General features: G+C 59.6%; 60 protein-coding genes and 1 tRNA gene (2 of these 61 cut by a window edge). 45 read left to right on the forward strand and 16 right to left on the reverse strand.

Annotated elements, in window-relative coordinates; genetic code table 11:
- The 10 genes from HU742_RS07275 to araH all read left to right on the forward strand — a co-directional run.
- Window positions 1-344, forward strand: partial view of a TetR/AcrR family transcriptional regulator gene (locus HU742_RS07275; protein ID WP_186611511.1) — the 3' portion only. Its footprint begins 295 nt before the window's first position; only the last 344 of its 639 coding nucleotides appear in the window; its start codon lies off the left edge, out of view; it ends in the stop codon at window positions 342-344.
- Between the two features lie 138 nt (window positions 345-482).
- Window positions 483-1451 (forward strand): GTP 3',8-cyclase MoaA, encoded by a 969-nt coding sequence (locus HU742_RS07280; RefSeq protein ID WP_186640793.1) that lies wholly within the window; start codon window positions 483-485, stop codon window positions 1449-1451.
- 105 nt (window positions 1452-1556) lie between these two features.
- Complete coding sequence (locus HU742_RS07285) at window positions 1557-2162, forward strand: DUF4823 domain-containing protein (protein WP_186611509.1); 606 nt, start codon at window positions 1557-1559, stop codon at window positions 2160-2162.
- A 15-nt stretch (window positions 2163-2177) separates the two neighbouring features.
- A complete protein-coding gene (locus tag HU742_RS07290; RefSeq protein WP_186645070.1) occupies window positions 2178-2738 on the forward strand; it encodes a DUF1285 domain-containing protein in 561 nt (186 codons plus the stop codon).
- Window positions 2739-2830: 92 nt separating this feature from the next.
- A complete protein-coding gene (locus HU742_RS07295; RefSeq protein WP_186611507.1) occupies window positions 2831-3577 on the forward strand; it encodes a FadR/GntR family transcriptional regulator in 747 nt (248 codons plus the stop codon).
- Window positions 3574-4449: an SMP-30/gluconolactonase/LRE family protein gene (locus tag HU742_RS07300; protein ID WP_186640788.1), complete on the forward strand. Its 876-nt coding sequence runs from the start codon at window positions 3574-3576 to the stop codon at window positions 4447-4449. Before HU742_RS07295 ends, HU742_RS07300 begins: the two co-directional genes overlap by 4 nt.
- Before the next feature lie 237 nt (window positions 4450-4686).
- Window positions 4687-5505: an SDR family oxidoreductase gene (locus HU742_RS07305; RefSeq protein WP_186645067.1), complete on the forward strand. Its 819-nt coding sequence runs from the start codon at window positions 4687-4689 to the stop codon at window positions 5503-5505.
- Between the two features lie 174 nt (window positions 5506-5679).
- Window positions 5680-6684: a substrate-binding domain-containing protein gene (locus HU742_RS07310; RefSeq protein ID WP_186645066.1), complete on the forward strand. Its 1005-nt coding sequence runs from the start codon at window positions 5680-5682 to the stop codon at window positions 6682-6684.
- Window positions 6685-6759: 75 nt separating this feature from the next.
- Entirely contained in the window at window positions 6760-8304 is a 1545-nt protein-coding gene (araG, locus tag HU742_RS07315; RefSeq protein ID WP_186645065.1) for an L-arabinose ABC transporter ATP-binding protein AraG, read from the forward strand.
- Window positions 8305-8313: 9 nt separating this feature from the next.
- On the forward strand, window positions 8314-9282 hold the full coding sequence (gene araH, locus HU742_RS07320) for an L-arabinose ABC transporter permease AraH (RefSeq protein WP_025214842.1): 969 nt from the start codon (window positions 8314-8316) through the stop codon (window positions 9280-9282).
- 50 nt (window positions 9283-9332) lie between these two features.
- Here araH and HU742_RS07325 read toward each other — a convergent pair whose 3' ends face one another.
- Window positions 9333-9713 (reverse strand): Rho termination factor N-terminal domain-containing protein, encoded by a 381-nt coding sequence (locus HU742_RS07325; RefSeq protein WP_186645064.1) that lies wholly within the window; start codon window positions 9711-9713, stop codon window positions 9333-9335.
- Window positions 9714-9755: 42 nt separating this feature from the next.
- On the reverse strand, window positions 9756-10094 hold the full coding sequence (locus HU742_RS07330; RefSeq protein ID WP_186640778.1) for a hypothetical protein: 339 nt from the start codon (window positions 10092-10094) through the stop codon (window positions 9756-9758).
- Between the two features lie 166 nt (window positions 10095-10260).
- Here HU742_RS07330 and HU742_RS07335 point away from each other — a divergent pair, with 166 nt between their 5' ends.
- A complete protein-coding gene (locus HU742_RS07335) occupies window positions 10261-10743 on the forward strand; it encodes a GNAT family N-acetyltransferase (protein ID WP_014339485.1) in 483 nt (160 codons plus the stop codon).
- Window position 10744: 1 nt separating this feature from the next.
- Here HU742_RS07335 and HU742_RS07340 read toward each other — a convergent pair whose 3' ends face one another.
- Window positions 10745-11377: a glutathione S-transferase family protein gene (locus HU742_RS07340; RefSeq protein WP_186640776.1), complete on the reverse strand. Its 633-nt coding sequence runs from the start codon at window positions 11375-11377 to the stop codon at window positions 10745-10747.
- Between the two features lie 175 nt (window positions 11378-11552).
- On the opposite strand from HU742_RS07340, the gene HU742_RS07345 reads away from it, so the two are divergent.
- From HU742_RS07345 to HU742_RS07365, 5 genes are all read left to right on the forward strand, one after another.
- Window positions 11553-12536, forward strand: coding sequence for a 2-dehydro-3-deoxygalactonokinase (locus HU742_RS07345; protein ID WP_186645063.1), 984 nt, complete (start codon window positions 11553-11555; stop codon window positions 12534-12536).
- Window positions 12537-12555: 19 nt separating this feature from the next.
- Window positions 12556-13176: a 2-dehydro-3-deoxy-6-phosphogalactonate aldolase gene (locus HU742_RS07350; protein WP_186645062.1), complete on the forward strand. Its 621-nt coding sequence runs from the start codon at window positions 12556-12558 to the stop codon at window positions 13174-13176.
- Between the two features lie 49 nt (window positions 13177-13225).
- Window positions 13226-14374, forward strand: a complete 1149-nt coding sequence (gene dgoD, locus HU742_RS07355; RefSeq protein WP_003179439.1) for a galactonate dehydratase — start codon at window positions 13226-13228, stop codon at window positions 14372-14374.
- Between the two features lie 177 nt (window positions 14375-14551).
- Window positions 14552-15862, forward strand: coding sequence for an MFS transporter (locus HU742_RS07360; protein ID WP_186645061.1), 1311 nt, complete (start codon window positions 14552-14554; stop codon window positions 15860-15862).
- Between the two features lie 60 nt (window positions 15863-15922).
- The gene (locus HU742_RS07365; protein ID WP_186640769.1) at window positions 15923-16726 is read left to right on the forward strand and encodes an IclR family transcriptional regulator; all 804 of its coding nucleotides are present in this window, start codon (window positions 15923-15925) and stop codon (window positions 16724-16726) included.
- A 6-nt stretch (window positions 16727-16732) separates the two neighbouring features.
- Here HU742_RS07365 and HU742_RS07370 read toward each other — a convergent pair whose 3' ends face one another.
- Window positions 16733-17785, reverse strand: a complete 1053-nt coding sequence (locus HU742_RS07370) for an NAD(P)-dependent alcohol dehydrogenase (RefSeq protein ID WP_186645059.1) — start codon at window positions 17783-17785, stop codon at window positions 16733-16735.
- A 180-nt stretch (window positions 17786-17965) separates the two neighbouring features.
- Between HU742_RS07370 and HU742_RS07375 the strand changes: the two genes are divergently transcribed.
- Window positions 17966-18856, forward strand: coding sequence for an AraC family transcriptional regulator (locus tag HU742_RS07375; protein ID WP_186640852.1), 891 nt, complete (start codon window positions 17966-17968; stop codon window positions 18854-18856).
- A gap of 89 nt (window positions 18857-18945) precedes the next feature.
- Here HU742_RS07375 and HU742_RS07380 read toward each other — a convergent pair whose 3' ends face one another.
- Window positions 18946-20610, reverse strand: a complete 1665-nt coding sequence (locus HU742_RS07380) for an electron transfer flavoprotein-ubiquinone oxidoreductase (RefSeq protein ID WP_186645057.1) — start codon at window positions 20608-20610, stop codon at window positions 18946-18948.
- 546 nt (window positions 20611-21156) lie between these two features.
- Here HU742_RS07380 and HU742_RS07385 point away from each other — a divergent pair.
- The 11 genes from HU742_RS07385 to HU742_RS07435 all read left to right on the forward strand — a co-directional run bounded on the left by HU742_RS07385 (window position 21157) and on the right by HU742_RS07435 (window position 29105).
- Entirely contained in the window at window positions 21157-21906 is a 750-nt protein-coding gene (locus HU742_RS07385; protein WP_186645055.1) for an electron transfer flavoprotein subunit beta/FixA family protein, read from the forward strand.
- Window positions 21907-21908: 2 nt separating this feature from the next.
- Complete coding sequence (locus tag HU742_RS07390) at window positions 21909-22838, forward strand: electron transfer flavoprotein subunit alpha/FixB family protein (protein WP_186645053.1); 930 nt, start codon at window positions 21909-21911, stop codon at window positions 22836-22838.
- Window positions 22839-22929: 91 nt separating this feature from the next.
- The gene (locus HU742_RS07395) at window positions 22930-23754 is read left to right on the forward strand and encodes a substrate-binding periplasmic protein (protein ID WP_186640761.1); all 825 of its coding nucleotides are present in this window, start codon (window positions 22930-22932) and stop codon (window positions 23752-23754) included.
- A gap of 9 nt (window positions 23755-23763) precedes the next feature.
- Window positions 23764-24123: a DUF4398 domain-containing protein gene (locus HU742_RS07400; RefSeq protein ID WP_186611488.1), complete on the forward strand. Its 360-nt coding sequence runs from the start codon at window positions 23764-23766 to the stop codon at window positions 24121-24123.
- Window positions 24120-24929 (forward strand): OmpA family protein, encoded by an 810-nt coding sequence (locus HU742_RS07405; protein WP_186645051.1) that lies wholly within the window; start codon window positions 24120-24122, stop codon window positions 24927-24929. Before HU742_RS07400 ends, HU742_RS07405 begins: the two co-directional genes overlap by 4 nt.
- 200 nt (window positions 24930-25129) lie before the next feature.
- Window positions 25130-26572 carry an aminotransferase-like domain-containing protein gene (locus tag HU742_RS07410; protein ID WP_025214826.1) on the forward strand — a complete coding sequence of 481 codons (1443 nt, stop codon included), beginning with the start codon at window positions 25130-25132 and terminating at the stop codon, window positions 26570-26572.
- 84 nt (window positions 26573-26656) lie between these two features.
- Window positions 26657-27136, forward strand: a complete 480-nt coding sequence (locus HU742_RS07415; RefSeq protein WP_186640851.1) for a translation initiation factor 2 — start codon at window positions 26657-26659, stop codon at window positions 27134-27136.
- A gap of 147 nt (window positions 27137-27283) precedes the next feature.
- Window positions 27284-27538, forward strand: coding sequence for a YkgJ family cysteine cluster protein (locus tag HU742_RS07420; RefSeq protein WP_186611485.1), 255 nt, complete (start codon window positions 27284-27286; stop codon window positions 27536-27538).
- 39 nt (window positions 27539-27577) lie between these two features.
- Window positions 27578-28186 carry an START domain-containing protein gene (locus HU742_RS07425; RefSeq protein WP_186645049.1) on the forward strand — a complete coding sequence of 203 codons (609 nt, stop codon included), beginning with the start codon at window positions 27578-27580 and terminating at the stop codon, window positions 28184-28186.
- A gap of 138 nt (window positions 28187-28324) precedes the next feature.
- Complete coding sequence (locus tag HU742_RS07430; protein WP_186640753.1) at window positions 28325-28561, forward strand: hypothetical protein; 237 nt, start codon at window positions 28325-28327, stop codon at window positions 28559-28561.
- A 202-nt stretch (window positions 28562-28763) separates the two neighbouring features.
- Complete coding sequence (locus HU742_RS07435; protein ID WP_186611482.1) at window positions 28764-29105, forward strand: ribonuclease E inhibitor RraB; 342 nt, start codon at window positions 28764-28766, stop codon at window positions 29103-29105.
- A 164-nt stretch (window positions 29106-29269) separates the two neighbouring features.
- Here the strand turns inward: HU742_RS07435 and HU742_RS07440 are convergent, their stop codons facing one another.
- Window positions 29270-30097, reverse strand: a complete 828-nt coding sequence (locus tag HU742_RS07440) for a c-type cytochrome (RefSeq protein ID WP_186645089.1) — start codon at window positions 30095-30097, stop codon at window positions 29270-29272.
- Between the two features lie 599 nt (window positions 30098-30696).
- Here HU742_RS07440 and HU742_RS07445 point away from each other — a divergent pair.
- From HU742_RS07445 to HU742_RS07455, 3 genes are all read left to right on the forward strand, one after another.
- A complete protein-coding gene (locus HU742_RS07445) occupies window positions 30697-31902 on the forward strand; it encodes an acetyl-CoA C-acetyltransferase (RefSeq protein ID WP_186645047.1) in 1206 nt (401 codons plus the stop codon).
- 25 nt (window positions 31903-31927) lie between these two features.
- A complete protein-coding gene (locus tag HU742_RS07450) occupies window positions 31928-34072 on the forward strand; it encodes a 3-hydroxyacyl-CoA dehydrogenase NAD-binding domain-containing protein (protein ID WP_186645045.1) in 2145 nt (714 codons plus the stop codon).
- A gap of 83 nt (window positions 34073-34155) precedes the next feature.
- Window positions 34156-34872, forward strand: a complete 717-nt coding sequence (locus HU742_RS07455; RefSeq protein ID WP_186645043.1) for an amidotransferase — start codon at window positions 34156-34158, stop codon at window positions 34870-34872.
- Window positions 34873-34884: 12 nt separating this feature from the next.
- Here HU742_RS07455 and HU742_RS07460 read toward each other — a convergent pair whose 3' ends face one another.
- The 4 genes from HU742_RS07460 to HU742_RS07475 form a co-directional block, all read right to left on the reverse strand.
- On the reverse strand, window positions 34885-35856 hold the full coding sequence (locus HU742_RS07460) for a magnesium and cobalt transport protein CorA (protein WP_186640748.1): 972 nt from the start codon (window positions 35854-35856) through the stop codon (window positions 34885-34887).
- Window positions 35857-35991: 135 nt separating this feature from the next.
- Complete coding sequence (locus HU742_RS07465; RefSeq protein WP_186645041.1) at window positions 35992-36714, reverse strand: lysophospholipid acyltransferase family protein; 723 nt, start codon at window positions 36712-36714, stop codon at window positions 35992-35994.
- A gap of 226 nt (window positions 36715-36940) precedes the next feature.
- The gene (locus HU742_RS07470) at window positions 36941-37630 is read right to left on the reverse strand and encodes a crotonase/enoyl-CoA hydratase family protein (protein WP_186640746.1); all 690 of its coding nucleotides are present in this window, start codon (window positions 37628-37630) and stop codon (window positions 36941-36943) included.
- 34 nt (window positions 37631-37664) lie between these two features.
- Window positions 37665-37811 (reverse strand): hypothetical protein, encoded by a 147-nt coding sequence (locus tag HU742_RS07475; protein WP_186640745.1) that lies wholly within the window; start codon window positions 37809-37811, stop codon window positions 37665-37667.
- A 126-nt stretch (window positions 37812-37937) separates the two neighbouring features.
- Between HU742_RS07475 and HU742_RS07480 the strand changes: the two genes are divergently transcribed.
- A tRNA-Ser gene (locus HU742_RS07480) sits at window positions 37938-38027 on the forward strand.
- Window positions 38028-38056: 29 nt separating this feature from the next.
- Here the strand turns inward: HU742_RS07480 and HU742_RS07485 are convergent.
- Complete coding sequence (locus tag HU742_RS07485) at window positions 38057-38728, reverse strand: Abi family protein (protein WP_225923550.1); 672 nt, start codon at window positions 38726-38728, stop codon at window positions 38057-38059.
- Window positions 38729-39171: 443 nt separating this feature from the next.
- Between HU742_RS07485 and HU742_RS07490 the strand changes: the two genes are divergently transcribed.
- From HU742_RS07490 to HU742_RS07505, 4 genes are all read left to right on the forward strand, one after another.
- On the forward strand, window positions 39172-40215 hold the full coding sequence (locus HU742_RS07490; RefSeq protein ID WP_186645039.1) for an apurinic/apyrimidinic endonuclease family protein: 1044 nt from the start codon (window positions 39172-39174) through the stop codon (window positions 40213-40215).
- Between the two features lie 137 nt (window positions 40216-40352).
- Entirely contained in the window at window positions 40353-40835 is a 483-nt protein-coding gene (locus tag HU742_RS07495) for a nuclear transport factor 2 family protein (protein WP_186640846.1), read from the forward strand.
- Window positions 40836-41049: 214 nt separating this feature from the next.
- A complete protein-coding gene (locus tag HU742_RS07500) occupies window positions 41050-41382 on the forward strand; it encodes a type II toxin-antitoxin system HigB family toxin (protein WP_186640674.1) in 333 nt (110 codons plus the stop codon).
- Window positions 41379-42017 carry a helix-turn-helix domain-containing protein gene (locus tag HU742_RS07505; RefSeq protein WP_186640673.1) on the forward strand — a complete coding sequence of 213 codons (639 nt, stop codon included), beginning with the start codon at window positions 41379-41381 and terminating at the stop codon, window positions 42015-42017. The genes HU742_RS07500 and HU742_RS07505 overlap by 4 nt, the downstream gene beginning before the upstream one ends.
- Window positions 42018-42033: 16 nt before the next feature.
- Here the strand turns inward: HU742_RS07505 and HU742_RS07510 are convergent, their stop codons facing one another.
- Complete coding sequence (locus tag HU742_RS07510; RefSeq protein ID WP_186640672.1) at window positions 42034-42999, reverse strand: DMT family transporter; 966 nt, start codon at window positions 42997-42999, stop codon at window positions 42034-42036.
- Between the two features lie 136 nt (window positions 43000-43135).
- Between HU742_RS07510 and HU742_RS07515 the strand changes: the two genes are divergently transcribed.
- From HU742_RS07515 to HU742_RS07525, 3 genes are all read left to right on the forward strand, one after another.
- The gene (locus HU742_RS07515; protein WP_225923608.1) at window positions 43136-43708 is read left to right on the forward strand and encodes a hypothetical protein; all 573 of its coding nucleotides are present in this window, start codon (window positions 43136-43138) and stop codon (window positions 43706-43708) included.
- 61 nt (window positions 43709-43769) lie between these two features.
- Window positions 43770-44573, forward strand: coding sequence for a diaminopimelate epimerase (gene dapF, locus HU742_RS07520; RefSeq protein ID WP_186645037.1), 804 nt, complete (start codon window positions 43770-43772; stop codon window positions 44571-44573).
- Between the two features lie 583 nt (window positions 44574-45156).
- The gene (locus HU742_RS07525; protein ID WP_186645035.1) at window positions 45157-47346 is read left to right on the forward strand and encodes a response regulator; all 2190 of its coding nucleotides are present in this window, start codon (window positions 45157-45159) and stop codon (window positions 47344-47346) included.
- Window positions 47347-47723: 377 nt separating this feature from the next.
- Here HU742_RS07525 and HU742_RS07530 read toward each other — a convergent pair whose 3' ends face one another.
- On the reverse strand, window positions 47724-49055 hold the full coding sequence (locus HU742_RS07530; protein ID WP_189664530.1) for an IS4 family transposase: 1332 nt from the start codon (window positions 49053-49055) through the stop codon (window positions 47724-47726).
- A 381-nt stretch (window positions 49056-49436) separates the two neighbouring features.
- Between HU742_RS07530 and HU742_RS07535 the strand changes: the two genes are divergently transcribed.
- The 5 genes from HU742_RS07535 (at window position 49437) to HU742_RS07555 (ending at window position 51813) form a co-directional block, all read left to right on the forward strand.
- A complete protein-coding gene (locus tag HU742_RS07535; protein ID WP_186611469.1) occupies window positions 49437-49850 on the forward strand; it encodes a glycine zipper domain-containing protein in 414 nt (137 codons plus the stop codon).
- A gap of 120 nt (window positions 49851-49970) precedes the next feature.
- Entirely contained in the window at window positions 49971-50144 is a 174-nt protein-coding gene (locus tag HU742_RS07540) for a hypothetical protein (RefSeq protein ID WP_186645295.1), read from the forward strand.
- Between the two features lie 57 nt (window positions 50145-50201).
- The gene (locus HU742_RS07545) at window positions 50202-50408 is read left to right on the forward strand and encodes a hypothetical protein (RefSeq protein ID WP_186611467.1); all 207 of its coding nucleotides are present in this window, start codon (window positions 50202-50204) and stop codon (window positions 50406-50408) included.
- 86 nt (window positions 50409-50494) lie between these two features.
- Window positions 50495-50863 carry a hypothetical protein gene (locus HU742_RS07550; RefSeq protein ID WP_186645293.1) on the forward strand — a complete coding sequence of 123 codons (369 nt, stop codon included), beginning with the start codon at window positions 50495-50497 and terminating at the stop codon, window positions 50861-50863.
- A gap of 254 nt (window positions 50864-51117) precedes the next feature.
- Window positions 51118-51813, forward strand: coding sequence for an HAD-IA family hydrolase (locus HU742_RS07555; RefSeq protein WP_186645291.1), 696 nt, complete (start codon window positions 51118-51120; stop codon window positions 51811-51813).
- Window positions 51814-51886: 73 nt separating this feature from the next.
- On the opposite strand, the gene HU742_RS07560 is transcribed toward HU742_RS07555, so the two are convergent.
- Complete coding sequence (locus HU742_RS07560) at window positions 51887-52633, reverse strand: 3-oxoacyl-ACP reductase family protein (RefSeq protein ID WP_186641633.1); 747 nt, start codon at window positions 52631-52633, stop codon at window positions 51887-51889.
- Between the two features lie 125 nt (window positions 52634-52758).
- On the opposite strand from HU742_RS07560, the gene HU742_RS07565 reads away from it, so the two are divergent.
- Complete coding sequence (locus tag HU742_RS07565; protein WP_186641635.1) at window positions 52759-53682, forward strand: LysR family transcriptional regulator; 924 nt, start codon at window positions 52759-52761, stop codon at window positions 53680-53682.
- 9 nt (window positions 53683-53691) lie between these two features.
- Here HU742_RS07565 and HU742_RS07570 read toward each other — a convergent pair whose 3' ends face one another.
- Entirely contained in the window at window positions 53692-54420 is a 729-nt protein-coding gene (locus HU742_RS07570) for an aspartate/glutamate racemase family protein (RefSeq protein WP_186641637.1), read from the reverse strand.
- Window positions 54421-54481: 61 nt separating this feature from the next.
- A protein-coding gene (locus HU742_RS07575) for an NCS1 family nucleobase:cation symporter-1 (RefSeq protein WP_186641638.1) crosses the window boundary here: on the reverse strand, window positions 54482-55141 show its 3' end. The gene runs 870 nt beyond the window's last position; only the last 660 of its 1530 coding nucleotides appear in the window; its start codon lies beyond the right edge, outside the window; its stop codon occupies window positions 54482-54484.

Raw genomic sequence — 55141 nt, forward strand, 5'->3', positions numbered from 1 at the left:
ACCCCCAACGTTACCGCTTGTTCGACCGTCTCGAAGAGAAAGTGGTCAAGGGCAACCAGGTGCCGGAAATGGTCGAGGAACTGCACAAGATCCGTGCCTCGAATTTCGAACGCCTGACCCTGCTGATCAAAGGCCGGATCAGCGAAGGCAAGCTCGAAGACGTGCCGCCTTATTTCCACTACTGCGCTGCTTGGGCATTGGTGCACGGCGCGGTGGCGCTGTATCACTCGCCGTTCTGGAGCAATGTGTTGGAAGATCAGGAAGGTTTCTTCCAGTTCCTGATGGATATCGGCGTGCGCATGGGCAACAAGCGCAAGCGCGATACGGATACACCGAGCAGTTGAGGCATTCAGCTGTTTAATTGCGCCATGTCCGCTTACATGGCGTGGCGCCCCAGGAATATACTCGGGCTGGGGTCTTGCGGAAATTTGATTTCTAAGTCAAGTTTTGCGGACCCGATTTTTCTTTCGCCGGAGTGATCCATGATCGTTGATCGTCAAGGCAGGCGTTTTCGCAATTTGCGGATCAGCCTGACTTCAGCCTGCAATTACGCCTGTACCTACTGCGTGCCTGATGGCAAGCGGCTGGTGGCTGCGCAGGATGAGCTGTCGGCCGAGGCGATGGCGCGGGGCGTGGCATACCTGATCGAAGCTGCCGGCATCGAGCGGTTGCGCATCACCGGAGGCGAGCCGCTGGTCAGTCCCAAGCTTGAGCGCTTCATGACGGCGGTTGGGCAGATGGGGCTGGACGACATCAGCCTGACCACCAACGGTCAATTGCTGGCAAAAAAGCTGCCTTTGCTGGTGAGTGCCGGCATCCGCCGAATCAACGTTTCCCTCGACACCCTCGATGCTGGCGCGTTTCGCAGCATCGCCCGGGGTGGCGACCTGGCGGCCGTGCTGGACGGCATGGAGCAAGCCCGGGCGGCGGGGATGAAAATCAAGGTCAACATGGTGCCGTTGCGCGGGCAGAACCTCGATCAGGTGATGCCGTTGCTGGAGTACTGCCTCGAGCGTGGCTATGAGTTGCGTTTCATCGAGTTGATGCGCATGGGTCACTTGGCCAAGGACTCGAATGCGTTCCTCCAGCAGTTCGTCAGCCTCCAGCAACTGCTGAGCCTGATTGGCGACCAATACGAATACCTGCAGGCCGATGCGCCGGTGGATGCCACCGCAGTGCGTTATGAGATTCCGGGGCTGGGGCACTTTGGCGTGATCGCCAACGAAAGCGTGCCGTTCTGCCGTACCTGTTCGCGGCTGCGGCTGTCTTCGACGGGGTGGTTGCACGGCTGCCTGTCGTCGAGCAATCGTCATTTTGTCGGCGATCTGCTGGACAAACCCCGCCATCAGGCGCTGCCAGCGCTTCAGCGCTTGCTGGTCAAGGCGCTGGGAGATAAGCAGGAAGTGGCATTCTCCGGCGGTGCAACCATCATGAAAATCATCGGCGGCTGATCGGGTATTCCGAGGCAATAAAATCCCACCATTCTGCGAGCTGGCGCAAAAGCTGCATCCCGTGGCCATTCGCCGGTTTTCCGTCACCGGTCTTTGGAGGGTAGGATGCGTAGCCTGTTTTCGCTGCTGGCCGTTTTGGCGCTGGGTGGCTGCATGAATGTCAGCGACATGGGGGAGGGCGTTCGTTATCACATGAGCGATGCCGGCCTGTTGGACCATAGCGACAGTCGTCGCGTGAACAACCTGCGCATCCAGCCGGATTCCTTTATCTATATCGCCCAGGGGGCGTTCGCTCCGCCAGGCAGCGCCTATCCGCGTCCCAACGTCGTGGCTGAAGAAGCCTTCAACGGTTTCGTTGAATATTTCCCCATGGTTCGTCGCGCCCGGGTCCCCGAAGGGCTTGACCAGGCTATGGGCGAAGCGCGTGCCGCCGGCGCCCATTATTTGCTGTATACCCGATTCGCCAAGGCGGACAACCGCATCGGCACTACCGACGAATGGCTGGATGAAGAGGCCGTGGATCGCCTCGGCGTCGATACCGGCGTGATTCAGATCATGTTGATCGAGACCAGCACCCAGTATTTGATTGATACTGCACGTATCAAGAGCCGTGGCGGTTTGCTGACGTTGCACGACAAGCAGCCACAAGACCTCATCGCCGCGCCGCTGCGTGAGTATGCCCGCAGCCTGCTGGGGATGAGCGACGAATAAACAGAAGGAGTCACCATGAGCGGACCGCAAAAAGCCAATGACCTGTTGGGACAGATCCCCAAGACCAAAGGCCTGCCGCCGGTCCACTTGTGGAACCCCGCCTTCTGCGGCGACATCGACATGCGCATCGCCCGTGACGGCACTTGGTATTACCTGGGGACGCCCATCGGACGCAAGCCGATGGTCAAGCTGTTCTCCACTATCATTCGCCGCGACGGCGATGATTACTTCCTGATCACTCCTGTGGAAAAAGTCGGCATCAAGGTGGACGACGCCCCGTTCGTGGCGGTGACCCTGGAAGTCGAGGGACAGGGAGAAGGGCAGTTGTTGCGCTTTACGACTAATGTCGATGAAGCCATCGAAGCTGGACCCGAACATCCGATGCGAGTGGTGATCGATCCCCAGACCCAGGAGCCCGCTCCGTATATCCACGTGCGCAGCAACCTCGAAGCGCTGATTCACCGCAACGTCTTCTATCAGCTGGTCGAACTGGCGGTCAGCCGCGAGATCGACGGCCAGCGGTGGTTGGGTGTCTGGAGCGGCGGCGTGTTCTTTCCCATAGGCCTCGAACCCTGACCCTCAACCTTGAGGGGGCAAAAATTCAAATTGACACTCAATCATATGATGATTAGCGTGGGCGCCTGATAAGAAAAGCCCACGGGGTGTTCATGTCCAGCAGTTTTCATGCGTCGACCGTCGATTGGCTGGGTGGCTGGATTGCCGCTGGCCAGGTCAAGCCTGGGCAAACCATCAAGGTCGAGGCCGACTTGGGCGAGCAGTTGGGCGTGAGTCGCACGGTCATTCGTGAGGCCATCAAGACCTTGGTCGCCAAGGGCATGCTGGAAGTGGGGCCGAAAGTCGGCACGCGGGTATTGCCGGTGCGCCGTTGGAATCTGTTCGATCCCCAAGTAGTTGGCTGGCTGTCGCGCAGTGGCCTGCCGGAAAATTTCGTCGACGACCTGTTGGACCTGCGCCGGACCATCGAACCGATGGCGGTGCGCTGGGCCTGCGAACGGGCGACGGCTGACCAGGTGCAGGCGATCCGCCTGGCCTATCATGCGCTGGAACGGGCGGTGGACAGTGGCGCTGATTACAACCGCGCCGATCAGTTCTTTCATGAGTGCATTCTCGCCGCCAGCCACAATCAATTCATCGAACAAATGGTCCCGGCCCTTGGCGCGCTGCTGGCGGTTTCGTTCGAGGTGTCGGCCGCCGATCCGGACGAACTGCGCCGCACCTTGCCGATTCACAAGGAGATCGCCGACGCCATCGCCGCCCGTGACGCGGCGCGAGGCGTTTGGGCCTGCATGACCTTGATCGATAATGCAGACTTGGCCATCAAGCGGTTTTACCCTGATGTCATGGCCGGTCGGACAGACAACGCCGGGAAAGCCGGGGACAGGAGGTTTCAATGAAGTGGACGGCGCTCACGGAGCATCGGGCAAAGTTGGGCGAGGGGCCGTTCTGGGATGAGCCGACCCAGGCGCTTTATTGGGTCGATATCGCCGGCAAGCAGGCGCTGCGGCTGATCGGCGAGAACGTCCAGATCTGGCAGATGCCTGAGCATGTCTCGGCTTTTATCCCGACGCAGAGCGGCGATGCGTTGGTGACGCTGAGCAGCGGTGTCTATCGACTGGATCTGGATTCGCCAGGGCTGGAACCACGCCTGAAGCTGTTGTGCATGGCCGATCCCCAGCCGGGCAACCGCGCCAACGAAGCCCGTTGTGACCCGCTGGGCCAGCTCTGGCTAGGCACCATGCAGAACAACATTGGTGAAAATGGCGAAGACCTGCCCATCGAACGACGGTCCGGCGGCCTGTTCCGTGTCGGGGCAGAGGGCCGGGTTATGCCGCTGCTGCGCGGGCTGGGCATTCCCAATACGTTGTTGTGGAGTCCCGATGGCACGACGGTGTATTTCGGCGAGAGCCTGGATGGGACGCTGTACCGGCACTTCATCTATCCCGATGGACAGTTGGCGCCCGCCGAAGTCTGGTTCGGGCCCCATTCGCGTGGTGGGCCGGACGGTTCGGCGATGGATGCGCGAGGCTACATCTGGAACGCGCGCTGGGACGGCAATTGCCTGTTGCGGCTGCATCCGGACGGCCATGTCGATCGGGTGATCGAACTGCCGGTCAGTCGCCCCACCAGCTGCGTATTTGGTGGTAAAGACCTCAAGACGTTGTACATCACCAGTGCAGAGAGCCCTCTAGGCCATCCCCTTGACGGTGCGGTGCTGTCGATGCGGGTCGATGTGCCAGGTGTGGCTTGCACACGGTTTGCTGGTTGAATCCCAAAATATGGGATGTAAATATATATATTGAGATTATTTGGCGGTCGGGTTTATAGTCGGCTCCATCAGCAATACGCACTCACACTTAAAAAAACAAAACAGGTGAAGTGATGCATCGATCTTTCCCCGAACGCCCCGGCGGCGTTCGCGAGTTACTGTCAATTTCGCAGCCTCTTGGCCGGTCATCCGTGGGTGTCCGGTTTTTGTCGTGCCTTCGCACTGGAGCCCAGGCCCATGGCTGAAGCGCTTAGCTTGCCGCCAGTGCCGGAGCCTGTGAAAGGCGAACGGCTGAAAGACAAGGTCGTGCTGCTGACCGGCGCAGCCCAAGGCATTGGCGAGGCGATCGTTGCCGCATTTGCTTGCCAGCAGGCGCGGCTGGTGATCAGTGACATCCAGACGGAAAAAGTCGAGGCCGTCGCGGCCCATTGGCGTGGCCAGGGCGCGGACGTGCAGGCGCTCAGAGTCGACGTTTCGAACCAGCAGGATCTGCAGGCCATGGCCCGTCGCGCCGTTGAACTGCATGGTCGCATCGACGTGCTGGTGAATTGCGCCGGGGTCAATGTGTTTCGCGACCCCCTGGAAATGACCGAGGAAGACTGGCGCCGCTGCTTCGCCATCGACCTGGATGGCGCCTGGTACGGTTGCAAGGCGGTGCTGCCACAAATGATCGAGCAAGGCGTGGGCAGTATTATCAACATCGCGTCGACCCATTCGTCGCACATCATTCCCGGTTGTTTTCCGTACCCGGTGGCCAAGCACGGCTTGCTCGGTCTTACCCGCGCCCTGGGCATCGAGTACGCGGCCAAGGGTGTGCGCGTGAATGCCATTGCGCCTGGCTACATCGAGACTCAATTGAATGTCGATTACTGGAACGGTTTCGCCGATCCCCATGCCGAACGCCAGCGTGCGCTGGATCTGCACCCGCCTCGACGCATCGGCCAGCCGCTCGAAGTGGCCATGACGGCGGTGTTCCTGGCCAGTGACGAAGCCCCTTTTATCAATGCTTCATGCATCACCATCGATGGTGGACGTTCGGTCATGTACCACGACTGAATATTCTTGGGTTACGGTGGGAAACTTCGCCTGTAATCCAATCATCATACGATATGACTATTTAGACCTATGCTGTGCAGTAACACGATTTGACCGGCCAGCCTGCGCGGTTCCACCAAGGTGGAGCAGATCCCTGGACGTTTGGCTTTCAATAAAAAAAACAAGGAGTCAGCTATGAAACATCGTCGTGGGATCCGTTCCCTGTGTCGCGCCGCCCTGGCGGTTACCGCGTTCAGTCTCAGCAGCCACTTGCTGGCGGCCGATGCGGTAAAAATTGGTTTCCTGGTCAAGCAGGCCGAGGAACCGTGGTTCCAGACCGAGTGGGCATTCGCCGAGAAGGCGGCCAAGGACAAAGGCTTCCAGTTGATCAAGATCGCCGTGCCCGATGGCGAGAAAACCCTCTCGGCCATCGACAGCCTCGCGGCCAACGGCGCCAAGGGCTTCGTGATCTGCCCGCCAGACGTGTCCCTCGGCCCGGCCATCATGGCCAAGGCCAAACTCAACGATCTAAAGGTGATTGCCGTCGATGACCGTTTCGTCGACGCCAACGGCAAATTCATGGAAGACGTGCCGTACCTGGGCATGGCCGCCTTCGAGGTGGGCCAGAAGCAGGGCGCCGCGATGGCTGCCGAAGCGAAAAAACGCAACTGGGATTGGAAAGACACCTACGCGGTGATCAACACCTTCAACGAGCTGGACACCGGCAAGAAACGCACCGACGGTTCGGTTGATGCCCTGAAGAAAGCCGGGATGCCGGAAGACCATATCCTGTATTCGGCGCTGAAGACCCTCGACGTTCCCGGCAGCATGGACTCCACCAACTCGGCGCTGGTGAAGCTGCCAAGCGCCGCGAAGAACTTGATCATCGGCGGCATGAACGACAACACCGTGCTGGGCGGCGTGCGCGCGACCGAAGCGGCCGGGTTCAAGGCAGCCAACGTGATCGGTATCGGCATCAACGGCACCGACGCCATCGGTGAGCTGAAGAAACCCAATAGTGGCTTCTTCGGTTCGATGCTGCCAAGCCCGCACATCGAAGGCTACAAGACTGCCGAGATGATGTACGAGTGGATCACCACCGGCAAGGAGCCGCCGAAGTACACCGCCATGGACGAGGTGACGCTGATCACCCGGGAGAACTTCAAGCAGGAGCTGGAAAAGATCGGCCTGTGGAACTGACGGTCGGTTGATTCAAAAGCGGCCCTGGTCACAGGCGTGACCGGGCTGCTTGATCTCTGTAAGTTCGAGGTGGTTATGCAAGCGCAAACAGCGACACGGCAACACAACATCGGCGGCAGCTTGCGATTCAACGGGATCGGCAAGTCCTTTCCCGGCGTGCAGGCGCTGGCCAATATCAGTTTCGTCGCCCATCCGGGGCAGGTTCATGCCTTGATGGGCGAAAATGGCGCGGGCAAATCCACGCTGCTTAAGATCCTCGGTGGCGCCTACATTCCGAGCAGCGGCGACTTGCAGATCGGCGAACAGACGATGGCCTTCAAAGGCACCGCCGACAGCATCGCCAGCGGTGTCGCGGTGATTCACCAGGAATTGCACCTGGTGCCGGAAATGACTGTCGCCGAAAACCTGTTCCTTGGTCACTTGCCGGCGCGTTTCGGCCTGGTCAATCGCGGTGTGCTGCGCCAGCAGGCGCTGACGTTGCTCAAGGGCCTGGCCAATGAAATCGACCCCCAGGAAAAGGTCGGGCGCCTGTCTCTCGGCCAACGGCAGTTGGTGGAAATCGCCAAGGCCTTGTCCCGTGGCGCCCACGTCATTGCTTTCGACGAACCGACCAGCAGCCTGTCGGCTCGGGAAATCGACCGTTTGATGGCGATCATCGCCCGCCTGCGGGACGAGGGCAAAGTGGTGCTGTACGTCAGCCACCGCATGGAAGAAGTGTTCCGCATCTGCGATGCGGTGACGGTATTCAAGGACGGTCGTTATGTCCGGACCTTCGAGAACATGAGCGAGCTGACCCACGATCAACTTGTCACGTGCATGGTCGGTCGCGATATCCAGGACATCTATGACTACCGTCCTCGGGAGCGCGGCGATGTCGCGCTGCAAGTGAAAGGCCTGTTGGGGCCGGGCTTGCGCGAACCGGTGAGTTTCGAGGTGCACAAGGGTGAAATCCTCGGCTTGTTCGGGCTGGTCGGCGCCGGTCGTACCGAGCTGTTTCGCTTGCTCAGTGGCCTGGAGCGCCAGAGCGAGGGAAGTCTCGTGCTGCACGGCAAGGAACTGAAGCTGCGTTCGCCACGGGATGCCATCGCCGCTGGCGTACTGCTCTGTCCGGAGGACCGCAAGAAGGAAGGCATCATTCCGTTGGGCAGTGTCGGCGAAAACATCAACATCAGCGCGCGCCCGTCCCACTCAACGCTCGGTTGCCTGTTGCGTGGCGATTGGGAGCGGGGCAACGCCGACAAGCAGATCAAGGCGCTGAAGGTGAAGACACCGTCGGCGGGCCAGAAAATCATGTACTTGTCCGGCGGCAATCAGCAGAAGGCGATCCTCGGACGCTGGCTGTCGATGCCGATGAAAGTCTTGCTGCTGGACGAGCCGACACGCGGCATCGACATCGGCGCCAAGGCTGAGATCTACCAGATCATCCACAACCTGGCGGCCGATGGCATCGCCGTGATTGTGGTGTCCAGCGACCTGATGGAAGTGATGGGCATTTCCGACCGGATCCTGGTGCTGTGCGAAGGGGCCATGCGCGGCGAGTTGCCACGTGACCAGGCCAACGAATCCAACCTGCTGCAACTGGCGCTGCCGCGCCAACGCGTTGCCGACGCGGCGAACTGAGAGGTAATCATGACCATTCAAAACAATGCACTGCCAACGGCACGCAAACCCCTGGACCTGCGCCGCTTCCTCGACGACTGGGTCATGCTGTTGGCGGCCATCGGCATCTTCGTGCTCTGCACCCTGATGATCGACAACTTCCTGTCACCGCTGAACATGCGTGGCCTGGGCCTGGCGATTTCCACCACCGGCATCGCCGCGTGCACCATGCTTTATTGCCTGGCCTCCGGGCACTTCGACTTATCGGTCGGTTCGGTGATTGCCTGTGCCGGGGTGGTCGCGGCGGTGGTGATGCGCGACACCAACAGTGTGTTCCTGGGCGTGAGCGCGGCGCTGGCGATGGGGCTGATCGTCGGCCTGATCAACGGCATCGTGATTGCCAAGCTGCGGGTCAATGCCTTGATCACGACGCTGGCGACCATGCAGATCGTTCGCGGCCTGGCCTACATCTTCGCCAACGGCAAAGCGGTGGGCGTGTCCCAGGAATCGTTCTTCGTCTTCGGCAACGGCCAGTTGTTCGGCGTGCCGGTGCCGATCCTGATCACCATCGTCTGCTTCCTGTTTTTCGGCTGGCTGCTGAACTACACCACCTACGGGCGCAACACCATGGCCATCGGTGGCAACCAGGAAGCGGCGTTGTTGGCGGGGGTGAACGTTGACCGCACCAAGATCATCATCTTCGCCGTGCATGGCTTGATCGGCGCTCTGGCCGGGGTAATCCTGGCGTCGCGCATGACCTCGGGCCAACCGATGATCGGCCAGGGCTTCGAACTGACGGTGATCTCGGCTTGCGTGCTGGGTGGGGTTTCATTGAGTGGTGGCATCGGCATGATTCGCCACGTCATCGCGGGTGTGCTGATCCTGGCGATCATCGAAAACGCGATGAACCTGAAGAACATCGATACCTTCTACCAATACGTCATCCGCGGCTCGATCTTGCTGCTGGCGGTGGTGATCGACCGGTTGAAGCAACGCTGAGAACCCTGCGCGACAGGCCTGCTCGATGGCGTCGTCCTTGACGCCATCGTTCATCCCGCCTTGCGCAACGCTTCGACCAACTCTTGCTTGCGCATCTTCGAACGCCCGGGAATGTTTTTTGCCCGGGCTTCTTTCATCAGGTTATCCACGGTCTGGGCCTCATAGGAGGCTTTGCTGGTACGCGGATGTCCCTCGCGGGTCTTGGCGGCACGCCGGGCCGACTCCTTGCGGTCGGATTGCTTCTCTTCGGTGGGCTTTTTCTTTGCGCTTCCACCGGAGCGCTCGCCACCGCCCGATTGTTTGTTGACCGTGGCCCAAGCCCGAGCCTCGGCCTCATTCTCAGACACACCTTTTTGCTCGTAGCTTTTTTCGATGTGCTCGGCCTTGCGCTTTTGCTCGTCGGTGTACTTCTCTTTGCTTCCACGAGGCATGAAATGTTCCTCCTCAATGTGTGAGCAGAGCGGCGGGCCGTACTACTGGCTCGCGCCACCTTCCGAGCCGGATCCGCCGGTGGTGGTTTTCGAACCCACGCCGGTATCGGCATTGTCAGGGGCGGTGGAGTCCGGGGTGTTCATGCCGCCCTGGCGACCGGTGTCGTTCCCTTGGACCCGTGGGTCCGTTCCAGTGGCGGGCGGCTGGCCGTTGTTCAAGCCACCGGTACCGTCGGTGTTCAGCTTGGGCAAGCCTTGCGTCGCGGGCGAGTTCGGAGCTTGCACCGGGTCGGTCGGCCCGGTGCCAGAGGTCGATGCCGCCAAAGCCGCCGAAGACAGCAGTGCAGCGAATGTGAACGCAGTCAGCCTTGAATAAATCATGGTGTCGCCTCCATTTTTGGAATGCTTGCCTGATTTTGGGCCGCGCTGGAGCGAGGTTGGTGCCTCGGCGGCGACGAATGGCATACCGAAAGCCCCGTCCAGAAGATGTGACGAGCGCTGCGTAGCGGCTTAGTATGGTGCTTTCAATTGGCTACAAGGCCCGTTCATGTCGATCGAGATCCGTCCCGCGCAACCTAGCGATGCGCCTCAAATCCTTGCCTTCATCACTGAGCTCGCCGATTACGAGAAAGCCCGCCACGAAGTCATCGCCAGTGTGGCCGATATCGAGCGCAGCCTGTTTAGCGAAGGCGCAACCGCCCACGGCTTGATCTGCCTGCGTGATGGCGTGCCCATCGGTTTTGCAGTGTTCTTCTTTAGTTATTCGACGTGGCTGGGCAGCAACTGCCTGTACCTCGAAGACCTGTACATCACTCCCGAACAGCGCGGTGGCGGGGCGGGCAAGACGTTGCTGCGGCACTTGGCGAAGATCGCCTGTGACAATGATTGCGGTCGCTTCGAATGGAGCGTGCTGGACTGGAACACGCCGGCCATCGAGTTCTACAAGTCCCTCGGCGCGCAACCGCAGGAGGAGTGGGTGCGCTATCGAATGGACGGTAAAGTGCTCCGGGATTTTGCCAACGGCAACTGATTTACGCGTATGCGCTGGAGGCGTACTCGGCAAATCCGTGGCGTTGCTCGAGCCGCTTGCAGTAGGCGGTCACCGCCGGATAGTCCGGACGCTCCATGGGCGTCTGGCGCCAGCGATGCGCGGACAGGCCGATAAGCACGTCGGCGAGGGAGAAGTCCGCACCGGCCACGTAGGCGCCGGTGCGACTCAGCTGACCCTCCAGCAAGCCCATCGTCTTGTTCCAGCGTTTAACCCCAGCGGCGATGAGCTGTGGATCCTGGAAGTCCGGGTGTTTGCGCACCAGTCCGTAAAACGCATCACCCCATGACGGGTTGAGCTCCGTGGCTTGCCAGTCCATCCACTGTTCTACACGCGCCCGTGCGGCAGGCTCGATGGGAAGCAGATCGCTGCGCCCATGTTTGCCGACCAGGTAGCGGCAAATGGTATTCGACTCCCAGAGCACGCCGTTCTCGTCAATGATCACCGGCACCTGGGCGTTGGGGTTGAGCGCCAGGAAGGCCGGGTCATGGGTCGAGGCAAAGCCGATGCCCCAATCTTCGCGTTCGTAGGAAAGGTCCAGTTCCTGACAGGTCCACAGTACTTTTCTGACGTTGATCGAGGAGGTGCGGCCGAGGATCTTCAGTCGATGTTCCATGTTCTTTCCTGAGTTTTTGGCGTCCGATCAAAAACGTAGCAGGGTCTGGGACGGATGGCGACTATCAATGTTATATCCCAATATATGGGAGCGATATTTATATATTGAGATTTGTCCGTGCCCGGGTTTATAGTCCGTCTCACTCACTGCCAAATAAACAGAACAGGTGAAGCGGATGCAGGCGCAATTGATCGCGCTCGATTGGGGAACTACCTCATTACGGGCTTACAAACTCGCCGCTGGAGGCGAGGTGCTCGAGCAGCGTTCGCTGTCATCGGGGATCATGCAGTTGCCCTCCGGGCCACGAACCGTGGCCGGCCGGGTGTGCATCGATGGGTTTGAACTGGCCTTCGACGAGGCCTGCGGCGACTGGCTCGACGTACAGCCGAGCCTGCCCGTCATTGCTTGCGGCATGGTCGGCAGCGCCCAAGGCTGGCGCGAAGCGCCTTACTGCGACACGCCTGCAAACGTCGCCAACCTCGGACATTCCCTACAAACCGTTCGCAGCCTTCGCGGTGTCGATGTGTACATCGTGCCCGGCGTGATCCAGCGTTCACGCTTGCCCAATGTCATGCGTGGCGAAGAAACCCAAGTGCTTGGCGCCTTGCACAGCCTGCCGAACGAAGCGGTGCTGATCGGCCTGCCGGGCAGCCACTCGAAGTGGGTGGAAGTCACCGATGGCTGCATTGTGCATTTCGACACGTTCATGACCGGTGAAATCTTTGCCGTGCTCAGCGACCACAGCATCCTCGGCCGTACCCAGCAGCGCGGCGCGGCGTTCGATGGCCTGGCCTTCGATCGCGGCGTGCAGGTGGCGCTGTCGGCGGAGGGGCAGATTGGCCCGTTGTCCACCGTATTCAGCGCCCGCAGCCTGGGGCTGACCGGCGAACTCGGCGCCAGTGCACAAGCCGATTATCTCTCCGGCCTGTTGATCGGCCATGAGCTGACGGCCCTGGCCGCGGCGCAACGCCAACGACGCAACAGCGTGCATCTGCCGACGGTGGTGTTGATCGGCAACTCTCAACTCTGTGCCCGTTATCAACGGGCCCTCGACGCCTGCGGTTTCGCCCGGGTGACCTTGGCCGAACAGGCCACCGAGCGTGGCTTGTGGCAGTTGGCTGTAGCGGCCGGGCTGCTCGACGCCACCCCATCGCGTTAAACCTGACTGGAGGTCTGACATGCTCACACAAGCACTGGCGCACAACGGGCTGATCGCGATTCTGCGCGGCCTGCGTCCCGAGGAGGCCGCCGCTATCGGCGAAGTCCTTTATAGCGCCGGATTTCGCGTCATCGAAGTACCGCTCAATTCCCCTGAGCCGTACGAAAGTATCCGCATCCTGCGCAGTACCCTGCCGGCCGATTGCCTGATCGGTGCAGGGACCGTGCTCACAGCGGAACAGGTCGAGCAGGTTAAAGCTGCTGGCGGCCAAGTCATCGTCATGCCCCACAGCGATCCGAAGGTGCTGCGAGCGGCGAAAGCGGCGGGGCTGTACCTGTCGCCCGGCGTCGCCACGCCCACCGAAGCCTTCGCCGCGCTGGCCGAAGGCGCTCACGTGCTGAAGATGTTCCCGGCCGAGCAAATGGGCCCGGCGGTGGTCAAGGCCTGGCTCGCGGTGTTGCCGGCCGGGACGGTGCTGGTGCCGGTGGGCGGGATCACGCCGGACAACATGGCGGTGTTCGTCGAAGCCGGCGTCAAGGGTTTCGGCCTCGGTTCCGGGCTGTTCAAGCCGGGCCTGACAGCGGATGAAGTGGCGGTACGCGCCAAGGCCTATGTGGCCGCATGGAATGCCTTGAACTGAAGACCTTTCCAGCGCCCCGCGCGCTGCATCTGATAAGAGAGACAACAAGATGAAAATCACCAAGCTGACCACGTTTATCGTTCCGCCGCGCTGGTGCTTCCTCAAGGTCGAGACCGACGAGGGCGTGACCGGTTGGGGCGAGCCCGTGGTCGAAGGCCGTGCCCACACGGTGGCGGCGGCCGTCGAGGAATTGTCCGACTACCTGATCGGCAAGGACCCACGCAACATCGAAGACATCTGGACCGTGCTCTATCGCGGCGGCTTCTACCGCGGCGGCGCCATCCATATGAGCGCCCTGGCCGGTATCGACCAGGCGTTGTGGGACATCAAGGGCAAGGCCCTGGGCGTGTCGGTCAGCGATCTGCTGGGCGGCCAAGTGCGCGACAAGATCCGCGTGTATTCGTGGATTGGCGGCGATCGCCCGGCGGACACTGCGCGAGCGGCGAAAGAAGCGGTGGCGCGGGGCTTCACGGCGGTGAAGATGAACGGCACCGAAGAGCTGCAGTTCCTCGACACCTTCGAAAAGGTCGACCTGGCCCTGGCCAACGTGGCGGCGGTGCGCGACGCGGTGGGGCCGAACGTCGGCATCGGCGTGGACTTCCACGGTCGTGTGCACAAGCCGATGGCCAAGGTGCTGATGAAGGAACTCGACCCCTACAAGTTGATGTTCATCGAGGAACCGGTGCTCAGCGAAAACTACGAAGCGCTCAAGGAACTGGCGCCGCTGACCAGCACACCGATCGCCCTGGGCGAGCGGCTGTTCTCGCGTTGGGATTTCAAGCGTGTACTCAGCGAAGGCTACGTGGACATCATCCAGCCGGATGCCTCCCACGCCGGCGGCATCACCGAAACCCGCAAGATCGCCAACATGGCCGAGGCCTACGACGTGGCGCTGGCGCTGCATTGCCCGTTGGGGCCAATCGCCCTGGCGGCATGCCTGCAACTGGACGCGGTTTGCTACAACGCGTTCATTCAGGAGCAGAGCCTGGGCATTCACTACAACGAAAGCAACGACCTGCTGGATTACATCAAGGATCCGCAGGTGTTCGACTACGACAAAGGCTTCGTGAAAATCCCCAACGGTCCGGGCCTGGGCATCGAGATCAACGAGGAATATGTGATTGAACGCGCGGCCATCGGCCACCGCTGGCGCAACCCGATCTGGCGCCATGCCGACGGCAGTTTTGCCGAGTGGTGAGTGAGTCCTGACTCTCTCAGTTTGATCGTTCCCACGTTCTGCGTGGGAATGCAGCCCGGGGCGCTCCGCGTCCCTCAAGAGCCGAACGCAGAGCGTCCGTAGAGGCGTTTCCACGCAGAGCGTGGGAACGATCGGTCGTGCTCGACTCCTCAATAAACACAAAAAGAGGCACCTCACATGCAAGCGCACACCCTGAACGCGCAGGCGTCGTTGGTGACGCCCAGCCGCAAGCGTTTTTTCATCATGGTCCTGCTGTTCATCACCGTGGTGATCAATTACCTGGACCGCAGTAACCTCTCGATTGCCGCCCCTGCAATGACCAGTGAGCTGGGCATTGATCCGATTCATGTCGGGTTGATTTTCTCGGCGTTCGGCTGGACCTACGCCGCCATGCAGATTCCCGGTGGCTGGTTGGTCGACCGCGTGCCGCCGCGCATTCTCTACAGCGTGGCGCTGCTGCTGTGGTCGGTGGCCACGGTGATGCTCGGTTTCGTCTCCAGTTTCATCGCGCTGTTCGTCCTGCGCATGGCGGTCGGTGCCCTGGAAGCGCCGGCTTATCCGATCAACAGCCGCGTCGTTACCACATGGTTTCCCGAGCGTGAGCGCGCCACGGCGATTGGTTTCTATACCTCCGGACAGTTCGTCGGGCTGGCATTCCTGACGCCGGTCCTGGCGTGGCTGCAGCATGCCTTCGGCTGGCACATGGTGTTCGTCGCGACGGGGGCCGTCGGTATCCTCTGGGCGGTGATCTGGTACGCGGTGTATCGCGAGCCGCGGGATTTCAAAGGCGCCAATGCCGCTGAAATCGAGCTGATCCGCGAAGGCGGCGGGCTGGTGGATATCCAGGCCGAGACGGCGAAGGTCAAGGCGAAATTCAGCTGGACTGACCTGGGCATCGTCCTGACCCAGCGCAAGCTTTGGGGCATTTACCTGGGACAGTTCTGCCTCAACTCCACGCTGTGGTTTTTCCTGACGTGGTTCCCGACCTACCTGGTGAAATATCGCGGCATGGACTTCATCAAGTCTGGCCTGCTGGCGTCGTTGCCGTTCCTCGCGGCGTTTGTCGGCGTGCTGTGCTCCGGGTTCTTCTCCGACTGGCTGATCCGCCGCGGCGCCAGCGTGGGGTTTGCGCGCAAGCTACCGATCATTGGCGGGCTGCTGATTTCCACCTCAATCATCGGTGCCAACTTCGTCGAGTCGACGCCGCTGGTGATCGCGGTCCTGGCCCTGGCGTTCTTCGGCAATGGCCTGGCGTCGATCACTTGGTCGCTGGTTTCCACCTTGGCGCCGGCGCGGTTGCTCGGCTTGACCGGTGGGGTGTTCAACTTCATCGGCAACCTGGCGGCCATCGCGACGCCGATTGTCATTGGCTTCCTGGCGAGCGGCGATTCGTTTGCCCCGGCCATTACCTATATCGCTGTCCTGGCATTGGCTGGCGCGCTTTCCTACATCCTGCTGGTGGGGAAAGTCGAGCGCATCGAGTTGTAGTCCTACGAGGCGGGCGACCATAATGCCGCCCGTTTCCCCGCTCACTGAGAAAGGCCGGATATGCAGCAAGACGATTCAAAAATCACCAAGGATGCCGCGCCTACAGGCACGCAGACATTGCTGCGTGGCCTGGGCGTGGTCCAGGCGGTCGCCAGCGGCGCCCGTGACTTGAAGGAAATCGCCCGGCTGATCGGCACCACTCGCAGCACCACCCATCGCCTGGCCAGTTGCCTGGTGGACGAGCGTTACCTGCGTGTGGTGCCGCAAGTGGGTTACCTGCTGGGACCGAAGCTGATTGAACTGGGCTTTCAGGCCCGGGAGGAGTTGCCGCTGGTGAGCCTGGCGGGGCCGTACCTGGACGAGCTGTCGGCGCTCACTGGGGACACCGTTCACCTGGCGATTCGCGAGGGCGACGAAGTTCTGTACTTGCTGAAGAACCCAGGACGTAACGGTCCGGAAATGCGCTCGCGCGTAGGCCATCGCATGCCGTTGGCGCGTACCGGGATCGGTAAGGCGCTGATGCTCGATGACCCTCAGGAACAATGGAAGCGGCTGTATGAAATCAGCCTGCCGGCGGGTGGGAAGAATCAGTTCTGGCCCCAGCATCAGGAGCAATCCTGGGAACAGTTCCAGCAACGTATGGTGGAATACGTGGCGGGGGGCTATGCCTTCGACCTGGAGGACAACGAACCGTCGATTCGCTGTGTAGCGGCGCCGATTCGTGACGCCGGCAAGCGCATCGTCGCCGGTATCAGCATCGCCAGCACCGTGCCGTACATGCCGCTGGAAAAGATGGCCGAGCTGATTCCCCTGGTCAAAGGGGTCACAGCCCGGCTGTCGGCGGAACTGGGCGCCAAGGTTTGACGAACGTCAGGCCTTGAGGGCCGCCATGTCGATGACAAAGCGGTACTTCACATCCCCGGCGATCATGCGGCTGTAGGCCTCGTTGATCTGGCGGATGTCGAGCATTTCAATGTCGCAACTGATGTTGTGCTCGGCGCAGAAATCCAGCATTTCCTGGGTTTCTGCGATGCCGCCGATCAGCGAGCCGGCCAGCACTCGGCGACCCATGATCAGTTTTGCCGCGTGTACCGGCGGGTCGACCGGCTCGACCAGGCCTACGATGATGTGCACTCCGTCGAAATGCAGCGTGTCGAGGTAGGGGTTGAGGTCGTGCTGCACCGGAATGGTGTCCAGCAGGAAGTTGAAACGTCCAGCGGCAGCGGCCATCTGTTCAGCGTCGGTGGACACGATCACATGGTCCGCGCCTTGGCGACGGGCTTCTTCGGCTTTGCTCGCCGAGCGGGTGAACAACGTCACTTCCGCACCCATGGCCTTGGCGAACTTGATGCCCATGTGACCCAGGCCGCCCATGCCCAGCACGCCGACCTTGTCGCCAGCCTTGACGCCGTAGTGTTTGAGGGGCGAATAAGTAGTGATGCCGGCGCACAGAAGCGGTGCGGCGCTGGCTGGATCGAGTGTTTGCGGGATGCGCAGCACAAAGTGCTCGCTGACCACGATGCTGTCGGAATAGCCGCCCATGGTGTGGCCGCCGCTGACGCGGTCCGGGCTGGCGTAGGTCTGGGTCATGCCTTCGAAACAGTATTGCTCCAAGTCGGCCCGGCACGCTTCGCACTCGCGGCAGGAGTCGACCATGCAGCCTACACCGACCAAGTCACCGACTTTGTGATGGGTGACATTCGCACCGACGGCGGTAACTTTTCCGATGATTTCATGGCCGGGCATCAGCGGGTAAACGGCAATGCCCCATTCATTGCGGGCCTGGTGGATGTCGGAGTGACAGACCCCGCAGTAGAGAATATCGATCGCCACATCGTCGGCTCGCGGGCTGCGACGCTCGAACGTCATGGGGGCGAGGGGCGTGGTGGCCGATTGGGCGGCATATCCGATAGCTGTGTACATGATGGACCTCGCTAAGCAGTGAACGGTGAGGGAATCCATTCTGGGAGGCATGGCGACCGGCGGCGATGGCGATTCCTCCGCCTGTCATGCCTAATCCTCCGGTCTTGGCCAGGATTTGATCCTCTGTGGCGCCAGACCTGCGATGATGTTTTCATGCCATTTTCCGTGAAGTTTTCGCCTATGCTGTTGACCCGCCATCTTGATGCCAACGCCACGCTGGTTTCCCTGATAGAACCCTTGGCGACCCGTGACGGTTTTGTCCCTACACCATTGCCCGGCGTGCATGCGCTGCGCGCCAGCCAGGACGTCGCCCGTGGCCCACAGCTTTATGAGCCGAGCCTGGTGATCATTGCCCAGGGCAGCAAACTGGCGTACCTGGGGCCTCGCACGATGGAATATGGCGCCGGGCATTATCTGATCCAGGCCTTGCCGGTGCCGTTCGAATGCGAGACCTACGCCATGCCCAATGCTCCGCTGCTTGGGGTTTCCGTTGCGATCGATCGGGCGATGTTGGGGGAATTGGTGCTGGCCATGGGCCTGATGCCGGGTCGGAGCCTGCCGCCGCAGACGCCTGAATCGATGACCTGCGCAGTGCTCGATGACGCCATGCGTGGGTGTGTCGAACGCTTGTTGCGCTGCCTGCACGATCCGCTGGAATGCCAGGTCATGGGCCAGGCACGGTTGCGGGAGTTGTTGTTCGTCGTGTTGCGCGGCCCCCAGGCCGATGTGCTGCGGGCGCTGGTGGAGCAGCAAGGCCAGTTCGCCCGGATTGCCGCGGCCCTGAGCCATTTGCATGCACACTTCACCGAGCCGCTGAACGTCGAGACCTTGGCCAGTTGCGCGAACATGAGCGCGTCGACCTTCCATGAGCACTTCAAGCGCAGCACCTTGCTGTCGCCGGTGCAGTACCTCAAGCGGTTGCGCCTGCTCAAGGCCCAGCGACTGCTGCTCATCGAAGGCATGGGCGTGGCCCAGGTGGCGCATCAGGTGGGGTATCAGAGCCCGTCGCAATTCAGTCGCGAGTACAAGCGCTACTTCGAACGCAACCCCGGCGAAGAGCGCGCCGCCTGAGGTCTTTGATGTTCCCTTGAGGGTGTTTCTTAAATTGGCGGCAACAAAAAGGCCCCCATTGCGGGAGCCTCGATGTTCAGCGTGTCGGCTTACATGTTCGGGTAAGTCGGACCGCCGGCGCCTTCCGGCGATACCCAGGTGATGTTCTGTGCTGGGTCCTTGATGTCGCAGGTCTTGCAGTGAACGCAGTTCTGGGCGTTGATCTGGAAGCGTTTTTCACCATCTTCCTTAGTGATGACTTCGTACACGCCAGCCGGGCAGTAGCGCTGGGCCGGCTCGTCGTACAGCGGCAGGTTCTTGCTGATCGGGATGCTCGGGTCGGTCAGCTTCAGATGGCAGGGCTGTTCTTCTTCATGGTTGGTACCGGAGATGAACACGGAGCTGAGTTTGTCGAAGCTGATCTTGCCGTCCGGTTTCGGGTAGTCGATCTTCTTGCAGTCGGCCGCCAGTTTCAGGCAAGCATAGTCCGGCTTGGTGTCGCGCAGGGTGAACGGAATCTTGCCGCCGAAGATGTTCTGGTCGAGCCAGTTGAAGCCACCGCCGATGATCGCACCGTACTTGTGGATCGCGGCGCCAAAGTTGCGGCTGGCAAACAGCTCTTCGTACAGCCAGCTGCTCTTGAAGCCGTCGACGTAGGCGGTCAGTTCATCACCGCCTTCGGATTCGGCGAACAACCGATCGGCCACTGCCTCGGCGGCGAGCATGCCTGATTTCATCGCGGTGTGGCTGCCCTTGATCTTGGCGAAGTTCAGGGTGCCGAGGTCGCAACCGATCAGCGCACCGCCCTTGAAGACCATTTTCGGCAGCGAGTTCAGGCCGCCCTTGCAGATAGCCCGGGCGCCATAGCTGACACGCTTGCCGCCTTCGAGGTACTGCTTGAGCACCGGATGATGCTTGAGGCGTTGGAATTCGTCGAACGGCGACAGGAAGGTGTTGCTGTAGGACAGGTCGATAATCAGGCCGACCACCACTTGGTTGTTTTCCAAGTGATAAAGGAAGGAGCCGCCGGTATTCTCGGTGCCCATGATGTCCAGCGGCCAGCCAGCGGTGTGCACCACCAGGCCTGGCTGATGCTTGGCCGGATCGATTTCCCAGATTTCCTTCAGGCCGATGCCGTAGTGCTGGGCGTCGGCGTCGCTGTCCAGGTTGAAGCGCTTGATCAGTTGCTTGCCGATGTGACCACGGCAGCCTTCGGCGAACAGCGTGTATTTGCCACGCAATTCCATGCCGGGGGTGTAGAGGCCTTCCTTCGGGTGGCCTTCGCGGTCGACACCCAGGTCGCCGGTGATGATCCCGCGCACCACGCCGTTTTCGTCGAACAGCGCTTCCTGGGCGGCGAAGCCCGGGTAGATTTCCACGCCCAGGTTCTCGGCTTGCTGGGCCAGCCAGCGGCACAGGTTGCCCAGGGAAATAATATAATTGCCCTCGTTGTGCATGGTCTTGGGCACAAAGAAGTCAGGGATTTTGCTCGCGGTCTCGGCGTTCTTCAGGACATAAATGTCATCGCGGTTGACGGGCGTATTCAACGGGGCGCCGAGTTCTTTCCAGTCCGGGAACAGTTCGTTCAGGGCGCGCGGTTCGAATACCGCGCCGGAGAGAATGTGCGCACCGACTTCGGAGCCTTTTTCGACCACGCAGACGCTGATTTCCTTACCGGCTTCGGCGGCCTTCTGTTTCAGTCGGCAAGCGGCAGACAGGCCAGCGGGGCCGGCACCGACGATGACCACGTCGAATTCCATGTATTCGCGTTCCACAGGCTATCTCCTACTCAAGGCTCTACAGTTTTTTCTAATTGGAGGTTTGGCGATGCATCCGTTGTTTCTCTCGCCAGGCGACGAAAACGGCAATGGATGACCCGCGCTTCTCTCTTAAGCGGCGCATTATATCTACACCACTCTCTGGGTCCAATACAAACGTTTGTTTGAAATTGCCGCAGCCCAGATAAATCACTGACGTACGGCTTATGACTGACCATTTTGCCGTATTGACCGGAATAGGCGTTCCGGTCAAGATACGGGCGGTTTTGCGCTCGCCGTAGGCTGACTGTTGGTTTCAAGAGCACCTCTAAAGACAGGGCGAAGGCAGCACAAAGTGACGGGTTGCGTGGTTTAAACGCGCAGTTTACACGCCGCGATAATGAATGACTCATCGGTCATCACTGACGAATGGTCTTCACTCCCGTGAGCAAAGGTCATGTGTGGTTCATGCCGGCGTTTTTAGAGGTGCCCTTGCGCCCATGATCATCAACCGCCAGGTTCGCCCGGGCGGCTTTCTTTTCACCGGAGAGTAACGAGGAATCCATGAAGGTTCTTGTAGCTGTCAAACGAGTGGTCGACTATAACGTCAAGGTTCGCGTCAAGGCGGACAACTCCGGCGTCGACCTCGCCAACGTCAAGATGTCGATGAACCCATTCTGCGAAATCGCCGTAGAAGAAGCCGTACGCCTGAAAGAGAAAGGCGTGGCGACTGAGATCGTCGTCGTTTCCATCGGCCCGACCACCGCCCAGGAGCAACTGCGCACCGCGCTGGCACTGGGTGCCGATCGCGCCATCCTCGTCGAATCCGCCGAAGACCTGACTTCCCTGGCCGTGGCCAAGTTGCTCAAGGCCGTTGTCGACAAGGAACAGCCGCAGCTGGTGATTCTCGGCAAGCAGGCTATCGACAGCGACAACAACCAGACTGGCCAGATGCTCGCGGCATTGAGCGGCTACGGTCAGGGCACCTTCGCTTCGAAAGTCGAAGTGTCTGGCGACAGCGTTGCCGTGACTCGTGAAATCGACGGCGGCGCGCAGACCGTTGCGCTGAAACTGCCGGCCATCGTCACCACCGACCTGCGTTTGAACGAGCCGCGCTATGCGTCTCTGCCAAACATCATGAAAGCCAAGAAGAAGCCGCTTGAAGTGCTGACGCCTGACGCTTTGGGCGTTTCCACCGCTTCCACCAACAAGACCGTCAAAGTCGAAGCGCCGGCTGCACGCAGCGCGGGCATCAAGGTCAAGTCGGTGGCTGAACTGGTCGAGAAACTGAAAAACGAAGCGAAGGTAATCTGACTATGACTATCTTGGTAATCGCCGAACACGATAACAAGGCGCTGGCTCCGGCCACGCTGAACACCGTTGCTGCCGCTGCCAAAATCGGTGGTGACGTGCACGTTCTGGTGGCCGGGCAGGGAGTAAGTGCCGTTGCCGAAGCCGCTGCGCAAATCGCTGGCGTGGCAAAAGTGCTGTCGGCCGATAACGCCGCCTACGCGCACCAACTGCCGGAAAACGTTGCGCCGCTGGTTGCTGAGCTGGGCAAGGGCTACAGCCACATCCTGGCTGCCGCTACCTCCAACGGCAAAAATATCCTGCCGCGCGTTGCCGCTGCACTGGACGTCGACCAGATCTCCGAGATCATCTCGGTAGAAAGCGCCGACACCTTCAAGCGTCCGATCTACGCCGGCAACGCCATTGCCACCGTGCAATCGAACGCTGCGGTCAAGGTCATCACCGTTCGCGCCACCGGTTTCGACCCGGTTGCCGCCGAAGGTGGTTCGGCTGCCGTTGAAGCGGTAGGCGCTGCCCACGACGCCGGCATCTCCAGCTTCGTCGGCGAAGAACTGGCCAAGTCCGATCGTCCGGAACTGACCGCTGCCAAGATCGTCGTTTCCGGCGGCCGTGGCATGCAGAACGGTGACAACTTCAAGCACCTGTACGCCCTGGCCGACAAGCTGGGCGCCGCCGTCGGTGCTTCCCGCGCGGCGGTAGACGCCGGTTTCGTGCCCAACGACATGCAGGTCGGCCAGACCGGCAAGATCGTTGCGCCACAGCTGTACATCGCCGTCGGTATCTCCGGCGCGATCCAGCACCTGGCCGGCATGAAGGACTCCAAGGTGATCGTTGCGATCAACAAGGACGAAGAAGCACCGATCTTCCAAGTGGCCGACTACGGCCTGGTAGCGGACTTGTTCGAAGCCATCCCTGAGCTGGAGAAGCTGGTCTAATCCAGCGTCTTCACTTATAAAGAGCCCGGCCCTTTGGCCGGGCTTTTTATTTTCTGCATTGTTTTTTTCGCTGCAAGGGGAGCAAGTCGCCATGGATCTGCGTCGTTTGACCAGTTGGTCGTTGCTGTGGACATTGGCGGTCATGCCGGGCCTGTCTGTCGCAGCCGGCAAATGTGAACGACTGATCGCCACCGGCAGTCCGGACGCGCCACCTTACCTCTGGCAAGACCCCCAGGACCCCAAGCACCTGATTGGCGCCGGTGCCGATCTGCTGGCGCACGTCGCGACGGAGCTGGGGATCAAGATCGAGCTGCTGTATGCCGGCAAGCGTGCCCAGGCGCTGGACGAAGTGCGCAGCGGGCGCATGGACCTGCTCACCGACGCTCCGCTGACCGCCGCCGGGCTTGAAGCGTTGGATTACGTTCATCCGCCGCTGTTGGAAAATGATTACCTGGTCTGGACTCGCAACGACTCGACGCTGGTCATCAACCAGCCCGAGGACCTTCATGGGCATCCCGGCGCGCTGTCGGAAAAGGCTCGAATGACCCAGGGATTTGGCGTTTTCGCCGAGCAGCAATTGTCGCTGATCCGTACGCCGAACCTGACCCAGGCCTTTCAGAAATTGCTCCTGGGCGAGGTGGAATATGTCTTGGCGGGGCGCTATTCGGGCTTGGCGATGGCGCAGACATTGGGCTTGGCCAACGATCTGCAGGCTGCGCCGCAACCGGTGGATAAACCGGGACTGTTCCTGGCGGTTTCCCATAACTCCGCCTGCAACGACCCATGGTTACGCGGACAGCTGGCGCAAAAGATGACAGAATTGGCCGCGTCCGGCCTGACGGAGGCTGTATTGCAACGCAATCTGGAGCGTTGGAAGACACAGTTGAAGCCTCCCGTCAGTGCCCCAAAACAGTAGGGAATATTAGTGACTATTCGACCTCTTTTCGCTGCCCTGGCCGTTCTGGCTCTGGCGGGCTGTGCAGCCGATCCTGCGCCGAATGAACAGATCCGCCTGACTGAACAGGCCATCGAGCAAGCACGTGCGGTAGGTGCCACCACCGAAGAAGTGCCCGAGTTGAAACTGGCCGAAGAGAAGTTCGCTCGTGCCAAATCGAACATGGCCGACGAATCCTACAAGAAGGCGCGTATGCGGGCCGAGCAGGCCGAGCTGGACGCGCGCCTGGCCGAAGCGAAGGTGCTGACGCTCAAGAGCCAGGAGCAACTGAACGTGCTCGATACGCGTATCAAGCGCTTGCGCAAACAGTTGAGGGAGGATGCCCAATGAATCACTCCCATGTATTCGGCGGCCTGCTGATTGCAGGTCTCGCGAGTTTGTATGGCTGCGCCGGCCAGCGCAGCGAGGCAGTGCTGGAGCAGGCCAGCGGCGATTTCCAGAAGGTCAAGGAAGACGCCAACGTGCTGCGTGCCGCGCCCCGGGACGTGATCCGCGCCGGCGAATCCCTGGCCCGTGCCGATCGCTTGTCCAGCTACTGGGGCAGCGGTGAGGATGTTCAGCATTACGCCTATCTGAGCCAACGCTACAGTGCGATTGCCCGGGAGCACAGCAATCAAGTGCTCAACGAAGAGCGCGCGACGAAGCTCGAGCTTGAGCGCCAGCGTCTGCAATTGGCCTTGCGCGAGTCCAAGTTGCTGAGTGTCCAGCAGCAGGGCAAATGGCTGGAAGAGCAGATCATGGCGATGGCAACAACCCAGACTGATCGCGGCCTGGTGATGACGCTCGGCGACGTATTGTTCGATACCGGCGAAGCTGAGCTGAAAAACTCGGCCAATCGCGTGGTGCTCAAGATCGTGCAGTTCCTCCAACTCAACCCCAAGCGCGTAGTGCGTATCGAGGGCTACACCGACAGCACCGGTGGCAAACAGGAGAACCTCAAGCTGTCCCGTGACCGCGCGCAAGCGGTGGCGGACGTGCTGGTGGACCTGGGAATCGACGAGAAGCGCATTCAGGTCGAAGGCTACGGCGATCAATACCCGGTGGACGTCAACGCGTCCGAACGTGGCCGGGCACAGAACCGTCGGGTTGAAATTGTGTTCTCCGACGAAAAAGGCCAGCTCGGCGCCGCCCGCTGAGGGCTGCGTCTCTGGAGAACCCGGCCCCTTTACAGGCGCCGGGTTTTTTTGGGCTCGCCGATTGTCCGGCAAGGGGTACAGTTAGAGCTGTCACTCCACTGTACTGTCGAGTAATCTGGCAACTGTCCCAGTACACTTCTAAACTGTTACGGTATCGTTTCCGACAAGAATAAAATGCCCGTGAAATCGAGTGCTGCGTCATGACCAACCTCCTGCTTTACCAACGTATTGCTCAACAGCTGGCTGAAGACATCCGGCGCGGTGTGTACCAGCCTGGTGAACGCGTGCCCTCGGTGCGCAAGATGAGTTCGCAGCTCAACGTCAGCCATGCCACCGTGCTGCAGGCCTACGCCAACCTTGAAGACCAGGGTTTGATTCGCGCGCGGCCGCAATCGGGCTATTACGTGCACCAGACGCCAGCCCTGACCGCGCCGACGCCGGACATTGCCCGAGTGGAGCGCCCGGGGCTGGTGACGCGCAGCAGCATCATCCAGCAGGTACTGGTCGAGTCGCGCCGCGAAGGCGTCTTTCCGTTGGGCGCAGCGGTACCGAGCGTCGACTACTTGCCTGTCCGGGCGTTGCATCAGCAATTGGCCAAGGTCACGCGTTTCCACAGTCCACGGGCGTTCAGCTACATGTTCAGCCCCGGCTTCGAACCGTTGCGCCGCCAGGTGGCAATTCGCATGCGGGACGCTGGTGTCGTGGTGGATCCTTCCGAAGTCGTGATCACCCATGGCTGTGTCGATGCGCTGCAGATGTCGTTACGCGTGCTGACTCGCCCCGGCGATCTGATTGCCGCCGAATCGCCGACCTATTACGGTTTGCTGCAACTGGCGGATCTGCTGGGGCTCAAGGTGATCGAGATCCCGAGTGATCCTGTCACTGGCATGAGCCTTGAAGCCTTGCAACTGGCGGCCAACCAATGGTCGATCAAGGCGCTGGTCCTGACCACGCGCCTGAGCAACCCTCTCGGCGGCACCATGCCCGAGGAGCGGCAAAAGCAGCTGCTGCGTCTGGCGTCGGACTTCGACATCCAGATCGTCGAGGACGATATCTATGGCGAGCTCATGTTCGAGCAGGGCCGCACCAAGGCGCTCAAGGCCTACGACCGATTGGACCGGGTGATCTACTGTTCGAGTTTTTCCAAGACACTGTCACCGGGCGTGCGTATTGGTTGGATGATCGCCGGCAAGTTCCAGCAGGAAATCCAGCGGCTCCAGACGTTCAGTACCCACTCGGCGTGCAGCGTCACCCAGATGGGAATCGCGGCCTATCTGGAAAACGGCGGCTACGACCGGCACCTGCGCTATATCCGCCAGGAGTACCGCAAAAACCTCAGCGCCTTCCAGCTGGCGGTGCAGCAATACTTCCCGGAAGGCACACAAATGAGCCGTCCCACGGGAGGTTTCATCTTGTGGGTCAGCCTGCCGGGGCGGGTCAACACCCAGGAATTGCATGTGCGGGCGTTGCAACAGGGCATCAGCATCGCCCCTGGGTTGATATTCAGTAATACCGAGCAGTTCAACCACTGCATCCGCCTGAACTGCGGCACACCGTGGAACCGCGAAGCAGAGCGGGCCTTGATGACGCTGGGGCTGCTGGCCACTCAATTGTGCCAAGAGACAGCCAGCGGGTTCCTATAGGAATCAATGGCTTGGTTTGATGTGCTTGTCAGCGCCTCATAATCGGGCGAGCATGGAGACTCTGCCGCGGATGTCGTTGTGTCTATGAAAGCTATTGGTCCTGCTGCCTGGGTTTTGATCGGCTTGTTGAGCGCCTTCCATGTCGCAGGCGTTGCCGTGGCGGCTCCAGCGCAGGAAAAAACCACCGCTAGCGCCAAGAAGGACACGCCAAAGAAAGCCGCAGTGGTCGTGAAAAAGTCCCCTGCTAAAAAATCCGCCACGACGAAGAAAAAACGCGCGCCCATCGCCTCCAAGAGCAAATCCGCCCGTGAGGTCGCCAAGACGCCTTTGCCATCGGCCAAGCTTGACCTGAGCCTGCCGCACGATATGGTCGACGAGCTGCAACCACCGGGCAAGGTACCGTTACCCAAGCGTGAGCCGTTATTGCCGTCCATGTTCGGCAATAAACCCGGACCGTTCCAGCTCAACGGCCGCCTGCTGAGCAACGAGATGCAGCTGCCGCTGCGCAACCAGGAGCGCAACGAAGTGGAAGGCGCCGCGCTGGAGTTCGAATTCAAGCAATAAGCGCAGCAAAACAGTGCTGTTCGTCGCTGACCGTCCGGTCACCGCGCGATGTACGAAAAAACACGCGGCTGGCAATTTGAAACGAGTGTTTTAGCCGTTACTCTGTCTCTGTTACCAATCATTACCTGTCGTGAGGATATCGTCGTCATGGAATGCCGTGAGGGCTGTGGCGCCTGTTGCATTGCCCCTTCCATCAGTTCGCCCATCCCGGGCATGCCCCAGGGCAAACCAGCGGGAGAACGTTGTGTGCAACTGTCGGCCGACAATTTGTGCCAGATCTTTGGCCAACCGGAACGTCCGGCGGTGTGCTCGGCGTTCGAGGCCGATATCGAGGTCTGTGGTCATAGCAGCGACGAAGCCATTCGGCTGATCGGTTGGTGGGAGCAAGTCACGGCGGCGTGATGGTCAATGATCGAACTTGGACAATAAGGAAAAACAACTATGGGTTCGCTGCATCGTATGGCTGTGTTGTGTGGTTTGACCGTCTTGTTGGCAGCGGCGACCGCCCAGGCAGAAGACTGGCAGGTCGCCAAGGACAAGGAAGGTATCCAGGTTTCCCTCAGCGAAGTGGCCGGCTCGAAGTACAAGGCCTACCGTGGCGTGACCGTCATGAAAACCACCATGGCCAAGCTGCGGGCCCTGCAGGAAGACGTGTCCGGCGCGTGCGCCTGGATTCATGAATGCAAGAGCCAGAAGCTGCTCAAGCACGAAGGCAACAAAAGCTGGACCTATACGCAATTCAACACGCCGTGGCCGGTCACGTCCCGTGATTCAGTGCTGGAAGTCACCACCGTCGAAGGCGCTGATGGCAGCCTGACGCGCAACCTCAAGGGCGTACCCACTTACGCGCCTGAAGAAAAAGGTTTCGTGCGCGTGACCCAGGTCGACGGGTTCTGGAAATTCACGCCCAAGGGCGCGGACCAGATCGAAGTGATTTATCAGGTCCATACCGAGCCCGGTGGCGACGTACCGTCCTGGCTCGCTAACAAGTTTGTCGTGGATGCGCCGTTCAATACGTTGAAAGCGATGAAAGAACGCGCCGAAAAGTAACGGTAATGCCCCTGTGAAAAACCGCCCGCGAGGCGGTTTTTTTGTATATGCCGGCTATGAACTCAGCGGAACGATTGTTTCGCCGCCAATGTCGAGATAGACGTATGCCCGGCCATTCCATCGATCAAGGAGACACTGATGCAAAAGTGGGAAATCACCTTCGTTGACGATCACGGCGAAACGATCGCCGAGCAGTTTGATTACGCCCAGGAGCCCACGATGGAACAAGCTGCACAACTGATTCGTGAAAAGCTGGTGCCTCTCTCGAAAGAGCTTGATCTCAACGACTTGGAAGGTCGCACCGACGACCCCACAGTCAAGAGCCTGAAGACCCAAAACAGCATTGAAATCAGCAGCATTAAACCGGTTTCATGAAATTCATTGTCTGGTCCCGCTTGGCAGCCGCACTGACTTGAAGCTACTCTGCAATCGAGATCAGCGAAAGGATCGCCAAGGTCCGGTCTTGTCAGCTACATGCTTGTGTCCCGACGGTCAGTTGATGCCGTATCGCTTGCAACAGCAGGTTGCACGCACGGGAAGACGGAAAGTCTATCCATCGGTTTTAGGAGGACGTTTCATGAGCACAGCCTATCAAGAAGACATCAGCACCAGCGTGTTGCGCCGCATGAAAGAAGGCGGTTTCGATTTCTCCCAGTTTCATCCCATCGAGTTCTACGCCATTTTTCCCGACGAGGAACGGGCACGGCGCGCGGCAGGTCATTTTCGGGGGGAGTCGTTGAATGCACAGATCAGTGCACGGGACGATGGGGCTTGGTCGCTGGAGCTGAGCCGGGTGATGTACGCCACTTATGATGATATCGGGGACTTCGAGATGAACTTCGAAGCCGTGGTCGAACCGTTGGGTGGCATCATCGAAGGGTGGGGCGTCAAGCAGGAGATTCGGCGCCTGCAAGCCTGATACTTTCCAACAGATCCACAGCAACGGCTGGCCATCGTGTCGGCCGTTTTCATGTGTCTGGCAGCTCGATCCGTTCGGCAACATTCTTTGATCACCGTGCAGCAGCTATAACTCCTGGCAAGCGAGCCCTTGCGGTGAGGAGCAAGCTCACCACAAAGGCCAACTTACTGCTTCAACGGCTGCTTACGCCCCGCCATGTGCTTCAAGTACCCCACCAGCAAATCCAACTCCGAGTCCGGCAGCACCGCCGCCGCGAACCCGGGCATCTTCCCCTGAGGCCAACGACGCAGGCTTTGCGGATCCCGTATGTAGCGCTTGAGGAAATCTCCCGAGAAATATTCGGTGGGGTTGAAAGGGATGTTCAGGTCCGGGCCGAACTGCGCGTCTCCCGCGCCGTTGAGGCGATGGCAAGCCAGGCAGTTTTTTTGGAACAACTCGAAACCTTTATTGACCGGATCATCCTTGGCCAGGGTGGGCGAGGGCAGTAGCGCCGGGAAACGGTCGGCCACTGCCGACAGGCGCTTGATGGTCGCCACTGAGTAGGGCCATTGCTCGGGGCTGATATGGCCCGCTTGGGGATCGGTCCAGACCAGGTAGAAAGGGCCGGCGCTGTGCTTGCCTTGCCCCAGCGGCGGCCAAGGTTTGGCCGGGTCTTCAATCGCCAACCACGCTCGTGCGCCGTTCGTGTTGAGCAGCGGCGCCGCGGGCATTTCGGCGGCAAAGCCGTCCAGCGCCACGGCTTGCAAATGATCGTCCGGCCGGATGCCGGTCAGCAGTGCGGTCAACGGCACGGCGCGATAGCTCATGGGTTTCTTGTAGGAAACGTCTTCAGTGATTTGGACGGTTTGAACTTCCGGATGCTTGAGCAGCTCTTCGGTTTGCCAGGTGCGCGCATTCGTACCCAGCTCCAGCACCAACTGCGCGGCATAGGAAGGCGTGCTGAGCAGCAGCGCCCCAATCAATGTGAGAGCTTTCAATACGTCGCCGTCCATGTCGAGGGGGAAGTGCAAAGGTTGGCACAGCCACCGTTGTCGGAACAACGATCCGTCTCGTATTTATCGGCGATGCAACTTTACTGAGGGTGCGGACACCACGCGCCTGGATCAGCCGATCACCTTGGTGATATTCGGCAGAATCAACAGCAGCGTCGTGGCAAAGAGAATGAGTCCGGCTTGACGAACTTTCGAATGTTTGAACATGGCTGACCCGCCTTTTTGTTATTTCCTGAGGCCAGCCTGCGTAACTCCATCACGGCTGGCATTGCACTTCCTGTTGAACAAGCGCCTCGGCAAAACCCGACGACTTACTTGTACAAGGTTTACCTTAGGGGCCACGGCTGCTATGGCTTAGATCCAATTCATATCAATTCCAGCTTCTTCGCTATTAAAAAGGCATGAGGCTTATTGCCAGCTTCTTGCCGGGCCTTTTGCTAGACAGCTTGCTCACCTGAAACGGTTAACCCGATAGCTCGCTACCGTTCGTCTGAGCGTGGCTGTCAATGCCATTGAGCACTGTGGTCATTGCATCCAGCGCCGCTGGGCTTAAGGTTGGAGGGGTTTTTGTTCCATGCCGATAGCGGTTCGAGGATGTCATGACCCAAGCTTTTATTTTCGATGCATTACGCACGCCTCGCGGCAAAGGTAAACCCGACGGCGCGCTGTACACCGTCAAGCCGGTAAACCTGGTTGCTGGCCTGCTTACTGCGTTACGGCAGCGCATGAGCCTGGACACCCGCCATGTGGATGACGTTGTGCTTGGTTGCGTGACGCCAGTGGGCGACCAAGGCGCCGACATTGCCAAGACCGCTGTCCTGGTGGCCGACTGGGACGTGAGCGTGCCCGGCGTGCAACTCAACCGCTTTTGCGCCTCGGGATTGGAGGCCGTGAACCTGGCCGCGATGAAAGTGCGCTCCGGTTTCGAAGATCTGGTAGTGGCGGGCGGCGTCGAGTCGATGTCGCGGGTGCCGATGGGCAGTGACGGAGGCGCGTGGGCGCTGGACCCGCAATCCAACCTGCACGGCCATTTCGTGCCCCAAGGCATTGGTGCCGACCTGATCGCCACTCTGGAGGGTTTCAATCGCGAGGACGTCGACGCGTTCGCCATGCAGTCCCAGCAAAAAGCCGCGCGGGCCCGTGACGACGGTTCGTTTCACAAATCCGTGGTGGCGGTGCGGGACCAGAACGGCATCGTGTTGCTGGACCACGACGAATTCATCCGCGCCGACTCAACGCTTGAAGGCCTGGGCAAGCTCAGGCCGAGTTTCGAAGCGATGGGGCAGGCGGGCTTCGATGCTTCGGCGTTGCGGGTCTACAGTCATGTCGAACGGATCAATCATGTGCACACCCCGGGCAACAGTTCGGGCATCGTCGATGGCGCGGCGCTGATGCTGATCGGTTCCCAGGCGAAGGGATGCGAGCTGGGTCTGGAGCCTCGGGCACGAATCGTCGCCACTGCCGTCACCAGCTCAGAGCCGACCATCATGCTCACCGGTCCGGCCCCAGCCACCCGCAAGGCCTTGGCGAAAGCTGGGCTGCGGGTGGAAGACATCGACCTGTTCGAAGTCAACGAAGCCTTCGCCTCGGTGGTGCTCAAATTCATCAAGGACATGGCCATCGACCCGGCCAAGGTCAACGTCAATGGCGGCTCCATTGCCATGGGCCACCCTTTGGGCGCCACGGGATGCGCAATCCTCGGCACGCTGCTCGACGAACTGGAGGTGCGTCGCCAGCGCTATGGCCTGGCGACTTTGTGTGTCGGCGGTGGCATGGGCATCGCCACCATCATCGAACGCCTCTGAGCCCCGACCGCAAGGAACACTTTTCATGATCGACGCCATTCGTTACGAAACCGGCGAGGACCGGATCGTCGTCCTCACCCTGGACATGCCAGGCCAGAGCGCCAATACCATGAACGCGATGTACCGCGAGGCGATGGCCATTTGCGTAGCTCGCTTGATCGCTGAAAAAGATTCGATTGCCGGTGTGATCGTCACCTCCGCCAAGAAAACCTTTTTTGCTGGCGGCGACCTGAACGAGCTGGTCAAGGTCGGCAAGCACGAAGCCCAGGCGTTCTACGAAACGGTCTTGGGACTCAAGGCGCAACTGCGTGCCTTGGAAACCTTCGGCAAGCCCGTGGTCGCTGCCATCAATGGCGCAGCCTTGGGCGGCGGTTGGGAAATCTGCCTGGCTTGTCATCACCGCGTCGCGTTGGATCATCCGTCGGTGCAGATCGGCTTGCCGGAAGTCACCCTCGGCCTGCTGCCGGGTGGTGGCGGTGTGGTGCGAATGGTGCGCCTGTTGGGCCTGGAAAAGGCCTTGCCGTATTTGCTTGAAGGCAAGCGTGTGGGCCCGCAACAGGCGCAGCAGGTCGGTTTGATCGATGAGTTGGCGGCGGACCGCGACGAACTGCTGGCCAAATCCCGGGCCTGGATTCTCGCCAACCCGAGTGCGGCTCAACCATGGGACGGCAAAGGCTATCGTATGCCAGGCGGGACGCCGGCCGACCCGGCAGTCGCTCAAATGTTGGCGATCGCGCCTTCGATCTTGCGCAGCAAGACCCAGGGCTGCTTGCCGGCTCCGGAGAAAATCCTCTGCGCCGCCGTCGAAGGTGCACAGGTGGGGTTTGACGCGGCGCATCTGATCGAGACCCGCTATTTCACCGAGTTGGTCACCGGCCAAGTGGCCAAGAACCTGATCGGCACTTTCTGGTTTCAACTCAACGAGATCAAGGCCGGCGGTTCCCGCCCACAGGGTTTCACGCCTTTTCGGACAAACAAAATCGGCGTGCTCGGTGCCGGGATGATGGGGGCCGGCATCGCCCATGTCAGCGCGATGGCTGGCATTGACGTGGTGCTCAAGGACATCGACCTGGCCGCAGCGCAAAAGGGCAAGGCCCGCTCGGCGGCGTTGCTGGACAAAAAAGTCGCCCGTGGCCAGCTTACCGATGGACAGCGTGATGCCACACTGGCGCGCATCCATCCCACCGACAGCGATGCCGACCTGGCGGGTTGTGACCTGATCATCGAAGCCGTATTTGAAGACCGTTCTTTGAAAACCAGCGTGTCGGCGGCTGCCCAAGCGGTGGCAGGGCCTGACGCGGTGATCGCTTCCAACACTTCGACGTTGCCCATCAGCGGCTTGGCGATGGCGGTGCCGGACCCGAGCAAGTTCATCGGGTTGCACTTCTTCAGCCCAGTGGAAAAAATGCCGTTGGTTGAAATCATCAAGGGCGCGCGGACCAGCGATGAAACCCTCGCCCGGGGCTTCGATTTCGTCCTGCAAATCGACAAGACCCCGATCGTGGTCAATGACAGCCGCGGCTTCTTCACATCGCGGGTTTTCGGCACCTTCATCAATGAAGGCATCGCGATGCTTGGCGAAGGTGTGAGTGCGTCGATGATCGAAACCGAGGCGCGCAAGGCCGGGATGCCGGTCGGCCCCCTGGCTGTTTCAGATGAAGTTTCCCTCAGCCTGATGAGCCATATCCGCACGCAAACGGCCAAGGACCTGCAAGCAGAAGGGAAGGCGCCGACTGAGCACCCAGCGTTCGCCGTGATTGACTGGCTGCTCGAGACAGACAAGCGAGCGGGCAAAGCCGCCGGCGCCGGTTTTTACGAATACCCGGCCCAGGGACAGAAATACCTCTGGCCGGGGCTCAAGAACCGCTTCGAGAAGCCCGATCGGCAGATCCCGCCTCAGGACATCCGTGAGCGCCTGCTGTTCATCCAGGCCTTGGAGACCGTGCGCTGCGTCGAGGAGGGCGTCGTCACCTCGACGGCGGACGCTAACGTCGGCTCGGTCTTCGGCATCGGCTTTGCGGCCTGGACGGGCGGAGCGTTGCAGTTCATCAACCAATACGGTGTGCAGGCGTTCGTGGCCCGTGCCCAATACCTGGCCGATCAATACGGTGAACGTTTCTCACCGCCCGCCCTGTTGCTGGAAAAAGCCGCGAGCCAGGCGCGGTTCTGACGGGGAGGGGGCTTGCCTTGGGGCAGTGTTTCAAGGCAGGCTCTGGGTGTGCAATATTCCCATCATCGTGTCAGGTATTTTTTATGTCGCTACGCATCTGCATTTTGGAAACCGATATCCTGCGTCCGGAACTGGTCGACCAATATCAGGGTTACGGGCAGATGTTTCAGCGCCTGTTTTCGCAGCAGCCCATTGCGGCTGATTTCACCGTGTACAACGTGGTGCAAGGGCAATATCCCAGTGACGACGAGCAGTTCGACGCCTATCTGGTCACAGGCAGCAAGGCCGACTCCTTCGGCACCGATCCCTGGATCCAGACCCTCAAGACCTACTTGCTGGACCGCTACCAGCGTGGCGACAAGTTGTTGGGCGTCTGCTTTGGCCATCAGTTGCTGGCGCTGCTGCTGGGTGGCAAGACTGAGCGGGCGAGCCAAGGCTGGGGCGTGGGCACCCATCGTTATAAGCTCGCGGCCAAGGCGCCGTGGATGAGCCCGGTAATGAAAGAATTGACCTTGCTGATCAGCCATCAGGATCAAGTTACCCAACTGCCAGAAAACGCCACGGTCATCGCTTCAAGCGATTTCTGCCCCTTCGCGGCCTATCACATCAACGATCAAGTCCTGTGCTTCCAAGGCCATCCGGAATTTATCCACGATTATTCCCGGGCCTTGCTGGAGATCCGCCAACAGCACCTCGGCGAGCAGATCTACAGCCAGGGCGTGGCGAGTCTTGAGCATGAGCATCACGGCACGACCGTGGCGGAGTGGATGATGCGTTTTGTGGCTCAGAAGCAGCTTTAAGCTGCTCCTCTCCTACAACCATCCCGACCGCTTGAAACTCACCCACAACGCGGTACACCCCACCCCGATAAACCCCAGCACCAGGAAATAGCCGTAGTGCCAGGTCAACTCCGGCATATTCTCGAAGTTCATCCCATAGATCCCGGCGACAGCTGTCGGGAACGCCAGGATCGCCGCCCATGCTGCGAACTTGCGTTGCACCACGCTCTGGCGTGACGCTTCGAGCAGCACCCCAATCTCGATGGTCTGGCTGGCAATGTCCGCCAGGGTCGCCAAGTCTTCCATCTGCCGGGTGACGTGAATCTGCACATCACGGAAATACGGGCTCATATTCTTGTCGATGAACGGAAAGTCCAGCCGCTGCAGTTCCTCGCTGATTTCCACCATCGGCGCCGCGTAGCGACGCAGGCGCAGCACGTCGCGGCGCAAACTGTGCAGGTTCTGGATGTCTCGCTCGTTGAGAGCGCTGCACAGCACGTTGCGCTCCAGCTCATCGATCTCGGCGTGAATGGCTTCGCCCACCGGCTGGTAGTTTTCAATGACGAAATCGAGGATGGCGTAGAGGACGAAATCTTCCCCGTGCTCCAGCAGAATAGGACGTGCCTCACAGCGTTGCCGGACGTGGGCGTAGGACGCGGAGTGACCGTTGCGGGCGGTGATGATGTAACCCTTGCCAGCGAAGATATGGGTTTCGATGAACTGCAGCTTGCCGTCCTGGCGTACCGGCGAATACGTGACGATAAACAGCGCATCGCCAAATGTCTCCAGCTTCGGACGGCTGTGTTTCTCCATGGCATCTTCAATCGCCAACTCATGCAGGTTGAATTGGCGTTGCAGGTTGGTCAGTTCCAGCGTGCTCGGCTCTTCGAGTCCGATCCACACGAAATGTCCTGGTTTTGCAGCCCAGGCGCTGCCTTCGTCGAGGGTAATGTTGGTGACTTTCTTACCGGCGCTGTAAACCGCAGCAGCAACGACTCTACCCATGATGATGGTTCACTTCTTCTTGGAAATTGGCAGTGGCAGGCACGTGCAGCTTAGCGCGCCATGGTGCTTGAGAGTCAGCAAAATCCGCTGAGTTCGCCGCTAATGGAAAACCCGCCATGGAGGCGGGTTTTTGGCTCATGCGGCTTGCAGCTGCCGATCCATCGTCTCGATGCACTCGCGCATCTGTTCCCGGCATTGGGCGACGAGGCGGGGCATGTCATCCATGCTCAGGCCTGCCGTGGGAATCGCCGGCAGCGAGCGTATGAGAATGTCACCACTGCGCCAGCGATTGAGGCGCATGTGCTTGATGTAGCTGCTGACACACACCGGGACAATCGGCACCCCGGCGGCGATCGCCATTTGAAACGCGCCTTTCTTGAATGGCAGCAGCTCTTCGCCCAAGTTGCGCGTGCCTTCCGGGAACACCCAGATAGACGTGTTCTCGTGCTGGAGCGTATGCGTGGTGGCCAGCATCGACTGGCGCGCCTTGATCGCATTGCCGCGGTCAATCAACACGTTGCCCGCCAACCAGAACAACTGCCCAAACAGCGGCACCCACTTCAGGCTCTTCTTGCCAATGCACACGGTACGACGCGGCACCACGTTGCCGAACACGAACAGATCATAATTGGACTGATGATTGGCGATGATCACGCAACCCTGGGATTTGTTCACCAGCGTATCGACCTCGGCCTTCACCCGCAGGCGCAGGATCCACATCGCGGGCAGTGCATACAGCCTGGCGCATAAACGGCTGTTGTCGGGGTTGAACGGCCGGCACAGCCCCAGCATCACACCCAGCACGCCCGCCAAGACAAAATGCAAGCCCATCAAACACATACGCAGTACAAACAACATCAACAGGCCCCATTGGGACAAAAGGTGGCGCAGTGTACGGATGTGCACTGTTTTCAGCAATTGTCCCTATAGAGGTAGGAGATGGCCGATGTTTAAGCGTATGTTTCGAAACATCTGTAAGAAGCAGACTAGAGCGGCCGCGGGATTTTTACACCGCATGCGTAGGAAAATCCCGCATAGCCTGAGCGAGGGAGCTTGCTCCCGCTGGGTCGCGCGGTAGCCCAGTTCAGCCCATGTATTCCTGATCCAGCAAAATCGCACTGTCCAACGTCTCCAGCAGCGCCTTGCGAACCTTGAGCTTGGTGTTCTTGTGAGCCGTCATGTTGATCTTCTTTAACTGGCGCGCCGCTTCCAATGCCGCCGCTTGCAACTCGTCAGCCGAGACCACCTTATCGAGGAAGCCGGCATCCACGGCGCTCTGCGGGTTAAACATTTCGCCATTGATGACCGAGCGGTGAAAGGCAGACTTGCGCAAGCGATCGCGGGCTAGCTCAATGCCGGCATGGTGCATGGTCATGCCGATTTGCACCTCATTCAGCCCAATCGTGAACGGGCCCTCCACACCGATGCGGTAGTCCGCCGACAGCAATAGGAACGCACCCTTGGCCACTGCATGCCCCGAGCACGCGACGATGACGGGATAGGGGTGCGACAACAGGCGCCGGGCCAGGGTCGAACCGGACGCGACCAGGCTCACCGCCTCCTTGGGCCCGGCGGTCATCACTTTCAAATCGTAACCGCCCGACAGAATCCCCGGCTGCCCGGTGATGATCACCACCGCGCGATCGGCCACCGCCTGGTCCAGCGCGGCGTTGAACGCGACGATCACGTCAGGCGAGATAGCATTGACCTTGCCGTTGTTCAAGGTCAGGGTCGCAATACCGTCGTCGAGGTGGTAGGCAATCAGGTCGCTCATGGCGCTATTCCTTGTAAGAGAAGTGGAGCAGACGTTACCCACCGCCGCAGGCCAGGTAAAGCACCATGACTGACTCGCCGGTCAGCCGCGCCCCCGACAAACAGCCCGGCCCGCCCAGCAGGCCGCGCCTCCTTCTATAGCGCAGCACACAGACAAAGCCGGAGTTTGGCCGGTTTGCCATGCCCCGGCGCGTTTGAAACGCCAGCCAGCCTTAACCACATGAAAATTCTGAAAAAAACCTTTGCCATCGGAAAAGCTTTCGACTACATTAGCGCGCCTCGACAGACGGAACAGTTTGCCGAGACACGGTGAAGTGTCCGAGTGGCTTAAGGAGCACGCCTGGAAAGTGTGTATACAGGAAACTGTATCGAGAGTTCGAATCTCTCCTTCACCGCCACATTCTACAAACACAAACCCCTGATTTTCTTAGAGAAAGTCGGGGGTTTGTGGTTTTTGGTGTGTGGGAAAGGGCGCTATGGGACCCATCAGGGAGCACAAAGCATAGTCAGATCCCAAACAGCGCCCGGGGGAATCCTGTTTCATCAGGCAAACCCAGCGATGCAAATGGACAGCCCGGCACCATAGGCTTGGAGTCGATGACGTCTGCAACCTGCTGTATCCATTCGAGTTGGCTCCGATGGTTTTGACCAGATACCAAATGATCGCAATCAATCCGTATAGACGGCTCGTTGCATTCGAATCGAGGGAAAGTCTTTCGAAGTAGCGATCATTCGGAATGGTGGGCAGCGGATTGGCTGGAACCTGGTTCCAGATGCGGCTGTGGTGGGCGCACCGGTTTCGCAGGGTGTTGATCTCTCGCAGCCATTCTTTCAAGATTTTTGTGTGGGTGAGGCCAAACCGCTTGCAGATTCTGTTCCGGTGGCTGTCCTTCAAGATCTCGTAGTATTTCGATGCGGTGAACTGGGTGCCCGAGGCAAACGAATCTTGGCGTAATGGTTTTTTGCTAACGGTGCACAGCATCACGTTGCCGCTGGCATCGCGGAGAAATTCACGGCACGGGTACCAGAATCCGCTTAAGCGGTAGTAGCCGACCTGTCTGAGCTTACGTTCGGCTCGGGGTACGTCGGCGATTTGCATGCCACGGCTGGCGAGTAGGGAGCAGAGGGCGCTATAGGATCTAAACGGTTTTGGCGGAGCTAATTGTTGCGACATCCGTTGTCCAGAAAAAAGAAGGCCCAAACATAATGCTGGACTGAGCCAGCACCAGGGGTTCGGGCGCTATTGGGCTGATTATCTGTGCTGAAGGCGAGGGCGTCAATCCGCTGTCTCGTTTGAGCGGCAATAGGCGAACGGGTGAAGCCTATTGCTTGTTTGTAAGGCCAACAAGCCGGTTTCAGGTAGATACCCAACGTAAACGCACTCTCTTACGTAGCTCCCAGATTTATCCTACTTTCTTAGTTCGGCGTAACTCGGTATGTAGGCGACGGGTTTGCTGTCTGCTGTCAAATAGCCAATCAAAAAGCACCACTCGGCCACCGCAATGTCTACCGCCCATACGGACTCAACGGCCAGGACACTCCATGACCCACCCCCGAATCGGCTTCGCCTGCCAATATCGGCACCCAGATCGCGGCCTTTCAGTCAGCGCGTTAAAAGCAATCGAAAGCCCATTCAATCCTCGCACCACGACGTTGCGCTGGATGGATGGCGTCTCTCCCCAGGTCGCCCGCGACAAGCTAGTGGAAGTGGTCGTCCACAATCTCGACGCGCAGTTGCGCCTTATCGCCTACGTTGCCGAGTTGCCGCCTACTCTGCGCATGCTTCGCCTGAGCAGCGACCTGCTGCCGTTCTACAGCCATCCGAAAGTGCGCGGGTTCTATCAGGACACTGTTATTCAACATCAACTTGAAGAGCGTTTCGCCGCGATCGGCGATCTGGCGCGTTCGGCGGATGTCCGATTGTCTTTTCACCCTGGCCAATACTGCGTGTTGGGTTCGGATAAACCATCGGTGGTGGAAAACAGCATCGCCGAGTTTGAATACCACGCCGACATGATTCGGATGATGGGCTACGGACGGCGCTTCCAGGATTTCAAATGCAACGTGCACATCGCCGGGCGCCTGGGAGGCGAGGGGATTCGTGGGATCTGGCCGCAACTGTCGGAAGTGGCACGCAATTGCATCACGTTTGAAAACGAGGAGAAAACTTACGGCGTGGATGATTGCCTGCAACTCGCTGACCTTGCCCCCGTCGTGCTGGACATTCATCACTGTTGGATCAACGAGAACGACTACATCGCGCCGGATTCCTCGCGAGTCGATCGCATCATCGAAAGTTGGCGTGGGGTTCGGCCCACCATGCATTACTCGCAGCCGCCGGAGCGCCTTCAGGAGCTGGGTTTCGATGCGGACCGCAAGCTTGAGATGGAGGCGTTGTTGAAGGCCGTTTCCAAACGTGATTTGTACGGTCACAGTGATCAAATGTGGAACGACTGGACGAACACCTATGCGCTCAGGTTCCTGGACCGTTTCGACATTATGTTGGAGGCGAAAGACAAGAACCTGGCCGCGCAGGCGTTCTATGAAAATGTTGCGCGGCCGTATCTTGCTGCATTGTCGACTTAAGCGAACTTCAGACCACTGAACAGCATCATGCAACCCCACAGCAGTATCGGGCAAAAGCTTAACGGCGCATGCCGGTAAGGTTCTTCCTGAAGACCCTTACCCACTGAACTGCTGTGAGGTACATCATGATGAAATGGATGAGTTTGGCCTGGCGCGTCCAGGTTCTCGCTTTGTCTTTAATATTTTCAACGGCCCACGCCAGGGCCTCGGAGAACACTCAAAACACCAACACGGATCTGGTCCGCCAGGCATTCGCTAACTGGCAGCAAGGCAAAGGCTCGGCGTTCGATCTGCTGGCGCCCGATGCCAAATGGACCGTGGCCGGCACGAGCCCCGTTTCTGCTGTCTACGCCAGCAAGGCTGAGTTGGCCCAAGCCGTGCGGCCAATTACTGCGAGGCTGGCAACGCCAATTGTCCCTACGGTGCGCAGTATCGTTGCCCAGGGCGATGTCGTGGCGGTTCTTTGGAATGGAACGGCCACGGCGCTGGATCACAAACCCTACGACAACACCTATCTGTGGCACATGACGTTCAAGAATGGCCAGATCGTTGAAGTGACGGCTTTTCTGGATACCTACGCCTTGGACGACCTCATGCGACGGGTGAAACCCGCGCAGTGATGGCCTGTCGGAAACCGCGTGCTGGGCTATATTGTTCGAGCGCCCGTTTGATGGGCGCGTTGCCAATTCCCTTGCGCAACGCGCCCTTTCTGTTTGAGCCCCCGCCGCTTGCGCCTTTGAAATCTTTCCACATATGAATGCTCCCGGCAGTCATCAAACAGAAGTTGTGAAAAAACACAACAAGAGTACCATCGGCCCGAAGACAAGGACGCCCATGGATATACTCACACCATCACGTTTTGGCGACGCTGCGATTCTCTACCCAAACGATAAGGCTGGGCTTGATCGTTGCCTGCGCATTTTAAGGATGGCGCGCCCCAAAGGGTTCTCGGACCTGCAAAAGCTTTTCGGTGTGCACGGTGTCGACTTGTTCAAGCCCAGAGCTGCGATGAATTGGGTGGTGATCGACGTGGGTGGCAATAATCTGAGGGTGATAGGCGGAGTCAACTTCACCCGACAGAAGTTCTACGTCAAACACATCTACGCGCATGCTGATTACGACGTTGCCAACATCTGGTATGCAAGAAACAAAGGGGTAAGACGATGAGCGCAGCCCGGACCGACTTTCAAACCGTGATCGCTACGCTTGGCGAGCTACACGCGGTACTGGATCGCCTGCGCGGTGAGTTTGTGCACGGCATCAAAACTCCTGCCGACTATAAGCGTGCGACGGACTTGCTCGATGCGCTCACCGATGGGCACGAGCTGAACAGAACCGAAGAGAGAATTCTCGTTGAACTTGAGGATGAGATCCTGGCCTACCAGAGCGACTCCGACCAGTTTCGCGAATCGAATGCCGCTTTTGAGGCGACCTGCACGCCTGTACAGCTGATCAAGGATCTTATGGAGACGGTCGGGCTCACCGGTTCAGACCTCCCTGAAATCGGCGATAAAACGGCGGTGTCCAAAGTGCTCAATGGCGATCGGCCTATCAGTCACAAGATGGCGTATGCGCTGGCCGAACGATTTGCGATGGAGCCGAGTGCTTTCTTGACCGCAGGCTCGATAGAGGCGGCTCATATCGAAACTGTTCGTCTTCCCGTCGGTAAAACTTCAGCGTATCACCGCTTTCGCAACGACCCGTTGACCGCCCATTCAGTGAAAGAGCCCAGCGCTGGTGAATACAAAGTGGTGGCTTCGAAGGGCCGCAAAAAAACAGTCGAAGAGCCTGACAAAGGGTAGGGCAGTCATCTGCTGATTAAGGGCCGGGGCCAGTTGACGACTCACGGGAAGTCAGGATGATACGCACGCCCATCACCATCCCAACCAACACAGCGGCAAGACCTGTCGTCTCCAGAACTGTCGGCAACCGGCCATGAAACCACAAGCCGAGTAATGTCGCGAACAACGACTCCAGAGCGATCAACTGCCCGGAAAGCACCATGGGCAGGCGCCGTGACGCGGCGTTCCAAGCCCAGGCCCCGACAACGGATGACATCAGCGCAATCCCGAAACCCCAGAGGTATAGATCCCCTGCAACGGAAACACCAAAACCCAGGCTCGGCAGTTTGAGCAGATCGAGGGCTTGTACCGTCGGTAGCAGGCACAAGGTGCCGATTCCGGCGCCGACCATCATGAGACCGGTCCACGCACCTGATGCATCGGCTGGCAGCTTAAGCAGCGCCCGCTGATTCAACCAGCTGAATGCGAGCCACAACAACACGGCGCCAATTGAAAATAATAAGCCCATCAGCCACGAGCCATCGCTTGCGACGGGTTGATGGATCGCGCCGAGATTCGACAGCAGAAGTCCAACCGTCAAAAACATCAGTGGGATCGCCAGTTTGCGCCATTGAAGGGTTTTGGTCGTGGCGTTGCCCAGCAGTGCCAGCAAGACCGGCACCATGCCAATAAAGGCGGGGGTCAGCACCGGCCCGCCGAAGATGATGCCGGCGGCGATACAGGCGCTGTAGCCGAGGTAGCCGATCACGCCCAGGCCTGCGGCCAGAAAAACCTGATTGGGGCGCAGGCGTCGAAGCTGGGCTCGGTAGATCAGCATGACAGCCAGGCCCAGGGCACCGGCGATCAAGAATCTTACGATCAACAAGTCATAGATCGTGTAGGCACCGGTGACGTAAGGCGCAATGAAGTTCAACGCCCAGCTCAGCGTCGCGACCACGGCGAGGGCTAGTCCGGTGATGAGGTTCGAGTGGGTCCGGATCATCAGGCGTGCGCCCCGATGCACCGGCCATTGCAGCGAGTCCCTGAACCCTCTATAAAATCTCGCGCTGGCATCGCGTCCCTTTCGACCGTCGTTGGCCCTGGATATCTGACCTGCATGGAGCATCATCGTGAGCCAAATGTTTCCCCACCTCAACTCCCGAACTGACATTCGCCCCCGCAGTACGTTTCGCGCGCTGCGACATGCCTTTAACCTCAGCTTCCTGGCGCTGCTCAGCGGATGCGGAGCGCTGTCGGACGTCCGCTCTTTCTCCACCCCCTACTCAACTCCCGATGGTGCTGAGACCGCGCGCTTGCGGGTGATCAGCGATGGCATGGTCAGGGCTGTCCCCAAGTCTGATTGCGTGGACTTCCGTCTGCCGGGCGCGGGCGTCATGGTGGCGTTGCGCGATGGATACGCCAATCGCAACGGTGAGAACCTGGGCATGCCGGCTATCGGCAAATCCTCGCCCTCTACGGTAATGACTGAGCTGCGAGTGCCCGCCGGGAAGCCCATCGCTTTTCATTACATCGGGGCTCAGTGCTACAACATGTTCAGCTTTATTCCTGAGGCAGGAATGGATTACCAGCTGGAAGCAGCGGGGCGTTATGAATGTACGGTGACACTCCAGCAACTGCCTGCGGGATCGACGCAGCTCCCCCCTTCATTCTTGAAGGACAGCAAACTGTGTAGGGCAACGGACAACTTATAGCGTGGCGATTTTTCGACCGATCGATCAAATGGCCCCCATTCTTCGCTGTCAGGATCAATCCATGCCGTTGAGCTTTCAAAAGATGCATGCCAATGGCGACGACTTCGTCATCGTCGACGCGCGAAACGCCGTTAACCCAATGACAAGTGCCATGGTCCAGCGAATGGGTAATCGGAACCGGGGCGTGGGCTTCAACCAACTCGCGGTGCTGCTCGATTGCGACGATGCCGATGCGCGCGTGATGTTCTGGAATGCAGATGGCTCCGCATTGGATGTTTGCGGCAGTGCGACGCGGGGGGCTGCGGACCTGCTCATGCGCGAGGCCGATGTTACTTCGATAACCCTGCGCACTAACCGTGGGCTGCTTACTAGCGAACGTACCCCAACCGGCGACATTTCCGTCGACATGGGCGTGCCGCTTTTCGGCTGGTCGGACATTCCCTTGGCGCAAGAGCTGGACTCCACTGTCTTGCCACTGGCCGGCAATCCAGCCGCGTGCAGCATGGGAAATCCCCACTGCACTTATTTTGTCGATGATCTGGCTAGCGTCGACATCGCAACGATCGGACCGGCCATCGAAACCAACGTGCTATTTCCACTCAAGACCAACGTTCATTTCGTCCAGGTTGTTGATCGCAAACATATTCGGCTGCGCATCTGGGAGCGCGGGGCGGGTATTGCGCTGGGTTCGGGGTCTTGTTCATGCGGTGCGGTTGTCAACGGGATTCGTCGTGGTTTGTTGGACGGTTCCGTCGAGGTTGAATGTGACGGCGCAAGCGTGACGGTGCAATGGGATGGCGTGGGTGCGGTCTTTCTTATCGGGCCGGTGGAGGCGAGTTTTTCGGGGACGATGAGTCAAGGCTGAGTCGGTAGGCTTTCCACCCCGACATAGCAAGGATCCGCAGGAAGTTCAGCTTGCTCGCCAACGCGGCAGTGAGTTACACACGGTCTTAATATTTACACACTCCGTGGCGAGGGAGCTTGCTCCCGCTTGAGTGTGCAGCGCTCACAAAAGGGGCTGCTGCGCAGCCCAGCGGGAGCAAGCTCCCTCGCCACAGGTTGTCGGTTTGCAGGCTTATTTGGCGGGCAAGCTTAAAGTGGAACCTGCCGGTGCCGCATCCAATCGACGGGCAATCACATCCATCACATCACACCCATCACGCAGCGGGATGCAGCAGAGCTGCGCCAGATCCTGAAGGGTCGCGGGTATCTGAGCTGTATGTCTTACAACCCAGCAAGCCCGCCACTTACATCAGGCCAAATCCCAACGATATGTAGGATATTTCTGTAGCCTCATCGCCCGTGTCCGCCCCTCACCCTCCATTTGCCCCTCCGGCGCATCCCACAATCCAATCGCGCATCCGCACAAGGCGGGGGATAATACGGCCCAGCTTGGGGTTACAAGCGCTACCCTAGTTGGTATTGGCGGCTGAGAAGGATCGAACGCAATGACAGATTGGCTGCAAAGCTATGGCGAAATGGCTGGGCGGGTACGCCGTCATGATTGGAACGGCACCTCCCTCGGACCTTTGGATAAGTGGCCCGATGTGCTGAAGACCACGGTGGCGCTGAGCCTTGCTTCCCATTTTCCCCAGGCCATCATCTGGGGGCCCGAACTGGTCACGCTTTACAACGATGCGTTCGCCCCCATTCTCGGCAGTAAACCCGAAGCGCTGGGCCGACCGTATGATGAAGTCTGGCAGGAAGCCTGGAGCGAAATCAGTCCGATCATGCAGGCGGCCTTTGAGGGTCAAGCCACCTTCATTGAGAACTTCCCGCTGGTCATTGAACGCGGTGGTGGCCCTGAACAGGCCTATTTCACTTTCTGCTACAGCCCCATTCGTGACCAGTTCGGCAAGGTCGTGGGCGTGTTGGATACGGTCACCGAGACCACCTCCACGGTGTTCATGACTCAGCGGCTCGCCGTGCTTGATGCCATTGGCAGCGCCGTGGCGAATGCCACCGATCCGCAGACCATCATGGCGACCACTACGCGCATTCTGGCGGCGCACCTGAAGTTGTCCAATTGTGCCTACGCGGACATGGATGAAGACGAGGACGGTTTCACCATTCGCGGCGATTGGGCGAGAGCCGGGTCGCCTAGCATCGTCGGACATTACCGACTGGCGGATTTCGGTCGACTGGCCGTGGCCAATCTGCGGGCCGGCAAGCCATTGGTGCTGAACGATAACCTGGCGGAACTCGAACCGGAGGAAGCGGCAACCTTCCAATCGATCGGTATCGCGGCCACCATTTGCGTTCCGTTGATAAAGAACGGGCGTTTGACCGCACTGATGGCAATTCACGACAAAACGCCTAGGGTCTGGTCTTCCAACGATCTGGCGTTGCTGATGGAAGTCACGGAGCGATCCTGGGCCCACATCGAGCGCGCCCGCGCGGACGCCGCGGTACGTGAAGGCTTGGCCGCACTGGCTGAATTGAATGCGACCCTGGAGCAACGGGTCGAGGAACGCACCGCGCGACTGAAGCAGACCGAAGCGGCGCTTCGTCAGTCGCAGAAGCTCGAAGCCATAGGCCAGCTCACTGGCGGTGTCGCCCATGATTTCAATAATCTACTGACAATCATCCGCTCCTCCGTCGATTTCCTGCGAATGCCCAATCTGTCCGATGAGCGCCGGCAGCGCTACATGTCAGCTGTTGCCGAGACGGTGGAGCGCGCGTCGAAGCTGACCAGCCAGTTGCTCGCGTTTGCCCGCCGCCAGCCCTTGAAACCGGAAGTCATCGAGGTGGGCAAGCAGGTGCAGAGCCTGGGAGACATGCTGGAAACCGTGACTGGCGCACGAATACGGGTCAAGGTCGAGTTGTGCGACCGACCTTGTTATATCCGCGCTGATTTAAGCCAGTTCGAAACGGCCATCATCAACATGGCGTTGAACGCCCGGGACGCCATGAACGGCCAGGGAACGCTGTGGCTCAGGCTCAATTGCGGTGCCGGCATACCGCCGATCCGTGGCCATGCCGGGGCGGCGCAGGCTTTTGCTGCCATCGCCCTGGAGGATACCGGCACCGGGATCGCTCCGGAGATACTCGAACACATCTTCGAACCGTTTTTCACCACCAAGGAAGTGGGCAAGGGTACGGGGCTGGGGTTGTCCCAGGTGTTTGGTTTCGCCAAACAGTCGGGTGGCAACGTCGACGTTTCCACCGTTGTCGCAAAGGGGACCCTGTTCACCTTGTATCTTCCGGAAGTGGAAGCTCAAGAAGTGCATTTACCTCCCATGGAGGAAACCCCGCATTTGAGGTTGGAAAAGGGCCGGCGCCGGGTACTGGTCGTGGAAGACAACCTGGAAGTCGGGCGTTTCGCCAACCAGATTCTGCAAGACCTGGGGTACGAAACGGCCTGGGCGACCAACGCTGAGCAGGCACTGGAAATGGTCGGCCAGGATGCGATGGCGTTCGATGCGATATTTTCCGATGTGCTTATGCCTGGCATCAGTGGCATTGCGATGGCCAGGCAGCTGCGCCAGCGTCGCCCGGATCTACCCGTGGTGTTGACGTCTGGCTACAGCGAAGAGTTGGCTCGTAGCGGGCATGAGGGTTTCGAGTTTTTGTCCAAACCCTATTCCGCCGATCAGGTTTCCCGTGTCTTGAGCCGGACGCTGCTGGGCACCGAATGAATGTTTTCTTTTCGAAACAGCGCATTCCATTCGTCGGTCAAGGGTGTCAACGAACGGCCAGTCTGTTGATGACCGACTAGTCTCTTTGCTGTGAGGATCGATATCTCCAGGCGATCGTTTGTTGCCGGTATCGACCTTGGCGAAAGGGGAAATGCGATGGGAGCACCGTACAGCGAGGAAAACGGAGCCGCGTATCCGGTCAACGAAGGACTGCAATGTGGCCAGTCGGCGTATCGATCAGACTTTGGCGATGAACCAATCAAGTCCATCAGGACGAAGGTTGCCAAAGTGCAGCGAGGGGAAAGGGCCAAGTTTTTGCCCAAGGTTCCTATCAGGAAATAACGTAAGCACAGCCCCGTCACCGAATGTAATGCTGTTCACTTAAGCGGAGCAGCCTTACGGTCCACTGGGTACCGGGTTTTGGAAATCTTCACCGTCCTTGGCCTTCCCGGCCTTGGGCGGTGATTCAGAAACATTCCTCCTACTCCTCCCCTCAGCTCGCTTAGCCTCCTTCCTGTTGCCGATACCGGATTAGCTGCTGCCATCACTATCAACTGCACCGCTATGTACTGGCAGGCAGGCTTGAACCGTATATCCGAAGGTGCGCGGCCGAACGCTACAGCGGCTTGGCTGGCCTCTCTACGAATAATGTTATAAGCCAGCAAAAGCCCCCAGACCTCCTGATAAATCAACTCGACTTTCTTACTGCGCAGCGTTACCGCGTTCTGTTGCATCGAGCTTTTGATATCCCTGAAGCCCAGCTCAATCTCCCATCGCTCCAGGTACAGCTCAGCCACAGCTGCGGTGTCGTAGTCCTCGACAGGCAGAGAGGTAAGCAGCGATCTGACTTTCCCATGGCTTTCATAGCTAACTTCACGCACTTCCCAACTCAGGGGCAACTCAGGATTTCGTTTACGTGCCTGAGGGGAAACCTTCATCCGGACGAGACGGTCGTGCTCGCCGTAGCGCTCTACTTCCTCCATGACCAAATTCTTGCGAGCAGGTGTCAGCCAGTGTCGGTTCGTGCCGCCACCAACCACGCTTAGCAGTAGATCCGCGCCCCAGAAGCCTTTGTCGAACAAGGTGATCGAATTGTCCGGAATTTGCCCCAGAAACGTTTCGGCCAACCGCATTTCACTGCCCCGATAAGGGCTGAGCTGCGCATCGAGGATGACATGCGAACGGACATTCATCAGCGCAACGAGCCGCAGCATCGGAAACGGGGTCTGACGGTCGGTGCCGGTATTACCGGAGCCAAAATGTTCTCTGAGCTCAGGTGAGTCAGCAGTTCGCAGTAGTGCACCGTCCACCGCGAAGACTTGTAGACCGTTCCAGTCATCTCCCTCGTAGCGCTCGTTGCCCCAATGTTTACCGGTCTGACGGAACAGCGATTCAACTGGGTCAGCGCCCAGCCTTTTGCGAGCTTCAGTTACCCCGCTTCGGGCCAGCAACTGATCAGAAGCCAAGCCTTGCGCGCAGATATTCAAACGCCTGGCGACCTCATGAACAGGCTCATCGCGGAACAGAGCCATGCCCAAAACTAGCCAAAGAACTTGATCGCTCGGCAAGCGGCGCCGTCGTATCGTGGCTTGCGCCGAGAGGTTCAGCGCACTCGCTACCCACTCGATGGGGATGTTCTGAGTGAAGGTGCTCAGGTCAGAAAAATTGAAGAGATCGCCGAGGTCGAGCAACTGCTGCTGAATGGGCATAAAAAAATCCGATGCCAGGGTCTGACATCGGATTCTCTAGAAAGCCCGGCTTGGACTCAAATGCTTAAGTGAACAGCATTACGTCACCGAATGGGGCTTTTTTTTGCAGTTATTTTTAGAGAATTGGACGTTTCGTAAATATTTTTAATCTTTTTCCTACAGACAATTGCTTTCACGTTTCTTTCACACTCGCACGCGTAGTCTCAGCTCATCCGTTAGAAAGCAGTACCTGCCCGTTTCCCCAGCGGGCTTTTTTTTGCCTGTCATAAAACTACCCTCATGTTTGTGGTCCAACCGTCATGGCTGACGCGGTTTGGCGTACACTCGCGCTCGCGCGCATCGGCCATCTACCCCTGATGCGGCATTCTTGAGGTTTTTATCATGCGTTTGACTTTGTCCACCTTGGTGCTTGGGCTTGTGGTCGCTCAGGGCGCAATGGCCGCTGGCGACGGTACCGCTGCGGTCGGCGGTGGTCTTGGCGGTGTCTTGGGTAACGTGGTCGGCCAGCAGATGGGCGGCAGCACAGGCGCTGCGATTGGCGCCGGTGTCGGTGGCGCAGCCGGCAGCGCGGTGGGGGCTCGCAAGGGCAGCCGTACGGAAGCGGCCATTGGCGGTGGCCTGGGTTCGGCCGGCGGTTCGATTGTGGGCAACCGCCTGGGCGGTTCTACCGGGTCGACCATTGGCGCGGGCGTCGGCGGTGCGGCTGGCGGAGCGTTGGGCAGCAACCTGTCCAACGATAACGACGGCCATTCCGGTGGCAAGAAGAAGCACAAGCACAAGAGAAAACACCGCTGAGCGGACGCTTGATTGAAGAGACCCGGCCTAGTGCCGGGTTTTTTCTTATTGGGCATTTCCCGGAACGTTTGCCCGACCACCGCCTCGAACGCATACACACTTGCAATAGTGAGGTCTGCCATGACGCCGGAAACCGAAGGCAAGGAAGAAAAAGGCCCCTCGGGCGTTCCGTTCATCAATGATCCGGGCGTGAATGACCCGGGCAATGAAGATCCAGGTTCGCTGATGGACGACGCTCAGGTTCCGCTGATCGAGGGCGAAGATACTGAGCCTGAAGATGAATCCTACGATTGAAGCTGCCCAAGCGCAGCGCCGATGTCCTCGTAAAACTGCATGATCAGGAGATTTGCCATGACTGCCGACTCGCCTGTCCCAGACGATGATGAAACCCCGGAATATCCGTTGCCATCGCCAACCGACTCCCTGAGTCGCGATCAGCGTCCACCTGAGGACGAGGAGGCCGGTGTAGAACAAGTACCAAGCGACGACCAGGATGTCGAGGCGACTCCGGACGACCCGGACATTGCCGGTGACGACGCTTCCGGCAAGCCAAGCTGATTGACAATCCGCCCGTCGATTTTGCGGCACCATCGGCGTGCCAGGGGTGCCAGACATCAGGTAGTCATCTTAAAAGGAGATTGACCATGATGAAGTCAAACCTGAAGGCTTTGGCACTCGCCGGTGTTCTTTGTGCCAGTCCATTGGCGGTTTTCGCCCAGTCCTCGGACGACGCACCCGTGGACAAGGGAGGCATGCCGCCCTCGACCCAGATGGACGCCGGATCCACCACCGAGCAGACCGGCAACGCCTTGCCTCCCGGTTCTGTGGGTGGCGGCAATGGTGGCGATGCCAGCGGCAGCAGCACCAGTCCGGGAACCGGCAGTGGCTCGACCAGCGGTGGCAGTACGATGGGCGGCGGATCTTCCGGCTCAAGCAGTGGAACCGGTAGCAGCAGCGGTGGCAGCTCAAGCGGCGGCGGATCAGGCTCCGGTTCGGGTGCGTCCGGCGGCTAGGGCACAACCCACTGTCGATCACCCCTGTGTTCGTGGCGAGGGATTCTGTTCCTTTGGGGGCGAAGCGCCCCCAAAGGCAGCCCGTCGCTGCCCGGTCAAGCAGCAGCTCATCCCTCGTCACCTCGTTACGAAAATTTCCCATTGCCTGCATCCAGCGCGCCTCGTTATTCTGCTGAATCCTTTAAGGCGAACACGTTGCGCTGGCCGCACCTGAGCCCTCCCTGAAATGTTGTGTTAATAACGGATCAGATGCGATGAATGCACCGCTGAAAAAGTTGGGCCCGATCAAAGCCGTGATCTTCGACATGGATGGCCTGCTGTTGGACACCGAAGGCATCTATACAGAGGTTACGTCCATCATTGCCGAGCGCTACGGGCGTACGTTCGACTGGAGCCACAAGCAGAACATCATCGGGCGCGGCGCGGGTGACCTGGCTCGTTATGTGGTCCAGGCGCTGGAGCTGCCGATCACCCCGGAAGAGTTCCTGGTCATCCGCGAACCGCTGATGCGCGAACGTTTTCCTCATGCCCTGGCGATGCCCGGCGCTGAGGAATTGGTGCGCCATTTGAAGGCCCATGACGTGCCCATCGCGGTAGGAACCAGTTCGGCGCGCCAGTCGTTCGAGCTGAAAACCACGCTGCACCGGGACTGGTTCGCGCTGTTCGATTTCATCGTGACGGCGGATGATCCGGAAGTGGGCGCGGCCAAGCCGGCGCCGGATATCTTCCTCACTGCGGCCCGTCGCCTCGGCGTTGCGCCGAAAGATTGTCTGGTCTTCGAGGACTCGCCGTTCGGCGTGACGGCGGCAAAAGCCGCGGGCATGACCGCTATCGCTATTCCGGATTCGGCCATGGCTGACGAGAAGTATGCCCATGCCGACGGGATCATTCGCTCGCTCAAGCTGTTCCAGCCAAGCCTGTGCGGTTTGCCAGAGATGGAGTGGGCCTGACGACACACTGCGAGGCAACGCAAAAACGCCGGTCATGGCTCAACCATGACCGGCGTTTTTGTGTGGCTTGGGATCAGGCGCCAAAGCCGCCGTCGATGGTCAGGCTGGCCCCGGTGATATAGGCCGCTTCCGGGCCTGCCAGATAGGCAACGAAGCTGGCGATTTCTTCCACCGTGCCATAACGCCCTACAGCCATGAGATCCATCAGGCTGGACGCGAAGTCGCTGTCTGCTGGATTCATGTCAGTGTCCACTGGACCGGGCTGCACGTTGTTGACGGTGATACCCCGTGGGCCGAGGTCGCGCGCCAGGCCTTTGGTCAGGCCCACCAGGGCAGACTTGCTCATGGCGTAAGGTGCACCGCCCGCGAAGGGCATGCGGTCGGCGTTGGTGCTGCCGATGTTGATGACTCGACCGCCTTCGGTCATGTGGCGCGCGGCGGCCTGGGTGGCGACAAAGACGCTGCGCACGTTGACGGCCAGGGTCCGGTCGAAATCCTCCAGCTTGAACTCGTCCAGCGGTGCCATCGCCAGGACACCGGCGTTGTTGACCAGGATGTCCAGCCGGCCAAAAGCGTCCACAGTCGCATCGACGGCGCTGCGGATGGCGTCGGCGTCAGCGCTGTCAGCCTTGATCGCCAAGGCCTTGCCACCGGCTGCGGTGATGCTGTTCTGCAGTTCTTCGGACTTGGCGGCGGAACTGACGTACGTGAAGGCGACTGCAGCGCCTTGCGCAGCGAGGCGTTTGACGATGGCGGCGCCGATGCCGCGGGAACCGCCTTGGATCAAGGCGACTTTACCGTTCAGTGTCTGATTGCTCATGGAGGTCTCCAAAGGTGCCGAGGCGAGGTGCCGCGGTTGATGGGGCGAGTATCAAGACTCGGCTGACGGCTGTGTAGACCTCCTTTGATATAGTCTGTGTGAACCAAAAGTTTATAGTGAGCGCCATGGAGACTTTCAGCAGTATCGAATGCTTCGTCCGCAGCGCCGAGGTCGGCAGTTTTGCCGAGGCAGCGCGACGCTTGAGCCTGACCCCGGCGGCGGTGGGCAAAAGCGTGGCCAAGCTTGAAGCGCGCCTGGGCGTGCGGCTGTTCCAGCGCAGCACTCGCAGCCTGACACTGACCGAGGCCGGGCAGTTGTTCCTGCGAGAAGTGGGCAGCAGTTTCAATACGATCCAGAACGCCGTCGCCAACCTGGCCAGCGCCGGTGGGCAGCCAGCCGGTACGCTTAAGGTGAGCATGGGCACGGCGTTCGGACGACTGTTTGTCGTGCCATTACTAGGGGAATTCCTGCGGCGGTACCCGGCGATCAACCCGGACTGGCATTTCGATAATCGCCAGGTTGACCTGATCGGGCAGGGCTTCGACGCGGCCATCGGGGGCGGGTTCGAGCTGCCTCAAGGCGTGGTGGCGCGCAAACTGACGGTGGCACATCGGGTGTTGGTCGCGTCCGAAGGTTATCTACAGAATCATGCTGCGATCACTGAGCCGCAAGATCTGGCGCACCATCAAGGCATCCTGATTCGTTCGCCACAGACCGGGCGTGTCCGTTCCTGGCAACTGACCAATCGCAACCGGGAACATAGCCCGCTGATGCTCAAGGCGCGCATGACTATGAGTGACTCGGAAGCCGACTGCGCGGCCGCCGCCCAAGGGTTGGGGATCGGGCTGGTGAGCATGCCGATCGCCATTCCTTTCCTGGAGTCCGGGGGGTTGCAGCGAGTCCTGCCAGACTGGTACGTCGATGACGGCAACATCTCCATTTATTACGCCGAGCACAAACTGCTGCCGGGCAAGACCCGGGCGTTCGTGGATTTCATCATTGAACAGTTTGCCGAGCAGGGGCTTGCGCAGCGGTTCAGCGCGGTCTGAAGTTTGAACTCATCGCGCAAACCGCCCCGGCCAGCCAATGATGGTCTTCGGTCGGGGCGTCGCGTAGGTGCGTACTTTTGACGTCGACAAGCCCAAGCGCACCAGTGATTCGGCGATGGTCACCGCTGCGGTTACCCCATCGACCACCGGCACGCCAGTGCGCTGGCGGATCTGTTCATCGAGCCCGGCCATGCCGCCGCAACCCAGGCAGATGACCTCGGCCTTGTCCTGGCTGACCGCCAGTTCGGCCTGGTACACGATGGCTTCGAGTGCCCGTTGTGGATCCTGCTCAAGTTCCAGCACCGCCAGGCCACTGGCCCGCACAGAGGCACAGCGGTCGAACAGTCCTGAGAGCTTGAGGCGGTCCTCGATCAGCGGCACCGTGCGGTCCAAGGTAGTGACAACCGAATAGGCATGACCGAGGAACATCGCGGTGCTGGCGCCGGCATCGGTGATGTCCACCACCGGCACGTTCAGCAGCTCCTGCAAACCTTCGCGGCCATGTTCGCCATAACCGGCTTGGATGACCGCGTCGAACGGCTGGTCGTAAGACATCACCCGGTCCATCACGGCGATTGCTGCCAGATAGCTTTCAAAGTTGCCTTCGATGGAGTCGGCACCAAAATGCGGCGTCAACCCGATGATCTCGGTGCCCGGCGCGGCTACGGCCTGGGCCTGTCGGGCGATGGCCTGGGTGATGGATTCGGTGGTGTTGACGTTGACGACAAGAATTCGCATGAGCTGTCCTTTTTAAACACATACATGAGCGGCCCGCACCTGACGGGCCACCGGTCATGGATCAATGGCTGACGTTATCCACGGCGATGGATTCGCCGCTGACGTCCTCGTAATACGGCTGGCGCTTGGCAATGATCAGGTACAGCAACCCTGCAATCGAAGCGCCAATCAGCCAGGAAAACGGTGAAACGCTGTCGAAACCGGGCACCAGCGCCAGGATAATCGCGATCAGCGCCGCAGGAATGAACGCTCCCACCGCCCGCAGATTGACCCCATTGCTGTAGAAATACGCACCATTTGGGTCCTCGCTGTACAGTTGCGGCACGTTGATGCGGCCTTTTCGCAGCAGCCAGTAATCGACCATGATCACGCCGTACAACGGCCCGAGCAGGGCGCCGAGGCCGGACAGGAAATACACAATCACTAGCGGGCTGTTGTACAGGTTCCATGGCAGGATCAGCACGGCAATGGCGGCGCTGATCAGCCCGGCGCGACGGAAGTTCAGGTATTTGGGCGCCAGATTGCTGAGCACGAAGGCCGGGGCGACGAAGTTGGCCATGATGTTCACCGCCACGGTCACGATCAGGAACGCCAGGCAGCCGAGCACCAGGAAGAAGGTGTTGGGGATCGAGGCGATGACCTGGGTCGGGCTTTCGATGATCTGGCCGTTGATCTGGAACTGCGCACCGCACAGCAGGATTGTGATCGCGGCAAACAGCAG

Source organism: Pseudomonas marvdashtae, assembly GCF_014268655.2.
GTDB classification, from domain to species: domain Bacteria; phylum Pseudomonadota; class Gammaproteobacteria; order Pseudomonadales; family Pseudomonadaceae; genus Aquipseudomonas; species Aquipseudomonas marvdashtae.

Bases quoted from the DNA above. Each gene is read 5' to 3' on its own strand.
- HU742_RS07540 (WP_186645295.1), top strand. From the start codon at position 49,971: ATGACGCCGGAAACCGAAGGCAAGGAAGAAAAAGGCCCCTCGGGCGTT.
- HU742_RS07385 (WP_186645055.1), top strand. From the start codon at position 21,157: ATGAAGGTTCTTGTAGCTGTCAAACGAGTGGTCGACTATAACGTCAAG.
- HU742_RS07555 (WP_186645291.1), top strand. From the start codon at position 51,118: ATGAATGCACCGCTGAAAAAGTTGGGCCCGATCAAAGCCGTGATCTTC.
- HU742_RS07475 (WP_186640745.1), bottom strand. From the start codon at position 37,811: ATGGCAAACCGGCCAAACTCCGGCTTTGTCTGTGTGCTGCGCTATAGA.
- HU742_RS07285 (WP_186611509.1), top strand. From the start codon at position 1,557: ATGCGTAGCCTGTTTTCGCTGCTGGCCGTTTTGGCGCTGGGTGGCTGC.
- HU742_RS07445 (WP_186645047.1), top strand. From the start codon at position 30,697: ATGACCCAAGCTTTTATTTTCGATGCATTACGCACGCCTCGCGGCAAA.
- HU742_RS07450 (WP_186645045.1), top strand. From the start codon at position 31,928: ATGATCGACGCCATTCGTTACGAAACCGGCGAGGACCGGATCGTCGTC.
- HU742_RS07360 (WP_186645061.1), top strand. From the start codon at position 14,552: ATGCAAGCGCACACCCTGAACGCGCAGGCGTCGTTGGTGACGCCCAGC.
- HU742_RS07395 (WP_186640761.1), top strand. From the start codon at position 22,930: ATGGATCTGCGTCGTTTGACCAGTTGGTCGTTGCTGTGGACATTGGCG.
- HU742_RS07505 (WP_186640673.1), top strand. From the start codon at position 41,379: ATGAGCGCAGCCCGGACCGACTTTCAAACCGTGATCGCTACGCTTGGC.
- HU742_RS07420 (WP_186611485.1), top strand. From the start codon at position 27,284: ATGGAATGCCGTGAGGGCTGTGGCGCCTGTTGCATTGCCCCTTCCATC.
- araG (WP_186645065.1), top strand. From the start codon at position 6,760: ATGCAAGCGCAAACAGCGACACGGCAACACAACATCGGCGGCAGCTTG.
- HU742_RS07490 (WP_186645039.1), top strand. From the start codon at position 39,172: ATGACCCACCCCCGAATCGGCTTCGCCTGCCAATATCGGCACCCAGAT.
- HU742_RS07295 (WP_186611507.1), top strand. From the start codon at position 2,831: ATGTCCAGCAGTTTTCATGCGTCGACCGTCGATTGGCTGGGTGGCTGG.
- HU742_RS07435 (WP_186611482.1), top strand. From the start codon at position 28,764: ATGAGCACAGCCTATCAAGAAGACATCAGCACCAGCGTGTTGCGCCGC.
- dgoD (WP_003179439.1), top strand. From the start codon at position 13,226: ATGAAAATCACCAAGCTGACCACGTTTATCGTTCCGCCGCGCTGGTGC.
- HU742_RS07365 (WP_186640769.1), top strand. From the start codon at position 15,923: ATGCAGCAAGACGATTCAAAAATCACCAAGGATGCCGCGCCTACAGGC.
- HU742_RS07345 (WP_186645063.1), top strand. From the start codon at position 11,553: ATGCAGGCGCAATTGATCGCGCTCGATTGGGGAACTACCTCATTACGG.
- HU742_RS07375 (WP_186640852.1), top strand. From the start codon at position 17,966: ATGCTGTTGACCCGCCATCTTGATGCCAACGCCACGCTGGTTTCCCTG.
- HU742_RS07370 (WP_186645059.1), bottom strand. From the start codon at position 17,785: ATGTACACAGCTATCGGATATGCCGCCCAATCGGCCACCACGCCCCTC.
- HU742_RS07330 (WP_186640778.1), bottom strand. From the start codon at position 10,094: ATGATTTATTCAAGGCTGACTGCGTTCACATTCGCTGCACTGCTGTCT.
- HU742_RS07465 (WP_186645041.1), bottom strand. From the start codon at position 36,714: ATGTTGTTTGTACTGCGTATGTGTTTGATGGGCTTGCATTTTGTCTTG.
- HU742_RS07350 (WP_186645062.1), top strand. From the start codon at position 12,556: ATGCTCACACAAGCACTGGCGCACAACGGGCTGATCGCGATTCTGCGC.
- HU742_RS07550 (WP_186645293.1), top strand. From the start codon at position 50,495: ATGATGAAGTCAAACCTGAAGGCTTTGGCACTCGCCGGTGTTCTTTGT.
- HU742_RS07485 (WP_225923550.1), bottom strand. From the start codon at position 38,728: ATGCAAATCGCCGACGTACCCCGAGCCGAACGTAAGCTCAGACAGGTC.
- HU742_RS07440 (WP_186645089.1), bottom strand. From the start codon at position 30,097: ATGGACGGCGACGTATTGAAAGCTCTCACATTGATTGGGGCGCTGCTG.
- HU742_RS07280 (WP_186640793.1), top strand. From the start codon at position 483: ATGATCGTTGATCGTCAAGGCAGGCGTTTTCGCAATTTGCGGATCAGC.
- HU742_RS07305 (WP_186645067.1), top strand. From the start codon at position 4,687: ATGGCTGAAGCGCTTAGCTTGCCGCCAGTGCCGGAGCCTGTGAAAGGC.
- HU742_RS07340 (WP_186640776.1), bottom strand. From the start codon at position 11,377: ATGGAACATCGACTGAAGATCCTCGGCCGCACCTCCTCGATCAACGTC.
- HU742_RS07515 (WP_225923608.1), top strand. From the start codon at position 43,136: ATGTTTCCCCACCTCAACTCCCGAACTGACATTCGCCCCCGCAGTACG.
- HU742_RS07470 (WP_186640746.1), bottom strand. From the start codon at position 37,630: ATGAGCGACCTGATTGCCTACCACCTCGACGACGGTATTGCGACCCTG.
- HU742_RS07325 (WP_186645064.1), bottom strand. From the start codon at position 9,713: ATGCCTCGTGGAAGCAAAGAGAAGTACACCGACGAGCAAAAGCGCAAG.
- HU742_RS07430 (WP_186640753.1), top strand. From the start codon at position 28,325: ATGCAAAAGTGGGAAATCACCTTCGTTGACGATCACGGCGAAACGATC.
- HU742_RS07525 (WP_186645035.1), top strand. From the start codon at position 45,157: ATGACAGATTGGCTGCAAAGCTATGGCGAAATGGCTGGGCGGGTACGC.
- HU742_RS07460 (WP_186640748.1), bottom strand. From the start codon at position 35,856: ATGGGTAGAGTCGTTGCTGCTGCGGTTTACAGCGCCGGTAAGAAAGTC.
- HU742_RS07510 (WP_186640672.1), bottom strand. From the start codon at position 42,999: ATGATCCGGACCCACTCGAACCTCATCACCGGACTAGCCCTCGCCGTG.
- araH (WP_025214842.1), top strand. From the start codon at position 8,314: ATGACCATTCAAAACAATGCACTGCCAACGGCACGCAAACCCCTGGAC.
- HU742_RS07455 (WP_186645043.1), top strand. From the start codon at position 34,156: ATGTCGCTACGCATCTGCATTTTGGAAACCGATATCCTGCGTCCGGAA.
- HU742_RS07390 (WP_186645053.1), top strand. From the start codon at position 21,909: ATGACTATCTTGGTAATCGCCGAACACGATAACAAGGCGCTGGCTCCG.
- HU742_RS07565 (WP_186641635.1), top strand. From the start codon at position 52,759: ATGGAGACTTTCAGCAGTATCGAATGCTTCGTCCGCAGCGCCGAGGTC.
- HU742_RS07500 (WP_186640674.1), top strand. From the start codon at position 41,050: ATGGATATACTCACACCATCACGTTTTGGCGACGCTGCGATTCTCTAC.
- HU742_RS07495 (WP_186640846.1), top strand. From the start codon at position 40,353: ATGAGTTTGGCCTGGCGCGTCCAGGTTCTCGCTTTGTCTTTAATATTT.
- HU742_RS07290 (WP_186645070.1), top strand. From the start codon at position 2,178: ATGAGCGGACCGCAAAAAGCCAATGACCTGTTGGGACAGATCCCCAAG.
- HU742_RS07535 (WP_186611469.1), top strand. From the start codon at position 49,437: ATGCGTTTGACTTTGTCCACCTTGGTGCTTGGGCTTGTGGTCGCTCAG.
- HU742_RS07560 (WP_186641633.1), bottom strand. From the start codon at position 52,633: ATGAGCAATCAGACACTGAACGGTAAAGTCGCCTTGATCCAAGGCGGT.
- HU742_RS07570 (WP_186641637.1), bottom strand. From the start codon at position 54,420: ATGCGAATTCTTGTCGTCAACGTCAACACCACCGAATCCATCACCCAG.
- HU742_RS07425 (WP_186645049.1), top strand. From the start codon at position 27,578: ATGGGTTCGCTGCATCGTATGGCTGTGTTGTGTGGTTTGACCGTCTTG.
- HU742_RS07530 (WP_189664530.1), bottom strand. From the start codon at position 49,055: ATGCCCATTCAGCAGCAGTTGCTCGACCTCGGCGATCTCTTCAATTTT.
- dapF (WP_186645037.1), top strand. From the start codon at position 43,770: ATGCCGTTGAGCTTTCAAAAGATGCATGCCAATGGCGACGACTTCGTC.
- HU742_RS07405 (WP_186645051.1), top strand. From the start codon at position 24,120: ATGAATCACTCCCATGTATTCGGCGGCCTGCTGATTGCAGGTCTCGCG.
- HU742_RS07545 (WP_186611467.1), top strand. From the start codon at position 50,202: ATGACTGCCGACTCGCCTGTCCCAGACGATGATGAAACCCCGGAATAT.
- HU742_RS07335 (WP_014339485.1), top strand. From the start codon at position 10,261: ATGTCGATCGAGATCCGTCCCGCGCAACCTAGCGATGCGCCTCAAATC.
- HU742_RS07310 (WP_186645066.1), top strand. From the start codon at position 5,680: ATGAAACATCGTCGTGGGATCCGTTCCCTGTGTCGCGCCGCCCTGGCG.
- HU742_RS07415 (WP_186640851.1), top strand. From the start codon at position 26,657: ATGAAAGCTATTGGTCCTGCTGCCTGGGTTTTGATCGGCTTGTTGAGC.
- HU742_RS07300 (WP_186640788.1), top strand. From the start codon at position 3,574: ATGAAGTGGACGGCGCTCACGGAGCATCGGGCAAAGTTGGGCGAGGGG.
- HU742_RS07410 (WP_025214826.1), top strand. From the start codon at position 25,130: ATGACCAACCTCCTGCTTTACCAACGTATTGCTCAACAGCTGGCTGAA.